Genomic DNA, 57,671 nt, shown 5'->3' with positions numbered 1-57,671 from the left:
GTCTTCCAGCATCAGCAGTTTCTCACCGGCCAGATCGGCCATTGCCACGCGATCGCGCGATGCCCACGGATGATCGTCATAGATCGCCAGTTTCATTGGCTCATCAAACAGCGGCACTTCTATAAAAGCTTCACTCTCTTTCACCAGCGCCAGAATGGCACAATCGAGCTTTCCGCTGTCGAGCTGCGCCAGAAGCTGATGGGTTTGTGCTTCGTGCAGATACATTTCCAGTTTCGGAAAGGTTTTGTGCAGCGAAGGAATAATTTGCGGCAGCAGATAAGGCCCGACGGTCGGGATCAGCCCGATATGCATCGGCCCGGACATCGCCTCGCCCTGCTGGCTCGCCATCTCTTTGAGCACTTTCACTTCGCGCAACACCGTCCGCGCCTGATCGACCAGCAGCAGACCGGCCTGAGTGAACAACACTTTGCGGCTGGTTCTTTCCAGCAACATAACGCCCAGCTCATCTTCCAGTTTGCGGATCTGCCCGCTCAACGTTGGCTGACTGACATGGCATGAATCTGCGGCGCGACGAAAGTGACGAAACTCTGCCAGTGCCACCAGATACTCTAAATCGCGAATGTTCATTTTTCCTCCAGTCCCTATAAGGCGATGCGATAGCCGTTAACGATAGATAAGATAGCAATCAACGATTATATCTATCAACCATTATCGTGAATAATGCCTCCCAACGAAACGGCCACGCCGAAAACATATTCGATTTTATTTATTAATTAAGAGGTTATTCATGTTTGCAAGCCAGGAAGGGAAAAACGTACCGCAAGTCACTTTCCATACCCGTCAGGGCGACCAGTGGGTAGATCTCTCCAGCGATCAGCTGTTTAAAAATAAAACAGTGATTGTCTTTTCACTGCCGGGCGCGTTCACCCCGACCTGTTCATCGAGCCACCTGCCACGTTACAACGAACTGGCACCGGTGTTCAAAAGTCACGGCGTGGACAGCATTCTGTGCGTTTCCGTCAACGACACCTTTGTGATGAACGCGTGGAAAGCGGAACAGAACGCCTCCAACATTACCTTCATTCCGGACGGTAACGGCGAGTTCACCAAAGGCATGGACATGCTGGTGGAAAAAGCCGATTTAGGTTTCGGTCCGCGCTCATGGCGTTATTCCATGCTGGTGCGCAACGGCGTGGTGGAAAAGATGTTCGTTGAGCCAAACAAACCGGGCGACCCGTTTGAAGTGTCTGACGCCGACACCCTGCTGAAATATCTGGCACCAGAATTTAAAGTGCAGGAATCGGTTTCCGTGTTCACCAAACCGGGCTGTCCGTTCTGTGCGAAAGCCAAACAAATGTTGCAGGAACGCGGCATTCAGTACGAAGAAATTGTATTAGGTAAAGACGCGACCACCGTCTCTCTGCGCGCCGTAACGGGCCGGGCGACAGTACCGCAAGTCTTTATCGGCGGACGCCACATCGGGGGAAGTGACGATCTGGAAGTGTACCTCCACTCAGAAACACAAGACGTGTGCGAAGTGGCACAGTAACGTCGATAAGACTCTGCTGTAAGAAGTAAGACAAGAAGTCCCTGCATTATCGACAAAAAGAAGCAAAGTAAGACTACGTGAACTTTCGGCGGACTTCGGGTCCGCCTTTTTTATTTAACAATCCCCTTCTGAGATCGCCCACCCTGTTTTCCTGCTCTTCTCCTGCAACACTTTGCGGTTGTTTCATGGCGAATGGCGGAACGATGACAGCGCAAAAACCCCGCAACAAAATTACGCAGCAAGATGTCGCCCGTCTGGCGGGGGTGTCCGTTTCGGCGGTATCACTGGTGCTCGGCGGCAAAGGCCGTATTTCCCCGCAAGGGGTAGCGCGAATTTATCAGGCCATCGAACAACTGGGATATCAGTTGCCTGCCACCGCCGTCCCCGCCTCTTTGCCACGCATTGGCCTGTTACTGCCGCATGACTGCGATTTTTCCGCCGCGTTACTGCCGGCGCTGGCGAAAACCCTGCAACAGGCCGGTTTTACCCTCGCACTTTCTTATGTCGATTTGCACCCTTCGCGGTTACTGGCTCAGGCCGGAACGCTTCTGACACAGGACATCTGCGGCATGCTGGTGTGCGGGAGGCTGCTCAACGATAACCCCGATGTGTTGCAGGCGCTGAGTTCACGCGCTGACGCCCGTCACATCGCCCTGACCGGGATCAGCGCCCATCATCATCCGGGTCCGGTTGCCGCCGTCCATCCGGACAATGCGCTGGCGGCACATCAGGCAACGGACGCCCTGCTTAAGCAACAGCATAAACATATCGCGTATCTCGGCGGCGAAAACCATTCGCTGGTACGCGCCGAAAGACTGGGCGGGCTTTCCGTGGCGCTGGGTAAAGCGGGCGTGGCCTTTTCACCGTCGCTCAGCCTGCCCTGCGCCGCCACCTTTGCGGATGCCTCCCGCGCCGCCGAACAGTTACTTAAACAGCACCCCAAAATCTCGGCAATCCTGTGCGATAACCCGACGGTTTTGCAGGCGGCGCATCACACGCTGCTTAGCGGAACACAGGCACACCGCTGGCGGCTGTTTTCACGGCGCATCGCCCTGACCGGTTTCGGCGAATGTGAGTCATCCCTGAAACTGCAATTGCCGGTGATTGCCGCCCGTCACCGCACGCTGGCCCGTCGGGTGCTGGAATGCCTGCAACATCAGCTGGACGGCAACACATTATTGCCCGGCGATCCCCGCCTGACGGTGCCTGCCGTCTTCCTTTAACCTGTCCGGCAGGCAGGTAAAAAAAATCGGCGAAAAATTTTACCCGTTTTATTTATCATTCCTGACCCGCGCCTTTTGACGCTTTTTCCACCACCGCTGATGCTGTATCCAGGTTTTTCACAGGGTCAGGGTCAATGATCGACTTCTCAGCACACGCCCGGGATCGGGCCACGCAGTTCCTCACATTACTCGCGCAATGGGTGGCTATCCCTTCGCCTTTCGACGCGGACAGCCGGCAGCCCGACGCCCCCTTTGGCCGCGGCATTGCCGATGCGCTGCACTGGTGGCAGACCCTGGGCGACAACGCCGGGCTCGCGACCCTGAATGTCGATCACCATGCCGTGCATATCGAATACGGCAGCGGCGACGAGATCGTGTATGTCTTTGGTCACGCCGATGTCGTGCCTGCCGGTGACGGCTGGCATTTCCCGCCCTATCAGCTGTCCCGTCTGGGCGACAAACTGATTGGTCGCGGCGTCGTGGATGACAAAGGCCCGATGATCGCCGCCTGGCTGGCGCTGGATATTCTGCGCGAGCTGAAACTGCCGCTGGCGCGCCGGATCCGACTGGTGGCGGGCGGCAACGAAGAAACCGGCTTCCGCTGTATCCGCCGGTATTTTGAATCGCAGCCGCAACCGGCATTTGCCTTCACGCCGGACGGAAAATTTCCGGTGATCTACGGTGAAAAAGGCTCGCTGCTGGTCAGGCTGACGTCGCCGGTTGCACAGACCGGGCTGAACGTGGCCTGCGGCAACGTCGTGAACACCATTCCTGATGTCGCGCATCTGCGTGGCCTTTCACTTTACTCCGGCGGATGGACACTGGCGGACGGTTTTACGCTGCTGGCGGAACCGGCCTGCGCCGATCACTGGCAGTTGTATGGCCGTGGCGGCCATTCATCTAAACCGGAACAATGCCTGAATCCCATCACCGCCACGGCGCAGTTACTGCATCAGCGATTCAGCAGTCACTGGACGCAGCAACTTTGCGACATCACCGACGCGACAACCGGCCAGAACGGCGTGCGGTTTGCCTTGGATACCCCGGGCGAATGCGGTCAGATCCTGCTGGTGCCGACGGTACTGAACATCGGTAACGGGCAGATGACACTGACGCTCAACGTGCGCTATCCCGAGAATCTCAGCACAGAAGAGATTACCGCCAGCCTGACACGCTGGCTTCGCGGCTGGCCCGCAAGCCGTATTGATATTGAGCCGGTCAAACCGCCGGGCTTTTATCCGCCAGACAGTGCGCTGGTGCAGACGCTGCATGAGATTTACACCCGCCACACCGGCGATCACCACCATCCTTCCCGCACCACCGGCGCAGGCAGTTACGCCAGCGCGATGCAAAACGCCGTGATCTTCGGCTGTGAGTTTCCTGACGGCTCTTCCGGCAATACGCATGGTGCGGACGAATACGGCAGTTTGTGCCGCTTTATCAGCGCGACCGGCATGTACGCCGAAGCGCTTTACCGGCTGGCAAACCTGCCCGCCGCCACCCCAGAAAAACGAGGTATCTGAAAATGTCTGCAAAAAAACTGATTGCGCTGTGCGCCTGCCCGATGGGACTGGCTCATACCTTTATGGCTGCCGAAGCCATTGAAGTGGCCGCCCGTGAACGCGGTTATGAGGTGAAAGTTGAAACACAGGGTGCCGACGGCATCCAGAACGAACTGACAGCGGAAGACATCGCGCAGGCCACGGTGATCATCCACGCCACCGGTATCACGCCGCAAAACATCGAGCGGTTTAATGGCGTTGAAGTGTATGAAGTCGAGCTGAAAGACGCCGTAAAAAACGCGGGCGGACTGATCGACGAAATCGAAGAAGATCAGCGCCAGTAATTCCACATTTGCTTTTTTAAGCGCAAGGAGTTCCCCGTGACGATAAGAAAAAGAGTCATCAACACCGGTCACAGTCAGGCCACAGAGACACCGGCGGCACCCGCAGGCAAAGGCCAGAGCCATGCCTGGAAAGAGTTCAGCAAACACATCATGACCGGCATTTCCTACATGATCCCGGTGCTGATTATGGGCGGTCTGATCGGCGCACTGTCGCAAATCATTCCTTATGTTTTTCTGGGTATGTCGCCGGATGAGTCGATCATGGCGGCGCTTAACAGTGGTCGTTTCAGCGGCAGTTCGGTGTGGATGCTGCAAATCGCCAGCATCATGGAAAGCTTTGGTTTCACGCTGTTTGGCTTTGCGATACCGATGTTCGCGGCGTTTACCGCCAACTCTATCGGCGGGAAAACGGCACTGGCGGCGGGCTTTATCGGCGGCTATGTGGCGATCAAACCGGTGGCTGTTCCGGCGCTGGTCGGCGGAGAATGGGCTGCCGTCGCGCCGGTCGCTTCCGGCTTCCTTGGTGCGATCGTGATTGCGTTTGTGGTCGGCTATTTCGTTCGCTGGCTGAATAACACCATCAAACTGCCGCACAACTGGCTGGCCTTCAAAACCACATTCTTCATCCCGCTGATTTCCGCCATTATGGCGATGTTGCTGATGGTATTCCTGATCACGCCGGTCGGTGGCTGGCTGAACACGCTGATCAAAGAAGCCTTGCAGGCCGCCGGCGCGGCAGGCACCTACTTCTACGCCACCTTACTGGCGGCGGCGACGGCGTTTGACCTGGGCGGTCCGGTCAACAAAGCGGCAGGGTTTGTGGCGCTGGGCTTCACCACCGAAAAAGTGCTGCCGATCACCGCGCGCTGTCTGGCCATCGTGATCCCGTCGTTTGGCCTGGGGCTGTCAACGGTCATCGATAAATGGCTGGTTGGCCGCCGTGTTTACGACCGCCAGTTCAATCAGATTGGCCGCACCGCGATTTTCCTCGGCTTTATGGGCATTTCCGAAGGGTCGATTCCGTTTGCACTGGAACGTCCGGGGTTTGTCATTCCGGTGTACGTCATCGGTGCCATTATCGGCGCGCTGCTTGGGGTTTCGCTTGGTGCGGTGCAATGGTTCCCGGAATCCGCTATCTGGGCATGGCCGCTGATCAGCAACATTCCGGCTTACCTGACCGGTCTGATCGCAGGTTCGCTGTTTATCGCCGTCACCTGCGTGTTCTACCGTAACCGCCTGATCAAAAAAGGCTTACTCGAGATCGCCTGAGTCCGGAGGACACCATGAGTCGTCAGCAACGTCTGACTGCCCTGCGCCAGCAACGTCTGACTGCCCTGCGCCAGCAGATGGCAGAGCAGCATATTCCCGCCGTGCTTCTGACCGACAGGTTCAGCAAATATGCGGTGGCGGATCTGTACAGCGCCTCCGGCTACGTGCTGGTCACAGCAACCGGCCTGTGGATACTGGTCGATGGCCGTTACAGCGCCGAATGCCAGCAGAACAATCCGGGCGTTGACGTGCTGACCCTCACGGCGCAGCAGACGCTGGCGGACTGTCTCACCCGATATCTGCCCGGCGACCGGCTATATGCCGATGCCAGCGTGTTATCGCATCTGGCATGGCAGGCGCTGGAAAAACAGTGCAAGGTGCCGCTGCAACACCGGGATGCGTCGGCTTTGCGGATACATAAATATCCTGATGAAATCGTGAAAATCCGTCAGGCCGCCGCGATAGCCGACCATGCCTTAAAGACGGTGATGCCGCTGATCCAACCGGGCATCAGCGAAAAAGCACTGGCCGACCATCTCGAAATGGCGGTCCGGCAGGCCGGTGGCAGCAAAACGGCCTTCGATACCGTCGTGGTGTCAGGCCCGCGCGGGGCGTTACCACACGGGCGTCCGACAGAGAAAAAGCTGATGGCCGGAGAGCTGGTGACGATTGATTTCGGCGCGGTATATCAGCATTACTGTTCCGACATGACGCGGACTTTCGCGCTGGGCGAGGTCAGCCCGGCACTGAAAGCGATGTATGACACGGTGTTTATCGCGCAGCAGGCCGCACGCGAGGCGGTCAGGCCGGGGATCCGTTGTCAGGAACTGGATGCCGTGGCGCGGGATAGCATTTCTGCGGCGGGGTATGGCGACTATTTCAGCCACAATCTCGGGCACGGTCTGGGATTAGATGTTCATGAAGCGCCCGCCCTCAGTCCGCAAAATGCGCAACCGCTGGAACCGGGAATGATCATCACGATTGAGCCGGGGATTTATATTCCGGGACTCGGTGGTGTGAGAATTGAGGATGACGTACGGGTGACCGAAACGGGAGGTGAACTGCTGACGCAGAGTCCGCGCCGTTGGGAAGAAATCGTTGTGTAGCCGGGCTTCTCCCCCTTCGCAGGGGGAGAAATTCCAGGAATTACAGCCCTAAACGCGCTTTCGCATCGGCAATTGCCTGTGCGACCTGTTGCGGCGAAACGCCGCCTTTGGCTGCGCGTTTGTCGAGACAGGATTGCAGCTCAAGGATCGGATACACATCGTCGCCAATCACGCTGCTGAATTTCTGCAAATCGGTCAGCGGCAAGGCTTCCAGCGCTTTGCCCTGCTTAATCGCCTCCACCACCGCTTCACCGACAATATGGTGCGCTTCGCGGAACGGTACGCCTTTGGCGACCAGATAATCCGCCAGTTCAGTAGAGTTCGCGTAGCCCTGTTGCGCCGCTTCTTTCGCACGCGGACGTTTCACCTGAATGCCGTCCAGCACCAGAGACGCCATGTTCAGGCAATCCATCCAGGTATCGAGCGCGTCGAACAACCCTTCTTTGTCTTCCTGCATGTCTTTGTTGTACGCCAGCGGCAGACCCTTCATGGTCATCATCATGCCGGTCAGGGCACCCTGCACACGGCCACATTTGCCACGGATCAGCTCCAGCGCATCCGGGTTTTTCTTCTGCGGCATCAGGGAAGACCCTGACGTCACGCGATCGGACAAATCGATAAACGCCGCTTCGCCGGTATTGAAGAAGATCAGGTCTTCGGCAAAACGGGAAAGGTGAACCATGCTGATCGCCGCGTTGGACAGCAGTTCAAGAACATGGTCGCGGTCAGACACGCTGTCGAGGCTGTTGCGGGTCGCGGAAGCGAAACCTAACCAGCCTGCCAGCTGTTCGCGATCCATCGGATACGCGGTACCGGCCAGCGCGCCACATCCCAGCGGGCTGACGTCCAGACGGGTCAGGGTATCTTTCAGGCGGCTTTCATCACGCGCCAGCATTTCGACATACGCCATGCACCAGTGCGCAAACGTCACCGGCTGCGCGCGTTGCAGGTGGGTGTAACCCGGCATCACCGCGTCCTGATTGGCTTCGGCAGTGGCGACCAACGCCTGCTGTAAATGATGCAGCGCGTCGCCCAGTTCCACGACCTGCGCTTTGCACCACAGTTTAATGTCAGTCGCGACCTGATCGTTACGGCTGCGGCCGGTATGCAGTTTCTTACCGAGATTGCCGACTTTGTCGATCAGTTTGCCTTCAACCCAGCTGTGAATATCTTCTGCATCGCTGGCTAAAATAGCGCGCGGGTTGGCACGGACTTCTTCCAGCAGAACGGTCAGCGCCTCTTCCAGCTGAATTTGCTCGTCAGCCGTTAAAACGTTGACGGTCACCAGCGCTTTGGACCAGGCCACGGAACCGACGATGTCCTGCTCTGCCAGCCGGTAATCGAAACGCAATGAGTCATTCAGTTCTTTAAACCGCTGATCCGCTGCCTGAGTAAAACGTCCGCCCCAAAGTGCCATTTTCCTGCTCCTGAAATTTTTTATGCAAAAGGGCGCACTCTGCTGCGCCCTGACAAAAGTGTGTACCGGATACGCCGGACGATGCGTTACGCCAAAATGCGTGTGCCGATCGCGACGCCGTTAAACAATGCCGGCAATTGCTCGGCGTGACGCCAGCTGGCGATATCGACCGGACGTCCGAGAGAACGTGCGGCGTCCAGCGCAGCGTGAACTTTGACGATCATGCCGTCAGTGATAATCCCCTGATCGATAAGCTGTTCGGCTTTCTCCGCACTCATCTCAGGAATGCGCTGGCCTTTGCCATCGAGAATACCGCTCACATCAGACAGCAGGATCAGATCCGCGCCCAGCGTGGCCGCCAGCGCCGTCGCCGCCTGATCGGCATTGACGTTCATCAGTTCACCGGCAGCGGTGATACCGATAGAGCTGACAATCGGCAGGTAGCCTGCACCGTGCAGCGTGTTGATCAGCGCCGGATTACCGGCTTCGGCTTTACCGACATAGCCCAGTGATTCATCCAGTTGCGTCACGCTGACCGTGCCGCCGTCCGCCAGAGACAGCCCCACCGCATTGATGTGGTTTTTGACCGCCCAGGCCAGCAGGGTTTTGTTGGCGCTGCCCGCGAGCGCGCCAGTAATGATGTCAATCTGATCCGCCGGAGTCACACGCAGACCGGCTTTTTTCACCACCGGCAGATTCAGCTTTTTCATCAGCTCATCAACCAGGCAGCCGCCACCGTGAACAATGACCAGCGGGCGGTGATATTCCTGACGATAAGCCACAACCGCCATGAACAGGCGCTCAAGTGCTTCTTCATTGTCCAGCAACACACCACCTAACTTGATGACTAACGGATTCATAGCTGTTCGCGCCCCGACCGGTTGAGAATGTTAATTAATAACAATAGGTTTTGATTCAATCTACCACCCCTGCGCGTCTGAATAAACGCTCAGGGGCGGTTGTTTTCTGTTTACTGACAATCTGACGGAGGGTTAAAGCAGTGACTGCGTCTCAGGGAAACCGAAACGGATATTCATGCACTGAACCGCCTGTGCAGACGCGCCTTTCAGAACGTTATCTTCCGTCGCGACCACAATCAGATGCTCACCTTTCACCGCAAAACCGATATCGCAGAACGGCAGGCCGACCACGTCTTTCAGCGCCGGAACGCCTTTGGTGTACAAGCGCACCAGCGGTTTATCGTGATAGGCATTATGGAAAGCTTCCGCCACGTCCTGCTCCGTCACACCGGCCTTCAGACGGCAGGTGATGGTCGCCAGAATACCGCGCGGGAAATTACCCAGATGCGGAGTGAAAATCACCGGCACCCCAAGATGCTCGACAATTTCAGGATGATGACGATGATTGAACAATTTGTAAGGCTGAAGGCTGACTTCACAGAAGCTGTTGCCCAGCGTGGCTTTACGGCCCGCGCCGCTGACGCCGCTGGTGGCGTTGATCACCGGCCACTGGCTGTCGTTGAGCAACCCATTTTCGATAAGGGGTTTGAGCGCCAGCTGTGACGCAGTCGGGTAGCAACCCGGGACGGCAATCAGCTGTGCGTCTTTTAATTTGTCCGCCTGCCATTCGGCCAGGCCGTACACGGCTTTATCCAGCAAATCGGTATGCTGATGCTCAAAGCCGTAAAATTCGGTGTAAAACTCAGGTTTGCTGACACGGAAGGCACCGGAGAGATCGAAGACCACGCAGCCCGCCGCCAGGAACTGCGGCGCTAAATCGTGGCTGACTTCATGCGCCGTCGCCAGAAACACCACATCGACGCCTTTTGCGGCTTCCGCCACGTCGGTCAGCGGCCGGACCGGCAGATCGACGATGCCTTTTAATTGAGGATGCAAATCAGAAAGCAATTTTCCTGCATCTGCACTTTGCGCTGAAACCGTTAAACCGGTTATGTTCATATGTGGGTGGCGATTCAGGTATGCAGCGAGTTCAGCACCGGCATAGCCTGTGGCACCAACAATCAGCGTATTCAACATAGGGCTTGTTCACCTTCTCAATTTTTTGGGTAGGGGCCGGATGAATTTTTTCCGGTTTCCTTACGCGCTGGCTTATTGTATTTTTATTCACAATTATTGCATGAATATGAATACTACCCTAACTAAAGGCTGTCAACAGTGAAGATGAAATTACCTCCTTTTATTGAGCTCTACCGGGCGTTAATCGCAACCCCTTCCATCAGCGCCACAGACGCTGCACTGGACCAGAGCAATGAGACGTTAATCAATTTACTGGCAGGCTGGTTCGGTGATTTAGGCTTCAACGTCGAAGTGCAACCCGTTCCAGGAACGCGCCATAAATTCAATATGTTAGCCAGTACCGGTACAGGTGCGGGCGGTCTGTTACTGGCCGGTCATACCGACACCGTTCCGTTCGATGACGGCCGCTGGACACGTGATCCTTTCACCCTGACCGAGCATGAAAATAAGCTCTATGGTCTGGGCACTGCCGACATGAAAGGTTTCTTCGCCTTTATCCTCGATTCACTGCGCGATGTCGATCTGACCAAACTGACTAAACCGCTGTATATTCTGGCGACCGCCGATGAAGAAACCACCATGGCCGGTGCCAGCTATTTCTCCAAAAACGCCAGCATTCGTCCTGACTGCGCGATCATCGGCGAACCGACCTCCCTCAAGCCGGTTCGTGCGCATAAAGGCCATCTGTCCAATGCCATTCGTATCACCGGTCAGTCCGGCCATTCCAGCGATCCGTCGCGCGGCGTGAACGCGATTGAGCTGATGCACGAATCGATTACCCATTTAATGACGCTGCGCAATACGCTGAAAACCCGTTACAACCACAGTGGTTTCGTCATCCCGTACCCGACCATGAACTTTGGTTACATTAACGGCGGCGATGCGCCAAACCGTATCTGCGCGTGTTGCGAAATGCATATGGATATCCGGCCGCTGCCGGGTCTGACACTCACCGACATTGACGGTCTGCTGAATGAAGCGCTGGCACCGGTCAGCGAACGCTGGCCGGGACGTATTGTGATTGAAGAACTGCATCCGCCGATCCCGGGCTATGAATGTCCGCCGGATCACCCGCTGGTGCAGGTGGTTGAGAAGCTGTTAGGTGTGGAAACGGAAATCGTTAACTACTGCACCGAAGCGCCGTTTATTCAGGAACTGTGTCCGACGCTGGTGCTGGGGCCGGGTTCTATCGATCAGGCGCATCAGCCAGATGAATATATTGATACGGCGTTCATTAAACCGACTCGCGAGCTGATTTCTCAGGTCGTTCATCACTTCTGTTATCACTGATCCTGAATGTCGGATTGATGAAGAAACAATCAGGGCGCTCACGGGCGCCCTTTGATACTGTACAAACGTGCGATTAGCCAAACTGATATCGTCGCGGTTGTAATTAAATTTCAGCGACATGGCCAAAAAGACCATTTTTCACGTGAGTGATCGGGGGTTTTTGGGTTAAAACAGGGGCTGAATTTAAAAAGTGTGGCCAGGTTGGCAGGGTGAACGGGGCAAGAATGCCTGACGGGTGAAAGTTATTTACAGAATATAAAAATTAAACGAGAGAACGGGTCAGAGGTAATATGAACGAACAATATTCCGCAATGCGAAGTAATGTCAGTACCTTAGGTAAATTGCTGGGCGACACGATCAAAGATACGTTGGGAGAACATATCCTGGATCGTGTTGAGAAAATCCGTAAGCTGTCGAAATCCTCCCGCGCCGGAAACGAAGCGGATCGACAGGAGTTGCTGTCAACGCTGCAAAATCTCTCTAATGATGAGCTGCTGCCTGTTGCCCGTGCTTTTAGCCAGTTTCTGAACTTAGCCAACGTGGCTGAGCAATATCACAGCATTTCGCCGCACGGCGAAGCCGCCAGCAATCCTGAAGCGCTGGCCCAATTGTTCGATCGCCTGAAATCCAAAAATCTCTCTGACCAGCAGTTACGTGATGCCGTTGACCAGCTTTCTATCGAACTGGTGCTGACCGCGCACCCGACAGAAATTGCCCGCCGCACGCTGATCCACAAACTGGTGGAAGTGAATAACTGCCTCAAACAACTCGACCATAACGATCTGGCCGATTACGAGCGCAAACAGATCATGCGCCGCCTGCGCCAGTTGATCGCGCAGTCATGGCATACCGATGAAATCCGCAAAAACCGCCCTTCTCCGGTGGATGAAGCCAAATGGGGTTTTGCCGTTGTGGAAAACAGCCTGTGGGAAGGCGTGCCTGCTTTCCTGCGTGAACTGAACGAACAGCTGGAATCCTCGCTGGATTACAAAATGCCGGTGGAAGCAGTGCCGGTGCGCTTCACGTCCTGGATGGGTGGCGACCGCGACGGTAACCCGAACGTCACCGCCGACATCACCCGCCACGTACTTTTACTGAGCCGCTGGAAAGCGACTGACCTGTTCCTGCGCGATGTCGCGGTACTGGTGTCAGAACTGTCGATGACCGAATGCACGCCGGAACTGCGCGAACTGGCTGGCGGTGCGGACATCATCGAACCTTACCGTGAAATCATGAAACAGCTGCGTTCACAGCTGACCAATACCCAGGTGTATCTGGAAGCCCGTCTGAAAGGCGAACGTGTCGCGCGTCCTCACGATTTGCTGGTGAAAAATGACCAGCTGTGGGCACCGCTTTACGCCTGTTACCAGTCACTGCAAGCCTGCAACATGGGCATTATCGCCAACGGTCAGTTGCTGGATACCCTGCGCCGCGTGCGTTGCTTCGGCGTGCCGCTGGTGCGTATCGATGTGCGTCAGGAAAGTACCCGCCACACCGATGCTATCGCCGAAATCACCCGCTATCTTGGTCTGGGTGATTACGAAAGCTGGTCAGAATCCGACAAACAGGCTTTCCTGATCCGCGAACTGAATTCAAAACGTCCGCTGGTGCCACGCCACTGGGAACCGAGCGCCGACACCAAAGAAGTGCTCGATACCTGTCAGGTGATCGCCGAAGCGCCGGAAGGCTCGATCGCGGCGTATGTCATTTCGATGGCGCGTACGCCGTCTGACGTGCTGGCCGTCCATCTGCTGCTGAAAGAAGCCGGTTGCCCGTTCCCGATGCCGGTCGCGCCACTGTTCGAAACGCTCGACGACCTGAACAACGCCGACGACGTGATGAAGCAATTACTGAGCATCGACTGGTACCGTGGTTTCATTCAGGGCAAACAGATGGTGATGATTGGCTATTCCGACTCCGCAAAAGACGCGGGCGTGATGGCGGCATCCTGGGCGCAATACCGTGCACAGGACGCCCTGATCAAAACCTGCGAGAAAGCGGGCATTGCCCTGACGCTGTTCCACGGACGCGGCGGTTCGATTGGCCGTGGCGGCGCACCGGCGCAAGCTGCGCTGCTGTCTCAGCCTCCGGGCAGCCTGAAAGGCGGCCTGCGCGTCACCGAACAGGGCGAAATGATCCGCTTCAAATTCGGTCTGCCGGAAGTGACCATCAGCAGTCTGGCGCTGTACACCTCCGCCATTCTGGAAGCCAACCTGTTGCCGCCGCCTGAGCCGAAAAAAGCCTGGGTGGACATCATGGAACAGCTGTCTGACGTGTCCTGCAAAATGTACCGTGGCTATATCCGTGAGAATAAAGACTTCGTGCCTTACTTCCGCGCAGCCACGCCGGAGCAGGAACTGGCGAAACTGCCACTCGGCTCCCGTCCGGCGAAACGTAAAGCCAGCGGTGGCGTCGAAAGCCTGCGTGCTATTCCGTGGATTTTCGCCTGGACGCAAAACCGTCTGATGCTGCCTGCCTGGCTGGGCGCGGGTGCCGGTTTACAAGCGGTGGTGGATGATGGAAAACGCGACGAGCTGGAAACCATGTGCCGCGACTGGCCGTTCTTCTCCACCCGTATCGGCATGCTGGAAATGGTGTTCGCGAAAGCGGACCTGTGGCTGGCGGAATACTACGATCACCGTCTGGTCGGGAAAGAATTGTGGCCGCTGGGTCAGCAATTGCGTGACCAGCTGGCAAGCGACATCAAAGTGATCCTGGCGATTTCTAACGACGATCACCTGATGGAAGATTTGCCGTGGATTGCGGAATCTATCGCCCTGCGTAACGTCTACACCGATCCGCTGAACGTGTTGCAGGCCGAATTGCTGCACCGTTCCCGCGAACTGGAACAGGACGGCAAGCAGGATGCCAATGTCGAACAGGCACTGATGGTGACGATTGCCGGCGTGGCGGCGGGTATGCGTAATACCGGCTAGTTTTGCTGACAGCACCCAAAGAAAAACCCGCGAATTCGCGGGTTTTTTACCTTCAGCGCCGGGCAAAAAAGATTAAGCGCGAACCGGCACGGCGATATCAGGACGCACACCCAGCGTGTGGCAAATCGCATAACTCATTTCGGCACGGTTCAGGGTGTAGAAGTGGAAGTCCTTCACGCCTTCACGGCTGAGGATTTTCACCATGTCCATCGCGATATTGGCACCGACCATTTTGCGGGTTTCGGCATCGTCATCCAGCCCTTCGAACAGGCTGTTCATCCAGTGCGGAACACGCACGTTAGTCATCGTCGCAAAGCGCGTCAGCTGTTTGAAATTCGACACCGGCAGAATGCCCGGCACGATCTCCACATCAATCCCCTGACCCGCACAGCGGTCGCGGAAACGCAGGTAGCTTTCCACGTCGAAGAAGAACTGGGTAATCGCACGGTTGGCACCGGCATCAATTTTGCGTTTCAGGTTAATCAGATCGGACTGCGCGTTTTTGGCTTCCGGATGCACTTCCGGGTACGCCGCAACGGAAATATCAAAGTCGCCCACTTCTTTCAGCAACTGCACCAGATCGGTGGCATACATTTCCGGTTTGCCACTGCCTGGCGGCAAATCGCCGCGCAGGGCAACAATATGGCGGATACCGCTTTCCCAGTAATCCCGGGCGATCTGACGCAGTTCATCACGGCTGGCATCGATACAGGTCAGGTGTGGAGCCGCTTCCAGACCGGTACGTTCTTTAATGCCTTTAATGATGCTGTGCGTGCGGTCGCGCTCGCCGGAGTTGGCGCCGTACGTCACCGACACGAACTTTGGCCTGAGGCTGCTGAGGCGATCAATAGAGCTCCACAACGTATCTTCCATCTCGCTGGTACGTGGCGGGAAAAATTCGAAAGAAACGTTAATCTGACCCTGTAACTCGGCCAGATTCTGATTCAGCGCTTCGCGCTGGTTTGCGTGGAAAAAGCTCATAAACACTACCTCATGGATCACTGCGTTTTGATTATGTTTCGTTATGATGGACGTTTGGACGTCTAAACGTATAGATAGAAAATGACGGAAAGCAGACAAAGTGTCAACGTTAAAATGATGGCAGGGGATGATTAATCTTCACGCAAACTGAAAGAATTTCACGTTGGTGACGTTTTGCTGTGGGGAAGGTGCGGAAAAGTGAAGAACAGCCCTTACGGTAAGTACCGGAAGGGCTGAGATAAATTACAGAAGTTGCGTCAGGCGGTTAAGGTCAGACTGCAATGCACCGGCGGTGACATCACGTCCTGCACCCGGCCCGCGGATCACCAGCGGGTTATCGCGATACCAGCGGCTTTCGATGGCGAACACGTTATCGCACGGCAGCAATGCGGCCAGAGGATGATCCTCACGCACAGCTTCCACGCCAACACGGGCTTTGCCGTTAGCATCGAAACGCGCCACGTAGCGCAGCACCAGACCCATTTCGCGGGCGGCTTCCAGACGCTGCAGCATTTGCTGATTCAGCGCCTCGCCGTCTTCAAAGAACTGATCGACAGAACCTGTCGCGCAGGCTTCCGGCACCAGCGATTCCACACGAACCTGCGTCGGCTCGATGTCGTAACCCGCTTCGCGCGCCAGGATCACCAGCTTACGCATCACGTCCTGACCGGATAAATCATCACGCGGATCCGGCTCCGTCAGCCCCTGCTGCCATGCCAGATCCACCAGTTCGGTGAACGGTAACGTACCGTCGAATTGCAGGAACAACCATGACAAGGTGCCGGAGAAAATCCCGCTGATCGCCAGAATGCTGTCGCCGCTTTCGCGTAAATCACGCACCGTATGGTTGACCGGCAAACCGGCTCCGACCGTGGCGTTATACAACCAGTGGCTGCCCGTTTTGGAAAACGCGTCGCGGATCTGACGGTATTTATGGGTATCCGATGCACCGGCCAGTTTGTTGGCGCTGATCACATGGAAACCGTAGCTAGCGAAATCGAGATACTGATCCGCCAGTTCGGCGCTGGCCGTCACATCCAGCACCACTAAATCGTCATAAGGATGCGCACGCATCCACAGGAACAGCGATTCTTCATCGTGTGCCTGCGATTCATCATCAAAGAAGGCCAGCGCGCGGCTGGCGTCCAGACCGTCGTAATTGAGCAGACTGCGCTTGCTGTCGACCACGCCGGCCAGCACAAACTCAAAACCACTGCGGGCAGAGATGTTCTTTTGCTCACGGGCGAACAGTTCCAGCCAGCGTGAACCGATGTTGCCTTTACCAAACAGCATCAGACCGATTTGCTTTTCAGCGCGGAACAGCGTTTTGTGCAGCCCCTGAATCAGGTGCGCGGTCGGGCCGATACGCAGTACGGCGACCAGACTGATGCCGTCTTCCGCCTGCCAGATAAACTCCACCGGCTGATCTTTCATTTCCTGATAGAAACGGTGACTGTGCAGCGGATTCTTACACACGCCCGCACCGACCAGCGCCACCAGCGCCAGCCCTTCACGCAGCGTCAGACGCGCCGGAAGTGCCGCTTCTTCGAGAACCTGCAGTGCGCTGCCCGCCACTTCGGAGGTGTAGCACAGTTGCAGCAAATTACGGTCAGGATGGATGCCGGTACACAGCGGTTTGATCTGCGCACGTTTAAGCAGCAGCTCGACATCTTTTTGTGCCAGACCAAAATCGTGACCGGAAGGGATGACCATTTCGATCAGACAAATATCATCGTGGCTGGTGACAATTTTCGCGCCAGTACCGGACGCCAGCACGCGTTCAATACGCGTTGAGCCTTGTTCCGGCTGGTAGCTGCAACGCAGCTGTAAATCGATATCACTGCCGGATACCGGCTGAAGGGTACGGGTGTGCAGCACCGGTGCCGCCAGACGCGCCAGCTCGCTGGCTTCATCGAGACGCAGCAACGGCAGCAAACAGGCATCTTTCACTTTACGCGGATCGGCGCTGTACACCCCGGCCACATCGCTCCAGATGGTGACACGGCTGGCATTCGCCAGTGCACCAATTTGGGTGGCGGAATAGTCACTGCCGTTACGGCCAAGCAGCACGGTTTCACCCGCGTCGCTGCGGGCGATAAAGCCGGTCACCACCAGATATTGCTGAGGGTGTTGCGCGAGCAGTTGTTGCAGCAGCGGATACGAACGGCCTTCGTCTACCTGAGGTTGAGCGGCGCGTTCGGCACGCAGGAATTCCCGGGCATCCAGCCAGGCTGCCGGTAATTCCAGTTTGCACAGCACGGCAGACATCAGGCGTGCAGACCAGACTTCGCCATGCCCGACGACTTCGGCGTAAATCGCATCGGTCATTTTGCCATCAAGCAAAACAGCCAGACGTTCGAGATCATGAATAAAGGAAGCAATAAGCGGTTCGGCCATTTCCGGCGGCAACAGGCCGGTTATCAAATCACTCTGATAACGGCGCAATGCCTGCTGAACCTGATGCGCGGAAATTCTGTCTGTCTGGCTCAGCTTCAGCCAGCTGATCAGCTGGTTGGTTGTGCTGCCTGCCGCCGACACCACCATCATGTCGCCCGGTTTGGCATACTCGGCCATGATCCCGGCAACGCGCAGATAACATTTCACGTCGGCCAGACTGCTACCACCAAATTTGTGCAGCTGACGGCTTCCCGCCGGCGCTGCAACCGCTATTGCATTCATACTTACCTCGTTGCCGCTGACTGGAATGCGTGTTCCAGATCAGCAATCAAATCTTCGCTGTCTTCAAGACCTACAGAAATACGGAGCAAGCTGTCAGAAATCCCGGCGGCTTTACGCGCTTCCGGCGCCATGCCGGCGTGCGTCATGGTCGCGGTATGAGAAATCAGGCTTTCGACGCCCCCCAGTGATTCTGCGAGGGTAAATAACTTCAATTCTTTCAGGAAATGTCGCAGCTGAGCTTCATCTCCGTTAAATTCAAAACTGATCATGGCACCGAAGCCACGTTGCTGGCGGCGGGCAATGTCATGGCCCTGGTTTTCCGGCAGCGACGGATGATACAGCTTTTTGACCTGCGATTGTTTCTGTAAATAAGCCACAATCGCCAGGGCATTTTCCTGCTGCTGTTTCACGCGAACCGTTAACGTGCGCAAACCGCGCAATAACAGATAGCTGTCAAACGCGGCGGCGGTCACACCAATATTGTTCGCCCACCACGCCAGTTCTGTCGCGTGTTCTGCGGTCTTAGATATTACCGTACCGGCGACCACATCAGAATGCCCGTTCAGATATTTAGTACATGAATGGACGACTAAATCCGCGCCAAGCTGCAACGGATTCTGCAACGCCGGGCTGAGGAAGGTGTTATCCACTACCGTCAGGGCACCGGCGGCGCGTGATGCATCGCAAATCGCCTGAATATCCACCACGCGCAGCAACGGATTGCTCGGGGTTTCGATCAGCACCAGTTTCGGCTGTTCTTTCAGTGCTTCGGCCAGCGCCTGCGGGTCGCCCTGATCGACAAACAGCACGCGATACGCGCCGCGTTTGCTCAGGCTGTCGAACAGACGGTAGCTGCCGCCGTAGCAATCGTGCGGGGCCACCAGTAAATCGCCAGGTTTCAGAAAGACCGTACACACCAGATGAATGGCAGACATACCGCTGCTGGTCAGTACCGCACCGGCACCGCCTTCCAGATCCGCCAGCGCGCGCTGAACCACATCACGCGACGGGTTACCGCGACGTGAATAGTCGTGCGCTCTTGGCTGGTTGAAATCTTCAAAGTTGTAGGTGCTTGAAAGGTAGATAGGCGGAACTACACAACCATATTGCTGATCATTGTTCAGGCCACTGCCTACGGCAATGGTGGCTTGCTTGTGCGTCATAATCGTTTCTTCCTGACGAAATGCGAAAGATGAGGATGTAAAGAGTAACGCCCGGAGTTATAGACGTCAATACATCTGGACATCTAAACTTCTTTGCGTATAGATTGAGCAACAGAGCAATACCCGCTAAAATTATGGCGTTAATGAAGATGTCAGGCAGAACTGTCGCGCCGGAATAGTTAAGCGCAAGGTGACAAAATGAACAATGCCGCAGGGAAAATCGTGAGGTATCCCTGTTAAATTCCGACATTTACTTAGTGAGAACAGTGAAAATCGGGCATAATCACGCGGTTTTCAGAATTTTATTTTTTGATAAATTTAAGGTGTCCCATGGCTGAGTGGAACGGCGAATATGTCAGCCCTTACGCTGAACACGGTAAGAAAAGCGAACAAGTTAAGAAAATTACGGTATCCATTCCGCTGAAAGTCCTCAAGATCCTCACCGATGAACGCACCCGTCGCCAGGTGAACAACCTGCGTCATGCGACCAACAGTGAATTATTGTGTGAGGCTTTCCTGCACGCCTTCACCGGTCAGCCTTTGCCGAACGACGAAGACCTGCGGAAAGAGCGCAGTGACGAAATCCCGGAAGCGGCGAAGATCCTGATGCGTGAACTGGGTGTGGATCCTGATACCTGGGAATACTGATCGCCGCGTCGATGGCCTGAAAAATCCGTACGAACCCGTCGTGCGGCTTTTTGGTTATCTGGCGATCACCGGGGTAATGGCGATCAAAAAGAAAGATTTGTCTGGCGGGATGTCAAACGGCAGGCAACAAAAAAGGCGCCAAAGGCGCCTTTTTTTGCTCTCAAGCGTAGCTTATTTGCTGCTTGGAACGCTGAAACGCTTGTTGAAGCGGTCAACGCGGCCACCGGTAGCCACTTCACGTTGCTTACCAGTGTAGAACGGGTGACATTCGCCACAAACGTCCAGGTTCAGATCGTGACCCACAGTTGAGTGAGTTTTGATAACGTTACCGCATGAGCAGTTAGCAGTAACTTCTACGTAATTAGGGTGAATACCTTTTTTCATGGAAAACCTCTTCTTAAGGCCGCGTCGCTATCCAACCCTGTTCTGTCAGACACCACGCGTAGTGGATGATAGGCTTTGAGTACGAAATGCACCAAAGGCGGCGAATCATACAGAATCTCTGAGAACCGCGCAATGATGTTCATGCATTTCGAAGGACACAGTGTACACTATCTCGTCATTTTTTTAAAGTCTGGACCCACAATGCCTGTTGCCCACGTTGCTTTACCCGTCCCGCTCTCCCGTACTTTCGACTATCTGTTGCCGCCTGATATGCAGGTTTCGCCGGGTTGCCGGGTCAGTGTGCCGTTCGGTAAACGCGATGCCATCGGCATTGTCACCCGCATCAGTGACACCAGTGAATTTGGTCTGGAAAAGCTGAAACCTGTGCGTGAAGTCCTCGACGGTGCCAGCCTGTTCACTCCCGATTTGTGGCGCATCCTGTTCTGGGCCGCCGACTATTATCATTATCCCCTCGGCGAAGTACTGTTCCATGCGCTGCCGGTGTTGTTGCGTCAGGGCAAAGCCGCCGAGCTGACGCCACTGTGGCAATGGTTCGCCACCGAGCAGGGTCGCGCCACGCCGCTCGACAGTCTGAAACGTGCGCCCAAGCAACAACAGGCGATGGCTGCGCTGATGCAAAAGCCGCTTTACCGTCATCAGGTCGCCGATCTGGATCTGACAGATACAGCGTTGCAGGCGTTACGCGCCAAAGGGCTGACGGATTTACGCAGCATCGCGCCCGCCACGCACGACTGGCGCAAGGATTTTTCGGTCGTCGGCGAACGTTTACGCCTCAATACCGAGCAGGCCACCGCCGTGGGGGCGATCCGCAGTGAAGACCAGCAGTTCTCCGCCTGGCTGCTGGCCGGTGTCACCGGGTCGGGGAAAACCGAAGTCTATCTCAGCGTGCTGGAGAATATTCTGGCACAGGGCCGGCAGGCGCTGGTGATGGTGCCGGAAATCGGCCTGACGCCGCAAACCATCGCGCGTTTTCGCGAGCGTTTCAGCGCACCGGTGGATGTGCTGCACTCCGGCCTGAACGACAGCGAGCGTCTCGCCGTCTGGCTGCGGGCGCGTAATGGTGAAGCAGGGATTGTCATCGGCACCCGTTCATCCCTGTTTACGCCGTTTGCCCGTCTCGGCGTCATCATTATCGACGAAGAACACGACAGTTCTTATAAACAGCAGGAAGGCTGGCGCTATCACGCCCGGGATCTGGCGGTGTACCGCGCTCACGCTGAAAACATTCCGATTATTATGGGCTCGGCAACACCTGCGCTGGAAACGCTGCACAACGTGGAACTGGGGAAATATCGCCAGCTGAAACTGACCAAACGTGCCGGGAATGCCAAACTCGCCCGCCAGAATTTGCTGGATTTGAAAGGGTTGCAGCTGAAAGTCGGGCTGTCTCAGCCACTGATCCAGAAAATGCAGGAACATCTGAAAGCCGATAATCAGGTGATGCTGTTCCTCAATCGCCGCGGTTATGCCCCTGCCCTGCTTTGCCACGAATGCGGCTGGATAGCCGAATGTCAGCGCTGCGATCACTATTACACCCTGCACCAGAATCATCGCCAGTTACGCTGCCACCATTGTGACAGCCAGCGCGCCGTGCCGCATCAGTGTCCGCACTGCGGTTCGACGCAGCTGGTCTCGGTCGGCGTCGGCACCGAACAGCTGGAAAACGAACTGGCGCCGTTGTTCCCGGATACGCCTATCACACGCATCGACCGCGATACCACCAGCCGCAAAGGTTCGCTGGAACAGCATCTGAGTGAAGTCCATCGCGGCGGTGCGCGCATTCTGATCGGGACGCAAATGCTGGCAAAAGGGCATCACTTCCCGGACGTCACGCTGGTGTCATTGCTGGATGTCGACGGCGCGCTGTTCTCGGCGGACTTCCGTTCTGCTGAGCGTTTTGCCCAGCTTTATACGCAGGTTTCCGGCCGTGCCGGACGCGCAGGCAAACAGGGTGAAGTGGTGTTGCAGACGCATCATCCTGAACATCCGCTGTTGCAGGTGCTGCTACGGCAAGGTTACGACGAATTCGCCAGACAGACGCTGGCGGAGCGCAAAAGCGTTTTTCTCCCTCCTTATACCAGTCACATTATGATCCGCTCGGAAGATCACGATAATCAGCAATCGGCGCTGTTCCTCCAGCAGTTGCGTAATCTGCTGGAATCCAGCCCGCTGAAAGACGATTCACTGTGGATCCTGGGGCCGGTTCCCGCCTTGCAGGCCAAACGCAGCGGACGTTTCCGCTGGCAACTGCTGTTGCAGCATCCTTCACGCCGCGTTTTGCAGCATCTGATCAAAAGCTCTCAGCCCCTGATTGCCAGCCTGCCGCAGGCTAAAAAAGTGAAATGGACGCTGGATGTCGATCCGATTGACAGCTGATCCCTAAGGAAAATCCGCATAAATACTCAGGTTTTTTGCGTGATGGATCGAAAAAAGCATCTGCGTCACACTTTTAATGCAAATTAGGTAACAAATCCTACTCACATTCTGTTTAGAATGTGATGAGCTACACATCATGCGTAGCCAGGCGAGGAATGTTGATGCTGTTGTGTCAGTTTGATGCTGTTGCAAGGAGAGAGACGTTGGAGCACAAGAAAGAATTACCCGCCGCAACAATGAAAGATGTGGCTGAACAGGCAGGCGTTTCAACAGCAACCGTATCCCGTGCATTAATGAATCCGGAGAAAGTCTCCGCCGCAACCCGTCAGAAGGTTGATCAGGCCGTCATGGCCGTAGGTTATTCTCCTCATGCCCTGGCCCGTAATCTGAAACGGAATGAATCACGCACGATCCTGGTGATCGTCCCCGATATCTGCGATCCGTTTTTCTCAGACCTGATCCAGGGGATCGAGCGCACCGCGGCCGAAAGCGGTTATCTGGTATTGATCGGCGACTGTGCTCAGCAAAATCAGCAAGAAAAAACCTTTATCAATCTGATCATTACCAAGCAAATTGACGGCATGCTCCTGCTCGGCTCTGATTTGCCTTTCGATGCCAGCAAAGAAGAACAACGTAATTTGCCGCCGATGGTCATGGCCAATGAATTTGCGCCGGAACTGGAACTGCCGACCGTCCACATTGATAACCTGACGGCGGCGTTTGAAGCCGTGCACTATCTTCTGAAACTGGGGCATCAGCGCATTGCCTGCATCGCCGGTCCGAAACATATGCCGCTGTGCCAGTACCGTTCACAAGGCTATGTGCAGGCGCTGCGCCGCAACGGGTTGAGCGTCGAGAGCAAACTGACCATTCATGGTGATTTCAGCTATGAATCCGGCGCACAGGCGGTAACAGAACTGATGTCGCTGCCCGTTCCGCCAACGGCGATTTTCTGCCACAACGATGTGATGGCGATTGGCGCGATGTTCCAGGCAAAGAAAATGGGGCTGCGCATTCCGCAGGATCTGTCGGTGGTCGGCTTCGATGACATCAAGGCCAGCCAGTATACCGATCCTCCGCTGACCACCGTGGCGCAGCCGAGATTCCAGCTTGGCCGTCAGGCCATGTTATTATTGCTTGAGCAGTTACAGGGAAATCCGGTACAAAATGGCTCTCTGCTGCTCGACAGTGAACTGGTGGTGCGTGAAAGCACGGCCGCCCCTAACGCGTGAGTCAGTATTTAGTCTGTTATGAAGTTTTAATTTCAGTATATGTTCAGGGTTAAGTAACATGACGCACTTCTTCATTCATTACGACACAGCGAAACGATAGTGGCACAAAGAGACTATGTAAGCCGTGGGCGCTCAGGAGCGCGGCGGAAAAGTACCAGCCGGAGTAAAAAACGCAGTTCCCCAACGATCTCCAAAACCATGGTGGTGTTAGCCGTTGCGGTCCTGGTGGTGTTTGTCGGTGGCCTCTATTTTATTGCGCACAATAAACATGAAGAAACGACAGTGTTGCCGACACATGCTGTCCGTCCGGGTAATGGATTGCCGCCTAAGCCAGAAGAGCGCTGGCGTTACATTAAAGAACTGGAAAACCGCCAGATGGGCGTGACCACGCCGACAGAACCGACGGCGGGCGGACAAGTCGAATCCAAAACGCAACTGACGCCGGAACAGCGCCAGCTTCTCGAACAGATGCAGGCCGATATGCGCCAGACGCCAACACAGCTGTCTGAAGTGCCGTATAACGACCCGAATCAGGTGACGCAGGCACCGGCGCATACCTCGCGTCAGGTTCAGCAGCAACAGCAGCCGACTTATGCGCAGCAACAGCCGGTGCAGACTCAGCCGCGTCAGGTTCAGCCAACGTATACGCCGCAAACGCAGCCGGTACGTGCGCCGCAGGCTCAGGTGCAAACCCAGCCCGTTCAGCCTAAACCGAAGCCAGTGGTGAAAGAGCCGGTAAAAGAAGCGCCGAAACCGCAGCAACCCGCCGCCATTACTCAGGCTGAGCCGGAAAAACCAAAAGCGCAGGAAAAAACCCAGCGCTTTATGGTGCAGTGCGGTTCTTTCAAAGGCAGCGAACAGGCGGAATCCCAACGCGCCAAACTGGCGTTTGAAGGTTTCGAAGGTCGTATCACCACGGGCGGCGGCTGGAATCGCGTCGTCATTGGCCCGTACAACAGCCGCTCCGGTGCAGACAGCACCCTCACCCGCCTGAAGAGCGCAGGCATCTCCGGTTGCATTCCCCTCGCAACCGGGGGTTGAAAACCCGTAATCCTTCCCCAATCTATACTTTCAATATGCCTCGTAAGCTTGTGAGACACCCGGTGTGTCCCACAAGCCTGCGGGGATCTTTTCCGTCTGCAACGAGGAACTGCTCGTGACAACAATTGTAAGTGTACGCCGCAACGGCAAGGTCGTTATCGGTGGTGATGGCCAGGCCACATTGGGAAATACCGTCATGAAGGGCAACGTCAAAAAAGTACGTCGCCTGTATAACGACAAAGTGATCGCGGGCTTTGCCGGCGGTACGGCTGATGCCTTCACACTGTTTGAGCTGTTCGAACGCAAACTGGAAATGCATCAGGGTCATCTGGTGAAAGCCGCCGTTGAACTGGCGAAAGACTGGCGAACCGACCGCATGCTGCGCCGTCTGGAAGCACTGCTGGCCGTCGCGGATGAAAATGCGTCGCTGATCATCAGCGGTAACGGTGATGTGATCCAGCCGGAAAACGACCTGATCGCCATCGGTTCCGGGGGTCCCTATGCCCAGGCCGCTGCCCGCGCCTTGCTGGAAAACTCTGAGCTTGACGCCCGCGACATCGTTGAAAAATCGCTGAGCATCGCCGGTGACATCTGCATCTACACCAACCAATTCCACACTATTGAAGAATTGTCTTCTAAAGCGTAAGGATCGAAAATTATGTCTGAGATGACCCCGCGCGAGATTGTCAGCGAATTAGACAGCTACATCATTGGTCAGGATAAGGCGAAACGCGCCGTGGCCATTGCCCTGCGTAACCGCTGGCGTCGTATGCAGCTTGATGAAGCGCTGCGCCATGAAGTCACCCCGAAAAATATTCTGATGATCGGCCCGACCGGTGTTGGTAAAACCGAAATCGCCCGCCGTCTGGCGAAACTGGCGAACGCGCCGTTCATCAAAGTGGAAGCCACCAAATTCACCGAAGTCGGTTATGTCGGTAAAGAAGTGGATTCCATTATCCGCGACCTGACCGATTCCGCCGTGAAAATGGTGCGTCTGCAATCCATCGAGAAAAACCGTTATCGCGCTGAAGAACTGGCCGAAGAACGCATTCTCGATGTGCTGATCCCGCCAGCAAAAAACAACTGGGGACAGGCTGACGAAGCGCAGGAACCTTCTGCTGCGCGCCAGAATTTCCGCAAAAAACTGCGTGAAGGTCAGCTGGACGATAAAGAAATCGAAATCAGCCTGGCATCCGGTCCGATGGGCGTTGAAATCATGTCCCCTCCGGGCATGGAAGAAATGACCAGTCAGTTGCAGTCGATGTTCCAGAGCATGGGCGCTCAGAAACAGAAACCACGCAAACTGAAAATCAAAGAAGCACTGAAGCTGCTGGTTGAAGAAGAAGCGGCGAAACTGGTGAATCCGGAAGATCTGAAAGAACAGGCGATCGAAGCCGTTGAACAACACGGCATCGTGTTTGTCGATGAGATCGACAAAATCTGTAAACGCGGCGGTCAAAGCTCCGGCCCGGATGTCTCCCGTGAAGGTGTTCAGCGTGACCTGTTGCCGCTGGTGGAAGGTTGTACCGTATCGACCAAGCACGGCATGGTGAAAACCGATCACATTCTGTTTATCGCATCCGGCGCATTCCAGACGGCCAGCCCGTCTGATCTGATCCCTGAGTTGCAGGGGCGTCTGCCGATCCGCGTGGAATTGCAGGCGCTGTCGACAGAAGACTTCGAACGCATTCTGACCGAACCGAGTGCTTCGCTGACTCATCAGTACAAAGCATTGATGGCAACCGAAGGCGTGAACATTGATTTCACCCCTGATGGTATCCGCCGGATTGCGGAAGCCGCATGGCAGGTAAACGAAACTACCGAGAACATTGGTGCGCGTCGTCTGCATACCGTTCTGGAGCGTCTGATGGAAGATATCTCTTACGACGCCAGCGAAAGCAGCGGAATCTCCATAAACATTGATGCAGATTATGTTAGAAGCCACCTTGACCAGCTGGTAGCTGATGAAGATCTGAGCCGTTTTATCTTATAATTTGCTCATACGTTCCGAAAGTGATCTTCAGGGAGGCGTTTGCCTCCCTGATTTTTTTTAGATTTCGGACTGATTCTTCACCTGAGCGAAATCACTATGAGCATAATCACTCCCTGCACCCCGACGACGCCCGCCCGCGCCTGGCTGGAAAGCCTGCGTCCTAAAACCCTGCCACTGGCTTTTGCCTCTATCGTCATGGGTACTGCCATTGCCAGTCTGCAAGGCGTTTTCCATCCGCTGACCGCGCTGCTGGCACTGCTGACTGCCGGATGCCTGCAAATTTTGTCGAATCTGGCAAATGACTACGGTGACGCCGAGAAAGGCAGCGACACGCCCGATCGCGTCGGGCCACTGCGCGGCATGCAAAAAGGGTTGATTAGCGCGGCACAAATGAAACGCGCGATTATCCTGACCATCGCCCTGACCATTATCTGCGGTATCGCACTCATTGCGGTGGCCTGCCAAAAACCGAGCGACGTGGTCGGCTTTCTGATCCTCGGTCTGCTCTCGATTGGCGCCGCCATCACCTATACCGTCGGCACGCGCCCTTACGGCTACATGGGGCTTGGCGACATTTCGGTGCTGATTTTCTTCGGCTGGATAAGCGTCGCGGGCACATTCTATTTGCAGGCGGGCTATTTCGACTGGATCGTGATGTTACCGGCGACGGCGACCGGCTTGCTGTCCACGGCGGTGCTGAATATCAATAATTTGCGCGATATCGAAACGGACAGCGCCAATGGCAAGAATACGCTGGCGGTACGTCTCGGGCCGGTCAACGCGCGCCGTTATCACGCCACCCTTCTGACTGCTGCCGTCCTCTGTCTGGCAGTATTCTCCGCCGTGCACCTGCACCACTGGACCGGCTGGCTGTTTGTCCTGGCTATCCCGATGCTGGCAAAACATGTCATGCGGGTAATGAATTCGAAAACGTCCACGGAAGTGCGCCCGCTGCTGGAACATATGGTGAAAACCGCGTTGCTGACTAACGTATTGTTTGCAGTGGGTCTGTTACTTAATTGAGGCAAAGTGGCCTGATGTGCGTTTATCGGGTCACTTTTCACATTTAACAATTGATGATTTTGCCAACATCCGCCGGAAAGGGATATACTGAATACTCATGCAGCAACCAGATGAAATCCTATGAAATACGATACTTCCGAACTTTGCGACATCTACCATGAAGAAGTGAATGTCGTCGAACCCTTGTTCTCCAACTTTGGCGGCCGTACTTCATTTGGCGGGCAAATCACCACCGTGAAATGCTTTGAAGATAATGGCTTGCTTTATGATCTGCTGGAAGAAAATGGCCGGGGCCGCGTGTTGGTGATCGATGGCGGCGGTTCTGTTCGTCGCGCACTGTTGGATGCCGGACTGGCACGCCTGGCACTGCAAAACGAATGGGAAGGCATCGTGATTTATGGTGCGGTCCGTCAGGTTGACGATCTGGAAGAACTGGATCTGGGTATTCAGGCCATGGCCGCTATTCCGGCTGGCGCAGGCAGTGAAGGGATCGGCGAAAGCGACATTCGTGTCAATTTCGGCGGCGTGACCTTCTTCTCCGGCGACCATCTGTATGCCGACAATACCGGTATCGTGCTGTCGGAAGACCCGCTCGATATCGAGTAACGCTTTCTTGCAGCCACAAAAAAGGACGCCATGGCGTCCTTTTTCATTTGATGGCGGAAGTGCTCAGACTTCTTCCATTTTTCCCAACAGTGCACGCAGACGATCCTGCCATACGTGTTGTTCTTCTTTCAGCTGCGCATTTTCACGCACCAGAGACTCATGATTACCGCTGGCTTGCTGAACTTCCTGAGACAGGGTGTTGTTCTGCTCTTTCAGTTCTTCGATTTCCATCTGCAACAGAGTAATGGTATCGATCGCTTGCTGAACTTTAGCTTCTAATTTCTCAAATACTTCAAATGACATTTTTCGGTCCCCTTATGTTCGCAAGGCGCACATCTTATGTTCTGCCGCATCGTCCGGACACGGCTCAAAAATTCCTGCACACCGTCGATTTTCATAACAAATTCATCAGAGAATTGCGCAAAACCGCCGGGTGTCTTAACGGGTGATTGTATGTAGCCAGCTGTGGTCTGTCTACCAGCAACCCCTTTATCCACGCAGTCTGTTGCAATTTTACAGCGCCGGGTATCAGGAAATGCTTAAAAAGCAGCGTCACTCACCAGAAATCCGGCTTAATACCGAATAACCTTAGCCGCCGCACGGATAAGGTCGCTGATGTTCGTTTAAAAAGACAGGTTCGCTGAAAATGTTAAATCATGGACTTTTTGCGCTGCATCAAGTTCTGCCAATACGCGAAATCGCTCATTTTTATGACACAACACACAAATTTTGATTTCGCTATTTCTCGTTTATGCTCGTTAACGATAAATTCACATTACGTTCTCATTTAATGATGAACGCCAAAATCCGATTACGTTCACGTACGACATAACAGAAAAACTATAACTAACCATTAACATTATCCTTAGCAGGATCAAACTATGAGCCAAACCATGAGTTCCACATTAAAAGGTCAGTGCATCGCTGAGTTTCTGGGTACCGGGCTTATCATTTTCTTTGGTGCGGGCTGTGTCGCAGCAATGAAACTTGCCGGAGCTACCTTTGGTCAGTGGGAAATCAGTATCATCTGGGGTCTGGGCGTGGCAATGGCCATCTACCTGACTGCAGCCATTTCAGGTGCACACCTGAACCCGGCGGTGACCGTCGCACTTTGTCTGTTTGCAAACTTTGAAGGACGCAAAGTTCTGCCTTACATCATCGCGCAGGTCGCCGGAGCCTTCTGTGCCGCCGCACTGGTCTACGGCCTCTACTACAACCTGTTCTTCGATTTCGAGCAAAGCCACAACATGGTGCGCGGCAGCGTCGAAAGTCTGGATCTGGCCGGTATTTTCTCAACCTATCCAAACCCGCATATCAGCGTCTTGCAGGCGTTTCTGGTTGAAACCGTGATTACCGCCATTCTGATGGCGCTGATCCTTGGCCTGACCGATGATGGTAACGGTATTCCACGTGGCCCGCTGGCACCGCTGCTGATCGGTATCCTGATCGCCGTAATCGGTGCCTCCATGGGGCCGCTGACCGGATTCGCCCTGAACCCGGCCCGTGACTTCGGTCCGAAAGTGTTCGCTTTCTTTGCTGGCTGGGGCAAGGTTGCCTTCACCGGCGCACGCGATATCCCTTATTTCCTGGTGCCGATTTTTGGTCCGCTGCTCGGGGCTTCTCTGGGTGCCATCGCATATAAAGCGCTGATTGGTCGCCATCTGCCAAATCAGATTAATGAGCCGGTAGAAGAAAAAGCGTCTCAGCCATCCAAACAGCGTAAGGCCTGATCGGCTAAACTGTTCCACAGCTTACTCATTCGCAGGATGAATATTATGTCAGCAGATACGACTCACGAAAAAAAATACATTGTTGCACTCGACCAGGGTACAACCAGCTCACGCGCCGTAGTTCTGGATCACGATGCCAATATCGTCAGCGTGTCACAGCGCGAATTCACTCAGATCTACCCTAAATCGGGCTGGGTTGAGCACGACCCGATGGAAATCTGGTCATCGCAAAGCTCGGTGCTGGTGGAAGTGCTGGCGAAAGCCGACATTAACTCTGATCAGATCGCCGGTATCGGTATCACCAACCAGCGTGAAACCACCATCGTGTGGGAAAAAGAAACCGGCAAGCCAATCTATAACGCGATTGTCTGGCAATGCCGCCGTACTGCTGACATCTGTGAAAAGCTGAAAAAAGACGGTCTGGAAGAATACATCCGTCACAACACCGGTCTGGTGATTGACCCGTATTTCTCCGGCACCAAACTGAAGTGGATCCTTGACCACGTCGAAGGCTCCCGTGAGCGCGCCAAACGCGGCGAACTGCTGTTCGGGACGGTTGATACCTGGCTGGTCTGGAAAATGACGCAGGGACGTGTTCACGTGACGGATTACACCAACGCCTCACGTACCATGCTGTTTAACATCCATGATCTGCAATGGGATGACCGCATGCTGGAGGCGCTGGATATTCCGCGCGAAATGCTGCCGGAAGTCCGCCCTTCTTCTGAAATTTACGGCCAGACCAACATCGGTGGTAAAGGCGGTACGCGTATTCCGATCGCCGGTATCGCCGGTGACCAGCAGGCGGCGCTGTATGGTCAGCTGTGCGTACAACCGGGTATGGCGAAAAATACCTACGGCACCGGCTGCTTCCTGCTGATGAATACCGGTACCGAAGCGGTTGCCTCTAAAAACGGTCTGCTGACCACCATCGCCTGCGGTCCGCGCGGCGAAGTGAACTACGCACTGGAAGGTGCGGTGTTTGTCGGCGGTGCTTCCATCCAGTGGCTGCGCGATGAGCTGAAACTGATCAGCGACGCGACTGACTCCGAATATTTTGCCATGAAAGTGAAAGACACCAACGGCGTTTACGTGGTGCCAGCCTTTACCGGCCTTGGCGCCCCTTACTGGGACCCGTATGCCCGTGGCGCGATCTTCGGTCTGAGCCGTGGCGCGAACAGCAACCACATCATCCGCGCGACGCTGGAATCTATCGCTTATCAGACCCGTGACGTTCTGGATGCGATGCAGGCTGACTCCGGCGCACGCCTGCAGGCGCTGCGTGTGGATGGCGGTGCGGTGGCCAACAACTTCCTGATGCAATTCCAGTCAGACATTCTCGGCACCCGCGTTGAGCGCCCTGAAGTGCTGGAAGTCACCGCACTGGGTTCGGCTTACCTTGCCGGTCTGGCTGTCGGTTTCTGGAACGATCTGGAAGAAGTGCGCAGCAAAGCCACCATTGAACGTGAATTCCGCCCAAGCATTGAAACGACGGAACGTAATGTCCGCTATAAAGGCTGGCAAAAAGCGGTGGCACGCGTTCGCTCCTGGGAAGATCACGACGAGTAATCGCCGGATATTATCGCCAACACCTGTTTCTGAAACTCCCCATCCGGGGAGTTTTTTTATGCCCCTTTCCCGTTGTGCTAAAATCTGCGGCACAGATGAGCCTCGCCTCACCGACCTCTTTTTTTCTTTCTACAGGCTTTCCAATGAAACGTGAATTAGCAATCGAGTTCTCCCGCGTGACCGAAGCTGCCGCGCTGGCCGGTTATAAATGGCTGGGTCGTGGTGATAAAAACCTGGCCGATAACGCTGCCGTTCAGTCCATGCGCATCATGCTCAATAAGGTCGATATCGACGGCACTATCGTCATTGGCGAAGGGGAAATTGATGAAGCGCCGATGCTGTATATCGGTGAAAAAGTCGGGACCGGCAATGGCGATGCGGTGGATATCGCCGTCGACCCGATTGAAGGCACGCGCATGACCGCCATGGGCCAGTCCAACGCGCTGGCTGTGCTGGCGGTTGGCGACCAGGGTTCGTTCCTCAATGCTCCCGACATGTACATGGAAAAAATCGCCGTCGGGCCGGGCGCAAAAGGGGCTATCGATCTGAATCTGACGCTGGCAGAGAATCTGGCGAATATCGCCAACGCGCTGGGTAAACCGCTGACCGAGCTGACCGTCGCCGTTTTAGCGAAACCACGTCATGACGACGCCATCCGCGAAATGCTGGCATCCGGCGTGCGTGTGTTTGCGTTCCCTGACGGTGACGTGGCGGCAACCATTCTGACCTGTATGCCGGAAAGCGAAGTGGATGTGCTGTATGGCATTGGCGGCGCACCGGAAGGCGTGATTTCTGCGGCAGTGATCCGCGCGCTGGATGGCGATATGCAGGGGCGTTTACTGGCGCGTCATGACGTGAAAGGCGATACGCCGGAAAATCGTCGTATCGGTGAAGAAGAACTGGCGCGTTGCCAGGCGATGGGGATTGAAGCCGGTAAAGTGTTGCTGCTGGATGATATGGCGCGTAACGATAACGTGATTTTCTCCGCGACCGGCATTACCAAAGGTGATCTGCTGGAAGGCATCAGCCGCAAGGGAAATATGGCGACCACCGAAACGCTGCTGATCCGCGGTAAATCCCGCACGATCCGTCGCATCCGCTCGACGCATTACCTCGACCGCAAAGACGCGGCGCTGCACGAATTTATTATCTAAACCTCAGCTTCCGGTCATCAAAAAGCAGGGCCATTCGCGCCCTGCTTTTGCATGATCAGGCCGTATGCCCTTCATGCTGACTGCGGTTCGACATCGGTAGCCAGCACAATAAAATCAGCACCGCCATGGCGAACATCAGTAATCCCAGACTGAACTGACCGGTTTGCGGCAACATGGCCGACATCCACGCCACCAGTCCGGAGCCCATATTCTGCAATCCCCCGACCAGCGCACCCGCTGCACCCGCCAGATACGGGAAAGGCTCCATCGCACCGGTCGTCGCCAGCGGGAACAACATGCCTGCGCCGAAGAAGAACAACGATGCAGGAACAATCAGCGTCCAGATATTCATCACGCCCAGCCAGCCGGGGATCCACATCGCCAGACCGGCGAGCAGGCAACTGATCACCGAATGCCACATCAGTTGCTGGAAGCTTTTCTCCGTGCGACCGGCGTACCATGCGCCAAAGAACGCCGCCGGAATGGGCAGGATAAACAGCACGCTGACCATCACGCCGCTCAGGCCAAGCACGCCGCCCATCAGCACGCCACAGCTGGCTTCAAATACCGCTACGCCAGCCAGTGCGCCAACCAGCATCACCAGATAACGGCTGAAGTTGGCATCAGCCAGCAATAAACGCAGGCTGCCCAGCATCCTGCGCGGCGGATGATCGGCGGTGAATTCAGGACGGGTTTCCGGCAGCCAGCGGTACATCGAGAACGCCACGCCCGCGCACAGGATTAACAGGAAACCGAAACTGGCTCGCCAGCCCAGCCATGCGGACAACGCACCGCCAATCACCGGCGCCAGCAGCGGACTGACCAGAATGCCCATGTTCAGCAGGCTGTTGGCATGGCGCAACGCGCCGCCGCTGTATAAATCACGCGGCATGGTTCTCGCCATTACGCCCGCCACACCGGTGCCCAGCCCCTGAATGGCCGCAAAGGCAATCAGCATCGTCAGGCTGGTGGACATCATCGCGCCCGCCGCCCCTATCAGGAAAATCATCAGGCCGGTGAGGATCACCGGTTTGCGGCCAATGTTATCGGAAAGCGGGCCATAGACCAGCTGTGAGCCGCCGTAGGTCAGCAGATACGCGGCCATCACCCGCTGCACAGCGCCCGGTTTTACGGCCAGGCTGGCCGCCATATCGGCGATATTCGGCACGTAAATGGTTTGCGCCATTTGCCCGACAGCCACCAGCAAAATGAGCATGATAAGCAGGTGAATGTTTTCCAGATTTTTCATTTTTCAGTTCATTATCAGATAAGGTTGGAAAAGTGCAGAACAAATAACCAGTAAATTCAGCCGGACTGCGGCGGCGCATAAGTTAACAAATTAAGATGAATAAGCGAGTATTGCGGGAAACTCTTCTGAACCTTTGCTGGCAGCGGCGGGAACCACATCTGTAACGCTGGGTGTACGGAAATCGATACTGGCTAACGGGTCATGAACAGGCTGATAACATTTAACCGATACGGGATCCGAAAAATTTGAAATAAAATCAGGACATAATTTCGCACTGCATATTTTGCACGACATGAAGAAACCAGAAACCACGGGAGTTTTTTATGGCTGAATGGGTGACAGGAAAAGTCAAAAAAGTTGAGCACTGGACAGAGAATTTGTTCAGCATCACCGTCAATGCGCCCGTCGATCCTTTTACCGCAGGCCAGTTCGCCAAACTTTCGCTGGATATTGACGGTGAGCGGGTGCAACGCGCGTATTCTTATGTAAACCCGCCATCCAGCGGTGAGCTGGAGTTTTATCTGGTGAATGTGCCGGAAGGAAAACTCAGCCCGCGCCTGCATGTGATGCAGCCCGGCGACGAGATGACTATCACCAAAGAAGCCGCCGGATTTTTCGTGATTGAAGAAGTGCCTGAATGCGACACCCTGTGGATGCTGGCAACCGGCACGGCTATCGGGCCGTATCTGTCAATTTTGCAGGAAGGAAAAGGGCTGGAGCGGTTCAAAAATATCGTTCTGGTTCACGCTGCACGTTTCGCAGCTGACCTGAGTTATCTGCCACTCATGCAACAGCTTCAGCGTCGCTATGAAGGCAAATTACATATTCAGACCGTGGTCAGCCGCGAGGAAATTTCCGGCTCCCTGACAGGCCGTGTTCCGGCTCTGATTGAAAGCGGCGCGCTGGAAGAGGCTGTCGGTCTGAAGATGCTGGCTGAAGACAGCCACGTCATGCTGTGCGGCAACCCGCAAATGGTTCGCGATACCCAGCAGGTACTGAAAGACACACGGGGTATGCGCAAACACCTGAAACGTAAACCGGGCCATATGACCAGCGAGCATTACTGGTAAGCCTGTACATAAAAAATCAGCGGAATTTCACCTCGTCCGGCTCCGGGCCAAAACGATTTGTGCCCGGCGTGCCGACAAAAGCGCCGCAGTCGATCAGCAACATGATGAAAATGACTGAAGGTGCCAGACGTCCGAGAACCCAGCTCCACATCTGTGGCATCGCCGCCGCCCAGTTCCCGGCAACCAGCATCCACGCCAATACAAACAGCAGCGCCCACCAGGCGGATTTATTACGGTCATGTAATCTTTTCACCAGCACCGCAGCCGTCGGCCACAGTAACACCACCAGCGCGAAACCGGCGGACTGATAGGTAATCCATTCCTGTGCGGCAAAAAAGAAATCAGCCACCATCAGAATCAGCCAGCTGACCATCCAGAGCCAGAAATCGCGGCGGCCCAGGCGGCCGTTAAAAGAAAACAGTGCATGCTGTAACGTCATTGGCAGTCGGTTCCGTCAAATACAATGGGAGTAAATTGTTAAAACAGGCGGAGTGTAACCTACCGGCAGAGGCGACGAGAATCTTTACGCACTCCTTTTGACATTACCCCCCGTTCCCCGCTTTAATCGGACAGTTGAATCAAAATAAGACACGCCCTATGACTGTTGCTCAATCCTTATTACGCCTGACGCTGTCCGCGTTAATCCTGCTCGCTGGCCAGAACATCGCGCTGGCCGATCCGCCGGCTGACCATGCCGGCACCGAAGAGATGCCAAAAGCCCCTTACCTGCTGGCCGGTGCGCCGACATTTGAAACGACGCTGATCAATTTCCGCGCGAAATACAATGAGGCCAATCCGACCCAGCAGATTGGCGAGTTCCGCGCGATCAGCGATAAATCTGCGAACAGTTCCCTGACCCGCGCCGCCAGCAAGATTAATGAAAATCTGTATGCCTCGACCGCGCTGGAAAAAGGCACCGGGAAAATCAAAACGCTGCAAATCACCTATCTGCCGATTCAGGGCGCAGAAGAAAAAGCGGCCCGCACGCTGGCAATCAGCTATATGGCAAACCTGATGCGTCAGTTCGATGCCACCCTGACCACCGAACAAAGCGTGGCGAGAGTCGCTTCTTTGATCGAGAAAGGTAAAGGTCAGCAGTTTTATAAGCAGGAAGTGGGCGCGGTACGTTTTGTGATTTCAGACAATGGCGAAAAAGGTCTGACATTCGCCGTTGAGCCGGTCAAGCTGGCGCTCGCCGAGCCGTGAGATGACGGTTTTTAATGACAAAAAGCAAAGCCTTTATGGTCAATGATCTCTATACTGTTGCACAGGTAATCTGCTTGTTTGGCAGAAATTTTAATCGACACTCGCGTCCCCTTTTGGAGGAAAAAACATGCGACATCCATTAGTGATGGGTAACTGGAAGCTTAACGGCAGCACCCACATGGTTAACGAACTGATTGCTGCTCTGCGTACTGAACTGAGCACAGTTGTAGGTTGTGGCGTTGCGATTGCTCCACCAGAAGTTTACCTGTCACAGGCTAAACACGCTCTGGCTGGCAGCCGTATCGCGCTGGGTGCTCAGAACGTTGATGCTAACCTGTCCGGCGCATTCACCGGTGAAATCTCTGCCGACATGCTGAAAGATATCGGTGCGAAATACATCATCATCGGTCACTCAGAACGCCGTACTTACCACAAAGAAAGCGACGAGTTCATCGCGAAGAAATTCGGCGTGCTGAAAGAAGCTGGCCTGATCCCGGTTCTGTGCATCGGTGAAACCGAAGCAGAAAACGAAGCTGGCAAAACAGAAGCCGTTTGCGCTAAACAACTGGATGCCGTGCTGAACACGCTGGGTGCGAAAGCATTCGAAGGCGCAGTCATCGCTTACGAACCTGTTTGGGCGATCGGTACCGGCAAATCTGCCACGCCTGCACAGGCTCAGGCCGTTCACAAATTCATCCGTGACCACATCGCGAAACAAGATGCTGCGGTTGCTGAACAAGTGATCATCCAGTACGGCGGTTCCGTTAACGCGGCTAACGCTGCTGAGCTGTTCACCCAGCCAGACATCGATGGCGCACTGGTTGGCGGCGCATCACTGAAAGCTGATGCTTTCGCAGTGATCGTGAAAGCTGCTGCTGAAGCTAAACAAGCGTAAGCCTGTTTCTTCTGCGCATAAAAAACCCCGGCACGCCGGGGTTTTTTATTGTCTGGAAAACAGTCTTAACGTTTGCTGATTTGGTCAAAGATACCGTCGGTCGCGAAATGGTCTTTCTGTGCCTGTGCCCAGGTACCGGCCACCTGATCAATGGTGAACAGTTTAACTTTCGGGAATTCAGACGCGAATTTTTTCTCGATTTCAGCATCACGCGGACGGTAATAGTTTTCTGCCGCAATCGTCTGGCCTTCCGGTGAATAAAGGTATTTCAGATAGGCATCGGCCACCGTGCGGGTGTCACGCTTATCGACAACCTTATCGACCACAGAAACCGTTGGCTCCGCCAGAATCGATTCGCTTGGCGTCACGATTTCAAACTTATCTTTACCGACTTCTTTCGTCGCCAGCAGCGCCTCGTTTTCCCACGCAATCAGCACATCACCGATGCCGCGTTCAACGAAAGTATTGGTTGCGCCACGTGCGCCGGAATCCAGCACTTCGACGTTTTTGTACAATGCTTTCACGAAATCCTGAGCCTTCGCTTTGTCATTGTTGTTGTGATGCAGGGCATAACCCCAGGCCGCCAGATAGTTCCAGCGCGCACCGCCGGAAGTTTTAGGGTTCGGTGTAATCACCGACACGCCCGGTTTAATCAAATCATTCCAGTCGTGAATTTGTTTCGGATTGCCTTTACGTACCAGGAACACAATGGTGGATGTGTAAGGCGCAGAGTTATCCGGCAGACGGGTGATCCAGTTCTTATCGATACGGCCACGTTCAGCAATAGCATCAACGTCATAAGCCAGCGCCAGCGTCACCACATCCGCTTCGATGCCGTTGATAACCGATGTTGCCTGTTTACCGGAGCCACCATGCGACTGGCGAACGGTGACGGTATCGCCGGTTTTACCCTGCCAGTATTTGCTGAACGCTTTGTTGTATTGCTCATAGAACTCACGGGTGGGATCGTATGACACGTTCAGAATCTGAATATCTTTGGCAATTGCTCCCGTTGCCACTAACAGTAATCCCAAACCTGCAGCCCATTTACGCATCGCACTTTCTCCCGAAAATAGTTTCTATGGATTTCATTTATTTGTTCGATAAAGAGAGCCTGCCAGATAAAAATGAAACACATAAAGAATAAAAGGTTTTTTTCTATTACTTTCTGGAATAACCAAAAGCGAGGCGAAAAAAAACCTCCCGTAAAAGGAGGTTCTTATCGGAGCGTAACAAACTGTATCAGAACAGTTTTTTCGCCGTGTCGTACCAGTCTTCTTTGAATTTACTTTTCTTATTCTCTGGCGCGATACAAATCGAGATTAATTCGTGAACCATTTTCTCGTTTTCAACACCGACGCAGAAACCGCCCTGAGAATAGTCACGATCTTCTTCCAGCAGCAGATCCACCGCGTAAGCCCCCATGCGGGAAGCCAGAATGCGGTCGTAAGCCACCGGCGCACCGCCACGCTGAATATGGCCTAATACGGTGCCACGGGTTTCGCGGCAGGTTTCTTTCTCGATGTATTTGGCCAGCTCTTCGATGTTGTCTAACTTTTCAGTGATGGCAACGATCGCGTGTTTTTTGCCTTTCGCGATACCGGCTTTGATTTCAGCAACCAGATCATCACGTTTGAATTCCACTTCAGGGATAGCGATAAATTCGCAACCACCGGCAATGGCCGCTGCCAGCGTCAAATCGCCACAATAGCGGCCCATCACTTCAACGATAGAAATACGCTGGTGTGAAGAAGAGGTGTCACGCAGACGGTCAATCGCTTCAACCACGGTGCCCAGCGCCGTGAAGAAGCCGATGGTGTAGTCAGTACCCGCCACGTCGTTATCGATAGTGCCTGGCAGACCGATGCAACGGATACCGCCTTCTTTGGTCAGCAGGTCTGCACCTGCGTAAGAACCGTCACCCCCGATCACCACCAGGCCATCGATACCACGGTCTTTCATATTCTGCAGGGCGACTTTACGCATTTCCGGATCACGGAATTCAGGGAAACGCGCTGAACCCAGGAAAGTACCGCCACGGTTGATCATATCGGAGACGCTGTAGCGATCCAGTTTGCGCATGCGGTTTTCATACATGCCGAGGTAGCCATCTTCAATACCGTAGACTTCCAAATCTGCTGATAATGCGGAGCGGACAACGCCACGGATCGCAGCATTCATGCCTGGGGCATCGCCACCACTTGTCAGTACACCAATTTTTTTGATCATGACTACCTCTGAACTTGTAGATGCAATTTCTTAAGAATCTTGAGCCAGCCTGTTGGGCGAATTTTTCTTGTGCAGCCAAAAGGGCTTACTAGCGTTTGAGCCTATAGTATAACAAAACACCGGTGCTGAATTGATTCAAGTCAGCAAGAATACGCTTACACCGCTCTGTACTTCGCAATTTACTGATTCATACGGCTTTTACAAGATATTTCCAGATCGTTACGCGCAGATTTCCACCTTGTTAATTTCAAGTTTAAAACACAATCCCAAATTACAGACAAAAAAAACCCCACCATACGGTGGGGGAAGACAGGGATGGTGTCTATGGCAAGGAAAAACAGGGATCTTACTCGGTCGTGCTGGTACTACTCGTCTTCTGGGCAGAAGAGGGTTGTAAGCCAGATAACTGCATTTGCATCTCTTTCATGCGTTGCTCATGTTTCTGGTTTAATACGTTTTTTTGCTCAGGTGTCAGCAGATTAAACATCTGGTTGCGGATGCGGGCCATTTCAACCTGGCGATCCACTTGCTCCTGAGCCATTAACTCGGCTTGTGCGCGAACTGCGGCCTGATCAAACTTTTCGGCGGTGACCAGCCTGTGCATCGTTTCTATCTGTTCTACATTTACATGAGGCAGATCTTTACGAGCCTGATGCATCAGGTCACGCATTTGCTGGCGCTGCTGCTCAGTGAGATTTACACCATCAAACATGGTGTTGCGTTCCTGAGGCTTGTCCAACATCGTGCTATCATGTTCTGCTGGCATCGCCGACACTGGTTTTGCGCCATCTGCTAAAACGACACCTGAACTCAGCGTCAGAAGCGTGGCTAAACCGAATGAAGCTGCCTTAAACATCACATACTCCTAAAGTCTTTATCGCTGCATCGCGAATCATTGAAAAGCAGTCTAAACCTGCTGCTGCAAACAAGCGTCAGTGCTTGTAAAAGTACGTAAAGTCATGGAATAGCGGCAATTGATGACGTATTTTGCGTCTAGAGGTAAATACAATGAATAAAATTTTGTTGGTTGATGACGACCGTGAACTGACTTCACTTTTGAAAGAATTGCTCGAAATGGAAGGCTTTAATGTTGTGGTGGCTTACGACGGTGAGCAGGCATTAGAGAAAATCGATAATACCATCGACCTTCTGTTGCTTGACGTGATGATGCCGAAGAAAAACGGCATTGAAACCCTTAAAGAATTGCGCCAGCGTCACCAGACGCCAGTGATTATGTTAACCGCTCGCGGCAGTGAACTGGATCGCGTTCTCGGCCTCGAACTGGGTGCGGATGACTATCTGCCAAAACCGTTTAATGACCGCGAACTGGTGGCCCGCATCCGGGCAATGTTGCGCCGTTCCAACTGGAGCGAACAACAGCAAACCAATGAAAATAATGGCTCACCGACGCTGGAAGTGGACGGGTTGCAGCTGAACCCGGGACGCCAGGAAGCCAGTTTTAACGGCGAAGCGCTGGATTTAACCGGCACTGAATTTACCCTGTTGTATTTACTGGCAAAACATCTCGGACAGGTCGTTTCCCGCGAACATCTGAGTCAGGAAGTGCTGGGTAAACGTCTGACGCCATTTGACCGCGCCATTGATATGCATATCTCCAATTTACGCCGTAAATTGCCCGATCGTCAGGACGGACATCCGTGGTTTAAAACCTTGCGCGGACGCGGTTATCTGATGGTTTCTGCTTCATGATAAACAGCCTTACGGCACGAATTTTTGCCATTTTCTGGTTCACATTAGCCCTGGTGCTGATGCTGGTATTGATGGTGCCGAAACTCGATTCACGCCAGATTACGCCGTTGCTCGATAACGAACAGCGGCAAGGCCTGATGATTGAACAACACGTTGAAGCTGAGCTGGCGACCGATCCTGCCAATGATCTGATGTGGTGGCGCAGGTTATTCCGTGCCATCGACAAATGGGCACCGCCGGGTCAGCGTCTGTTGCTGGTCACCAGCGAAGGCCGGGTGATCGGCGCACAGCGTAACGAAATGCAGATCGTGCGTAACTTTATCGGTCAGTCTGATAACTCAGATCGCCCGAAAAAGAAAAAGTATGGCCGCGTGGAAATGGTGGGGCCTTTCTCCGTACGTGACGGTGAAGATAACTACCAGCTGTACCTGATGCGTCCGGCCAGCAGCTCCCAGTCTGACTTTATCAACCTGATGTTCGACCGCCCCCTGCTGCTGTTAATCGTCACCATGCTCATCAGCGCCCCTCTGCTGCTGTGGCTGGCATGGAGTCTGGCGAAACCTGCACGTAAGCTGAAGAACGCCGCAGATGACGTTGCACGCGGTAATCTCAAGCAGCACCCAGAACTCGAAGCCGGCCCGCAGGAATTCCTCGCGACCGGTGCCAGTTTCAACCAGATGGTCAGCGCCCTCGAGCGGATGGTCACCGCACAGCAACGGCTGATTTCTGATATCTCCCACGAACTGCGTACACCGCTGACCCGTCTGCAGCTGGCAACCGCACTGATGAGACGTCGTCATGGCGAAGGGAAAGAATTGCAGCGCATCGAAAATGAGGCGCAGCGTCTCGATGGCATGATCAACGATCTGCTGGTGTTATCACGCAGCCAGCATAAAAATGAGTTATCACGCGAAACCCTGAAGGCCAACGAACTGTGGGCCGGGGTGATTGATGATGCGCAGTTTGAAGCCGAACAGATGGGCAAAACCCTTGAGGTGACATCGCCTCCTGGCCCATGGAAACTGATTGGTAATGCGGCGGCGCTCGACAGCGCACTGGAAAACATCGTGCGTAACGCCCTGCGTTATTCGCATCATCACATTGCGCTGAACTTCGCCCACGACAGTGAAGGGATCACCATCACCGTTGATGACGATGGCCCCGGCGTGAGTGAGGAAGATCGCGAACAGATTTTCCGTCCGTTCTATCGCACCGATGAAGCGCGTGACCGGGAATCCGGCGGCACAGGTCTCGGACTGGCAATCGTGGATACTGCCGTTCAGCAACACCGGGGCAGCGTTAAAGCTGAAGACAGCCCGCTGGGCGGCCTTCGTCTGATTATCTGGCTGCCGCTGCACCAGCGTTAAGTTTCTGCTATTCTGCGTCCCTCTATCAGGGGGACGCATGCTTAACATTGTTTTATTTGAACCAGAAATCCCGCCCAATACCGGCAATATTATCCGCCTGTGTGCCAACACCGGATGTCAGCTTCACCTCATCGAACCTTTAGGTTTCGGCTGGGACGATAAACGTCTGCGCCGTGCCGGACTCGATTACCATGAATTCGCTCATATCAAACACCACGCGAATTATGATGCCTTTCTCAGCAGCGAAAACCCGCAGCGTCTGTTTGCACTGACGACCAAAGGAACGCCCGCGCACAGCGCCGTCAGCTATCAGGATAACGACTTCCTGTTGTTCGGCCCTGAAACCCGCGGCTTACCGGCGTCTGTTCTGGACAACCTGCCAGCACAACAGAAAATCCGCATCCCTATGCGCGCAGAAAGCCGCAGCATGAATTTGTCGAATGCCGTTTCTGTGGTGGTGTATGAAGCCTGGCGCCAGCTGGGATATCCGGGCGCATTGCTGAAAGAATAGCGTAGAGAAAATGCAGAAGATGGCATGCAGAACCATGCCATCTTAAAAGGTCGGTCAGATACCGTCGCCGAATTCAAAACCCTGCGCAATACCGTTGAAATGCTGATCCATATCCATGGAAGGACGCTCGCTTTCCGGCCGCCCGACAATACGCGCGGGTACGCCCGCCGCAGTGGTATGCGCAGGCACTGATTGCAACACCACCGAACCCGCACCGATTTTTGCCCCAGCCCCCACTTCGATGTTGCCGAGGATTTTCGCACCGGCCCCAATCATCACGCCTTCACGGATTTTAGGGTGACGATCACCGCAGGTTTTGCCGGTACCGCCGAGGGTGACAGATTGCAGAATCGACACGTCATTTTCGACTACCGCCGTTTCACCGATGACAATCCCGGTGGCGTGGTCAAACATGATGCCGCAACCAATTCTCGCCGCCGGATGAATATCTACGCCGAATGACACAGAAATCTGATTCTGGAAATAAATCGCCAGCGCTTTGCGATCCTGCTTCCACAGCCAGTTACCGATACGGTATGCCTGCAGCGCATGGAAACCTTTCAGATACAGCAACGGGGTGGAATATTTGTCGACTGCCGCATCGCGCTGATGTACCGCCAGAATATCCCGGGCAGCAGAGAGGATCATTTGCTCGTCGTTGCGATAGGCTTCTTCAACCACTTCGCGAATCGCCATCGCAGGCATAATCGGGTTGCCCAGCTTGTTGGCCAGAATGTAGCTCAACGCGCCGCCCAACGTTTCGTGTTTAAGTAACGTCGCATGGAAAAAACTGGCCAGCATCGGTTCACACTCAGCCAGCGCTCGCGCCTCTGATTTGATGTTATTCCAGACCAGTTCTAATTCTTCTAGCGACATCACTTTTCCTTACGACTTTGCAAGTTCGGGTAATAAAAAGCCGCCCTGTCGGGAATACCAACAAGGTGGCTATGCTTCAGAGGCCTTTCAGTGGCTGTGTTTTTCGTCCTTGCTCGCACGGGCCAGCAAACTGATCGCTGCTTCACGCGCATCTTTACCGCAGTACAGCACCTGGTAAATCTGTTCCGTGATCGGCATTTCGACGTTGTTACGTTGCGCCAGCGCCCGTACTTCTTTCGTATTGCGATAACCTTCAACAACCTGGCCGATCGTGTCCTGAGCGGTCTGAACATCCTTGCCTTGCCCCAGCATAATACCAAAGCGACGGTTGCGGGACTGGTTGTCTGTGCAGGTTAACACCAAATCCCCCAGCCCTGCCATGCCCATAAAGGTGGCAGGATCCGCGCCTAACGCGGAACCCAGACGGGTCATTTCGGCCAGTCCGCGGGTGATCAATGCGGTTCTGGCGTTCGCACCGAAGCCGATACCATCGGACATCCCGGCACCAATCGCAATCACGTTTTTAATCGCTCCGCCCAGCTGAACGCCGATAAAATCGGGGTTGCTGTAAACGCGGAAGCTTTTGCCGCAATGCAGCAACTGCTGCAAATCTTCGGCGAAACGGGCATCGGTCGCGGCCAGAGAAATTGCCGTTGGCATGCCTGCCGCCAGTTCTTTGGCAAATGTCGGGCCGGAGACCACGGCTAACGGAATGGCATCGCCCAGCTCTTCACGGGCGACATCCTGCAACAACCGTCCGGTTTCGGCTTCCAGACCTTTCGTCGCCCACACCACGCGCGCATCCGGGCGTAAATGCGGTTTCAGCTGACGCAATACGTCGCCAAAGACGTGACTTGGCACCACAACCAGCACATTACGGCTGGCCGCCAGTGCGACAGAAAGATTGGCTTCGAGCAGCAGATTGTCGGGGAACGGGACATCAGGAAGGAATGCCTGATTACAACGGTCGCGTTGTAATTCGTTGATGTTATCGGGATTGTGTCCCCACAGCACAACGGGATGGCCATTTCTGGCAAGAGTAATCGCTAAAGCGGTGCCGTAAGATCCGGCACCGATAACAGTCATTGACGCATTGACGGTTTTCATCAGGCATCCTGATGCGGTTCGGCACCTTCGCCTTCAGCTTGCTGTTGCAGATAGTTCATGAACAGCGCGTCAAAGTTAACAGGTGCCAGGTTCAGTTGCGGGAAGGTACCGCGGGAAACCAGGCTGGTGATGCACTCACGGGCATACGGGAACAGAATGTTCGGGCAATATGCACCCAGGCAATGTGCCATCTGGTTGCCATCGATACCGGAGATAGTGAAGATACCGCCTTGCTGGACTTCGCACAGGAATGCGGTTTCGTCGCCCAGTGAAGAGGTCACCGTCACACGCAAGACGACTTCGTATACGCCTTCCGCCAGCTGGCTGGACGCCGTATCAAGATCCAGTTTAACTTCTGGTTGCCAGTCTTGCTGGAAAACCTGAGGCGCATTTGGCGCTTCAAAAGAGATGTCTTTGGTGTAGATACGTTGGATCTGGAAAGCCATCTCGGTGTTATTTTGTTCTGACATGTAAGTAGTACCCTCGGGTTAATAGTCCTTTTAAACGCTTAATGAAAAACCGCGGCCGCCTTGTTTAACCCAACATCGGGTCAAGGCCACCACGGGCATCAAGCGCATGTAAATCATCGCAACCGCCAACGTGCTGTCCATCGATAAAGATCTGAGGAACGGTTGAACGACCGCTGCGGGCGATCATTTTCTCACGTTTATCTGCGTCGCCATCGATAGCAATTTCATCGAATGAAGCCCCTTTGCTGTTGAGCAGGGCTTTCGCACGATGGCAGTAAGGGCAGGTTGCCTTGGTATAGATTTCAATTTTAGCCATGGGTTCCACCTCTGGATCTTATATTTTAGTGCCGTTGCGATTGGCTGAATGCTTACTTACCGCGCGCCAGAGGCAGGTTTTCACCGCTCCAGCCGCTGATACCTTCTTTCAAGGTATAAACACGTTCAAAACCTGCGGTGATCAGGCCTTCTGCCGCAGTGCGGGAAGTCTGGCCGGTCGCGCAAACCACGATAACAGGCTGCGCTTTATGTTTCGTCAGTTCACCCAGGTTGTTGTTTTTAATGTCGGCAGACAGCACGTTATGTGATTCTGCGATGTGGCCTTTGCGGAATTCTTCACGCGCGCGCACATCGACAATAATGGCATCTTCTTTGTTGATCAGTCGGGTTGCTTCGCCACGAGTGATCTCTTTCACTTTAGAAAAACGTGTTTTAAAGGTGGTCACAATTACTGCAATCAGTAACGCAACCCACGCCAGGCTGAGAACCGGATGCGCACTGATGAATGGCATAATATCTTGCATGGGGTGTAGCAACTCCCGTCAGTTGGGGGAAAATTCAAGGCTTCAGAGTATACCTGCGCGTCGGAGCAAATACAGCCAGTAAGCGCGGGCGAATGCCACAAACTGCGGCACGTCTCGGAAAATTAACACGCCTTTATGCCGAAAGTTAACCCTCACCTCGCCTCATCTTTGATCTCCTCCGGCTATTCCCTTGCAGTGCTGGGGTAAAATCAGGCCGCCCGAATGCCCTTAGCCGCGCCTGTTCTTGTCCTTTTTAGCTGGCGAGCCTATTGAGCATTTCATCTTTTAAACTGAGGTCAATTGACATGTCGAGCAACAAAAAACCGATGGTTCTGGTTATTCTTGATGGCTACGGCCATCGCGAAGAACAACAAGATAACGCGATTCTGAATGCCAAAACCCCCGTCATGGATAATCTGTGGGCCACCTATCCGCATACCCTCATCGCTGCTTCCGGGCTGGACGTCGGTCTGCCTGACGGTCAGATGGGTAATTCCGAAGTGGGCCATGTCAATTTAGGCGCAGGCCGTATCGTGTATCAGGATCTCACCCGCCTGGACAAAGAAATCAAAGAAGGCGACTTCTTTAATAATAGCGTACTGACCGGCGCTGTAGATCGTGCCGTTACAGCAGGCAAAGCGGTTCACATTATGGGCCTGTTGTCTGCCGGTGGCGTACACAGTCATGAAGACCACATCATGGCGATGGTCGAACTGGCGCACCGTCGCGGCGCGAAAGCCGTGTATCTGCACGCCTTCCTCGACGGCCGCGATACACCGCCACGCAGTGCTGAAGCGGCATTGAAACGCTTCTCAGAGAAATTCGCACAACTTGGCACAGGCCGTATCGCATCTATCGTGGGCCGTTATTACGCCATGGATCGTGATAACCGCTGGGATCGCGTGCAACTGGCTTACGATTTGATGTCACAGGCCAAAGGCGCATTCACTGCCGATAACGCACTTGCAGGTCTGCAAGCCGCTTATGCGCGTGATGAAAACGATGAATTTGTTAAACCCACCGTGTTGCAGGCGGCAGGCGAAGAATCCGCGGCAATCAATGACGGCGATGCCCTGATCTTTATGAACTTCCGCGCTGACCGTGCCCGTGAAATCACCCGCGCCTTTATCAGCCCGGATTTTGACGGTTTTACCCGTGAAAAAGTGATTAATTTCGGCGATTTCATCATGCTGACCGAATATGCCGCAGACATTAATGCGGCCTGCGCCTACCCGCCAGCCTCCCTGAAAAACACGCTAGGCGAATGGCTGATGGCTCACGGTAAAACACAGCTGCGAATCTCTGAAACGGAGAAATATGCCCACGTCACCTTCTTCTTTAACGGTGGCATGGAAGACTCGTTTGCAGGGGAAGACCGTATTCTGGTGAAATCACCGAATGTGGCGACCTATGACCTGCAACCGGAAATGAGTTCTGCTGAACTGACCGAAAAACTGCTGGGCGCGATCAACAGCGGCAAATACGACACCATTATTTGTAACTACCCGAATGGCGACATGGTCGGCCATACCGGTGTTTACGAAGCGGCGGTCAATGCGGTTGAAGCGCTCGATCATTGCGTGGCTCAGGTTGTCGATGCGGTGAAAGCCGTCGGCGGCCAGTTGCTGATCACCGCTGACCACGGTAATGCGGAACAAATGCGTGATCCGGCAACCGGTCAGGCGCATACCGCACACACCAGCCTGCCGGTGCCGCTGATTTATATTGGCGGGGACGCACAAGCTGTTGAAGGCGGTAAATTGTCTGATATCGCGCCGACTATGCTTTCCCTGATGGGCATGGAAATTCCGGCAGAAATGAGCGGCAAACCGCTGTTTATCGCCCGCTAATTTTTGTTAAAGCAGTGAAATAAAGGCGTGCTGACACCGGTTGGTACGCCTTTTTTGTTTGTGCATCAGCCGGTTGATTAGTGTTACGATACGAAAAGGGACAGCCATATTGTCTATCATTCACGGTCGACAAGCGGAAAAAAGATTGAGCAAATTCATTCATTTCAGCCTGATGAGAACCCGCCTTTCCGCTCAGGACAAGGCCGTATCTGCCTTCCCATCTCCAGCCTTATTCCTTTGCGCTTCGTTGCTTTTTCCCGGGGTGAGTGCCCACGCTGACGACAATAAAGATCAGCTCAAAACCATTCAGCAAAACATTGCGGAAAAAGAAAAAAGCGTCAAACAGCAGAAGCAACAACGCGGCACATTATTGCAGCAGTTACAGGCGCAGGAAAAAACCATCGCCTCCGCCAGCAGCGAACTTCGTGGCACTCAGTCCACCCTCGCGACGCTGGGAAAAGACATTTCCGGGCTTAATGCGTCCATCGATAAATTACAAAAACAGCAAAAGACGCAGGAAACCCTTCTCGCCCGGCAGCTCGATGCCGCCTTCCGCATCGGCCAGCACAAAGGCCTGCAATTGCTGTTAAGCAGCGAAGAAAGCGAACGCAGCGAGAGGATCCTCGCTTATTTCGGCTATCTGAATGAATCACGACAGAAAACCATCGAAGAACTGAAACAAACGCGTACCACGCTGGCGGAACAGCGGGTCTCTTTGCAGGCCAAACAAACCCGGCAAAAAACGCTGTTAAACGAACAACAAACGCAGCAGCAAAAACTTGAGCAGGCACGCGCAGCCCGAAAACAAACCCTCACGGCGCTGGAATCCTCATTGCAAAAAGATGAGCAGAGCCTGACGGAATTGCGCGCCAACGAATCCAGCCTGCAAAACAAAATTGCGGCAGCTGAACGTGCAGCCAAAGCACGGGCGGAAAAAGAAGCACGTGAAGCGGCAGCCGTCAGGGCAAAAGAACAGCAGGCGAAAAAATCGGGCTCAACCTATAAACCGACCCAAAGCGAACAGTCACTGATGGCCCGGACGGGCGGTCTGGGAAGGCCATCCGGTCAGAATATGTGGCCTGTTAACGGTTCGTTGATACACCGCTTCGGCGAACAATTGCAGGGTGAACTACGCTGGAAAGGGATTGTGATTTCAGCCAGAGAAGGCAGTGATGTGCGGGCTATCGCCGATGGACGTGTCATTCTGGCGGACTGGTTGCAGGGATACGGGCTGGTTGTGGTTATCGATCACGGCAAAGGCGATATGAGTCTGTATGGCTACAATCAGGACGCGCTGGTCAGCGTGGGCGATCAGGTCAGAAGCGGTCAGGCCATTGCTAAAGTGGGGAACAGCGGCGGACAAGGCCAGCCATCGCTGTATTTTGAAATTCGTCGTCAGGGCCAGGCAGTTAACCCACAGCCGTGGTTGGGAAGATAGCATTGCGATATAAAAAGTCCGTTTTAGCTGCCCTTTGTGGTACTGCGTTTTTCGTTTGTCAGGTTCAGGCAGCGAAATTATCCATCCTGATTGATGACTTTGGTTATCGCCAGCATGAGGAAAACCAGGTACTTCAGATGCCAAAAGCGGTATCCGTCGCGATTTTCCCCAATGCACCTGATTCGCAAATGATGATGAACAAAGCGCATCAGCAGGGCCGTGAAATTCTGATCCATCTGCCGATGGCGCCACTGAGCAAACAGCCGCTGGAAAAAGATACCCTGACACCGTCCATGAGTGCTGAGCAAGTGAAGCACATTGTCGATCAGGCTATCAGCAATATCCCTTACGCGATTGGCATCAACAACCATATGGGCAGCGCCATGACCTCCAGCCTGACCGGGATGGAAAACGTCATGCAGGCGATGAACGCCCATAACCTGTTCTTCCTCGACAGCATGACTATCGGTAATACCCAGTCGGTGAAAGCGGCACAGGGTACGCGGGTAAAAGTCATTAAACGTAACGTGTTTCTGGATGATGTGCAGAACGAAGCTGAAATCCGCCATCAGTTTGAGCGAGCCATTCAGCTCGCACGCCGGAACGGATATGCCATTGCGATCGGACACCCGCATCCCACTACTGTGAAAGTGCTGCAACAGATGCTGCCGAATTTGCCTGCCGATATCCAACTGGTCCGCCCGAGCGATCTGCTGAACGAACCTCAGCGCAGCACGCCAGCCGGGAAAACGCCGCCGCCTGCATCAGCACGTAAACGGATCAGCCTCTGCCGCGTGAAACAACCTCTGCCGCAGATTTATGCCGACAGCATGTTTAAAATCCTCGGCGAAAGTCTGCAATCTTTACCGGCTGTGCAGTTTGCACAACATCAGTACGCCGTCATGACGACTTTTACCCAGAATTAAGGATCCTTCCCATTGATTTGGGCTTAATGATATCTGCGGGATAAATACATCCCCGAAGTCCACCCAATATATTGATATGGATGCGGTTACTGACAAGGTTAAATAAGTAGAGGTTATAGACATTGCCTCTTATAATGAGCATTGCATATTTTTTTGACCGGACTGAGCAAGGGCGCTAACCGATGGGACAAGATCGATCTAAAATTCTGCTGCTGGATAGCGGCAAGGAATGGGGAGGCGGAACTAACAGTATGTTAGAACTGCTGAAAAGAATCGATCGTGAACGGTTTGAAATCAGTTGCTGTTTTTACAACGATTACGCCAGAGATAACGGCGAAACCATCAGTCAGATATTAAACTCACTGAATGTGCCGGTATTTTTCATTCCTCAGGTTAAACAACCCACATGGGCTAAAGTCAGCAAAGAAGTCCTGAGGACGTTGTTTTTCTTTAGTGCGGGTCTGCGTCAGAAAGCCATCTATTCGATTGATAAAATCTGGCGAATTAACCCAAATATTCGCAAGATCCATTCTTTGCTTGAACTGGGTCAGTTCGATATTTTATATATGAACAACCAGCCAAGCTCTAACGTTGAAGGCTATTATTCTACCGAAGGCCTGCCAACAGAAATCGTGCAACATTGCCGCATTGAGCCGGTGCTGAACCGGGATGTTGTGCGGATCGTTAACCGGTTTTGCCACAGCATTATCTCTGTGTCACAGGGCGTTCAGGAACAGCTTCTCAAACGAGGCGTACGCAAAGAACTGTGTTTTACCGTGTTCAACGGCATTGATATCCACCAGTCGTTACCTGATGGCGCAAAAATCCGCGAAGAATTAGGGGCCACTGACGAGACCTTTATCTTTGGCAGCATCGGATCGCTGATTAACCGTAAGGCGCATCATTTTACCTTACTGGCGCTCGACAAATTTAACCGCGCGTTCCCGGAAGCGAAATGGAAGATGGTATTTGTCGGCGAAGGCCCGAATTTACGGCGTCTTATCCAGCAAACTTCCGCGCTGAATATGATGGATAAAGTCATATTTACCGGTTTTCAAAGTAATGCGCTGGAATATCTGGCCGCTTTTGATGCCTTTATCTTAGGCTCTAAAAGTGAAGGGCTTCCGCGTGTCGTTCTGGAATCCATGTTACTGAAAACCCCGGTCATCGGATCAAATGTAACGGGAACGGCCGAACTGATAAGAAATGCAGAAACCGGCATGTTATTTGAGTATAGCGATGTCGAGATGCTCTTCAATCATATGAAAACGCTGTACCTCAACGCGCATCTGAGACATGAAATTGCAGAACAGGCGAACCTGAATGTTCGTGATAAATTTGCCATTGAAAAATATGTCTCTGGTGTGGAAACCGTTTTAAGTAGCGTGAAAAAGAAACAAGGCTGAATATGTTTAAATTCCTGAACTCCAAATATCGTCGCATTCTTTCGCGCCATAATTTGCCTTATGCAAATACTGTTATTGCGGGCAAACCAAAGAATAGCGTGACGTCGGTTGTGATCCCTTCCGCAGGCGCTGACTATATTGAAGAAGCCTGTCTGTGCGCGGAATTTGCTGACAAATTCGCAACCGGTTTGCAGGAAATCGTGATTGTTACCGATCAGGAGGCCAGCCAGTTCCGTCCGCTGCCTGAGAAAGTTCGCATCGTGACACTCAGTCCTGAAACCAAATCTGGCGATTATCGCTATAAGCAAATTTACCTCAGCCGTCTGATTAAGCTGATGGCCCCCTTACAGGCCAAAACCGACGGTATTTTGATGATCGATTCAGATCTGAATCTGCTCAAAATGCCGGAAATACAGCTGCATGAAAATCACATTTATTCCAGCTTCCGTCAGGGCAAAATGATTGCCAAACTTGACGGCTGTGATCCTGAAACCATCCCGGCTTATTACAAAGACAGCGTACGCCCTTATATTGTTGACCACGTGAATGGCGCATTTTTGGCCGCCACCCGTAAGACCTGGCAACGGTTATGTCCGCTGTGGATTATGTTCTTCAGAGATACCTGGAACATTCTGCCCGACAATCAGCCACCGACTGACCAGCTGCCTCTGGCGGCAATGCTCGATACGCTGGACATCAAAACTGTCAACCTGGGCGACTGGATGAACTGGCCGGTATCGAAAAAAATTGGCGGCACGCCGTCCGTTATTCCGAAAGAAGTGATCGGCGCTCATGGTGGATTCCCGCTGACCGAATGGCAAAAGTATCTGGCGTCACCGGATAATGCGCTGTTATTCAAAGGTCAGGATTACACACGCAAAGTGCGCTATCTGACGGATGCAGAGAAACAAACGGCAGACCCTGCGGTATAAAGCCTCCGTCCGTTGTCATAAAAAAGCCCGCTCATTTAGCGGGCTTTTGCCTTTCTATCGCGCCAGATCACCAGTTAAGGATAACTTTGCCGGAATGCCCGGAGCGCATCGCATCAAACCCTTTCTGAAATTCATCAATCGGGAAATGGTGGGTTATCAAAGGCGTAAGATCCAATCCTGACTGGATCAGGGCAGCCATTTTGTACCAGGTTTCGAACATTTCCCGGCCGTAAATCCCTTTGATAAACAGACCTTTGAAGATCACCTGGTTCCAGTCGATCGCCATCTCGGTTGAAGGAATGCCTAACATTGCAATCCGCCCGCCGTGATTCATGGCATTGAGCATGCTGCGAAACGCCGCAGGCGCGCCAGACATCTCCAGCCCGACGTCAAACCCTTCCGTCATGCCCAGTTCATCCATCACGTCCTGCAAGCTTTGCTGACTGACATTCACCGCCCGCGTGACGCCCATTTTACGCGCCAGTTCCAGGCGATATTCATTCATATCGGTGATCACCACATGGCGTGCTCCGACGTGTTGGCATATCGCCGCCGCCATAATCCCAATCGGCCCTGCGCCGCTGATCAGCACATCTTCACCGACCAGATCAAACGACAGTGCGGTATGCACCGCATTGCCGAACGGGTCAAAAATCGCGGCCAGATCATCAGAAATATTGTCCGGGATTTTGAAGGCATTAAAGGCTGGCAGCACCAGATATTCCGCGAAGGCACCCGGACGGTTGACCCCGACACCCTGGGCATTGCGACACAAATGCGTGCGACCGCCCCGGCAATTGCGGCAGTGTCCGCAGGTGATATGTCCTTCACCGGACACCCGATCACCGATGCTGAAGCCTTTCACTTCCTGCCCGATACCGACCACTTCGCCGACGTATTCATGCCCGACCACCATCGGCACGGGAATGGTTTTTTGCGACCATTCATCCCAGTTGTAGATATGCACATCCGTCCCGCAAATCGCTGTTTTGCGGATTTTGATCAGTAAATCGTTATAGCCTAATTCCGGTACCGGCGCATCCGTCATCCAGATGCCTTCTTCACGTTTGAGTTTTGCTAAGGCTTTCATCGACACTCCTCAGGCGATCACGCCCAGTTTTTTGCCAATACGGGTGAAGGCATCGACTGCCTGCTCGATGTGTTCTGTGCTGTGCGCCGCTGACATTTGCGTGCGAATACGCGCCTGCCCCTGAGGCACCACCGGGTAAAAGAAACCGGTGACATAAATCCCTTCCTGCTGCAAAAGCGACGCAAACTCCTGAGCCAGACGCGCCTCGCCCAGCATGACCGGAATAATCGCGTGATCGGCGCCTGCCAGCGTGAACCCGGCAGCCGTCATTTTTTCACGGAACAATGCTGAATTACGGAGCAGGCGCTCGCGCAGTTCGCTGCCTTCTTCGAGCATCGAGAGCACTTTAAGGGATGCCGAGACAATCGACGGGGCCAGTGAATTGGAGAAAAGATACGGCCGCGAACGCTGGCGCAGCCAGTCGATCACTTCCTGACGCGCTGCGGTATATCCGCCGGAAGCGCCGCCCAGTGCTTTGCCGAGCGTGCCGGTGATAATGTCCACACGCCCCATCACGTCGCAATATTCGTGGGTTCCGCGTCCTTCAGCACCGACAAAACCGACCGCGTGGGAATCATCCACCATCACGAGCGCGTCAAACCGTTCAGCCAGATCGCATACACCTTTCAGGTTGGCGATCACGCCATCCATTGAAAACACGCCGTCCGTCGCCACCAGAATATGGCGGGCACCGTCGTCTTTGGCCTGCTGTAAACGGGCTTCCAGTTCTGACATATCATTGTTGGCATAGCGATAGCGTTTCGCCTTGCACAAGCGGACGCCGTCAATAATCGATGCGTGATTCAGCGCATCCGAAATGATGGCATCCTCTTCACTCAGCAGTGTTTCGAACAAGCCGCCGTTGGCATCAAAACAGGAGGAATAAAGGATCGCATCGTCCATGCCGAGAAAGTCCGCCAGACGGTGTTCGAGTTCTTTGTGAGTATCTTGCGTGCCGCAGATAAAACGGACAGATGCCATACCAAAACCGTGACTGTCGAGCCCTGCTTTGGCGGCTTCGATCAGCGCCGGATGGTTCGCTAATCCGAGGTAGTTATTGGCGCAGAAATTGATGACCGGCGTGCCGCCAGCCACTGAAACTTCAGCCTGCTGCGGCGTGGTGAGAATGCGTTCTTCTTTAAACAGCCCCTCAACCCGCGCCTGGTCGAGCTGATCTTCAAGCTGGCGATAAAACGAAACAGACATACAGTATTCTCCTGAAATGACTCATTCACGGAATACATTACTAATCTGCATATGAAATAACGATGAAACCACTCACAATATCTTTGTTTTGCAGCAGAGTTCACGCCTTACGGACTGAAACACAAGAATGCAGGTTATCGGACACCTTCCCAATGTGAGCTTCATTCTGAAGTGTTATGATATTACCCAATATAGTAGCTGCGCATGGTGCGCAGTTCTTCAAATGATTAAAGGTGGATCCCATGATAATCGTCACTGGCGGCGCTGGTTTTATCGGCAGCAATATTATTAAATCGCTCAATGATATGGGATACCGCGATATTCTGGTGGTCGATAACCTGAAAGACGGCACCAAGTTCGTCAATCTGGTGGATCTGGATATTGCGGATTATTGTGACAAAGAAGATTTCATTGCCAGTATCGTTGCAGGCGACGATTTAGGTGATATTGACGCGATCTTCCATGAAGGCGCGTGTTCGTCCACTACTGAGTGGGACGGCAAGTACATGATGGATAATAACTATCAGTACTCCAAAGATATCCTGCATTATTGCCTGGATCGCAGCATTCCTTTCCTTTACGCCTCTTCTGCCGCCACCTATGGCAGCCAGAGCACCAGCTTTGTTGAAGATCGTAAATATGAGCAGCCACTGAACGTCTACGGTTACTCCAAGTTCCTGTTTGACCAGTATGTTCGCGAAATCCTGCCACACGCGGAATCCCAGATTTGTGGTTTCCGTTACTTCAACGTCTACGGACCACGCGAAGGTCATAAAGGCAGCATGGCCAGCGTCGCATTCCACCTGAACAACCAGATTAAAGCCGGTGAAAATCCGAAGCTGTTCTCTGGCAGCGAAGGCTTTAAGCGTGACTTCATTTATGTGGGTGACGTGGCAGCGGTAAACCTGTGGTTCTGGCAGAACGGCGTGTCCGGTATTTTCAACTGCGGAACCGGCCGCTCTGAATCCTTCCAGGCAGTTGCGGATGCCGTGGTCGCGTACCACAAATCAGGCGATATCGAATACATTCCTTTCCCGGAAAAACTGAAAGGTCGTTACCAGTCCTTCACTCAGGCTGACATGACGGCGCTGCGTAATGCCGGTTATGACAAACCTTTCAAAACGGTTGCCGAAGGTGTGACGGAATACATGAGCTGGCTTAACCGCACAGTATAAGCGCTGCACACTGAGGAATGGATTAACGGTATGAAAATACTGGTAATTGGGCCGTCATGGGTCGGTGACATGATGATGTCACAAAGTCTCTACCGCACCCTGAAAGCGGCGCATCCGCAAGCGCAGATCGATGTAATGGCACCTGCCTGGTGCCGTCCTTTACTGGATCGCATGCCGGAAGTGCATCAGGCGCTGGCTATGCCACTGGGGCATGGAGCTCTGGAACTGGGCGAGCGTCGCCGTCTGGGCATTTCACTGCGCAATGAACATTATCAGCGCGCGTATGTCCTGCCTAACTCGTTTAAGTCGGCACTGGTGCCGTTCTTTGCACGCATCCCTCAGCGCACCGGCTGGCGCGGTGAAATGCGCTATGGCCTGCTCAATGATCTGCGGGTGCTGGATAAGCCCGCGTTTCCATTGATGGTTCAGCGTTATGCTGCACTGGGCTACGATGCCCGACAAATCAACACCGCTGCCGACCTGCCGCAACCCATTCTGTGGCCGAAATTACAGGTCAGTGAAGCGGAAGTCACCGCCGTCAAAACCTCATTCTCTGTGGATAATGCCCGCCCGCTGATTGGCTTCTGTCCGGGCGCGGAATTTGGTCCGGCAAAACGCTGGCCGCATTATCACTATGCCGTACTGGCGGAAAAACTGATCAGCGAAGGCTATCAGGTGGTGCTCTTTGGCTCGGCGAAAGATAACGCGGCGGGCGAACAAATCCGTCTGGCACTGACGGAAAATGCGCAACCTTTCTGTCTGAATCTGGCCGGTCAAACCTCGCTGGATCAGGCCGTCGTGATGATTGCCGCCTGTCATGCCGTCGTCAGCAATGATTCGGGTCTTATGCATGTCGCCGCTGCACTGGATAAACCGCTGGTCGCACTTTACGGACCAAGCAGCCCGGATTTCACGCCGCCACTCAGCCATCAGGCGAAAGTGATCAGGCTGATCACCGGTTACC

The 57,671-nt window shown here is 54.0% G+C and carries 53 protein-coding genes (2 of these 53 cut by a window edge); 32 read left to right on the top strand and 21 right to left on the bottom strand.

Annotation, left to right across the window (positions count from 1 at the left end; all coding sequences use genetic code 11):
- On the bottom strand, nucleotides 1-588 hold the 5' portion of the coding sequence (gene oxyR, locus EDF78_RS22445) for a DNA-binding transcriptional regulator OxyR (RefSeq protein WP_095924157.1). 336 nt of this gene lie to the left of the window's left edge; only the first 588 of its 924 coding nucleotides appear in the window; the start codon lies at nucleotides 586-588; its stop codon lies beyond the left edge, outside the window.
- A 160-nt stretch (nucleotides 589-748) separates the two neighbouring features.
- Here oxyR and EDF78_RS22440 point away from each other — a divergent pair, with 160 nt between their 5' ends.
- From EDF78_RS22440 to EDF78_RS22415, 6 genes are all read left to right on the top strand, one after another.
- Nucleotides 749-1,510 (top strand): glutathione peroxidase, encoded by a 762-nt coding sequence (locus tag EDF78_RS22440; RefSeq protein ID WP_095924156.1) that lies wholly within the window; start codon nucleotides 749-751, stop codon nucleotides 1,508-1,510.
- 203 nt (nucleotides 1,511-1,713) lie between these two features.
- Nucleotides 1,714-2,733, top strand: a complete 1,020-nt coding sequence (locus tag EDF78_RS22435; protein ID WP_166654484.1) for a LacI family DNA-binding transcriptional regulator — start codon at nucleotides 1,714-1,716, stop codon at nucleotides 2,731-2,733.
- 134 nt (nucleotides 2,734-2,867) lie between these two features.
- Nucleotides 2,868-4,256, top strand: a complete 1,389-nt coding sequence (locus tag EDF78_RS22430; RefSeq protein WP_133823923.1) for a Sapep family Mn(2+)-dependent dipeptidase — start codon at nucleotides 2,868-2,870, stop codon at nucleotides 4,254-4,256.
- A 2-nt stretch (nucleotides 4,257-4,258) separates the two neighbouring features.
- Nucleotides 4,259-4,579: a PTS fructose transporter subunit IIB gene (locus EDF78_RS22425; RefSeq protein WP_131693811.1), complete on the top strand. Its 321-nt coding sequence runs from the start codon at nucleotides 4,259-4,261 to the stop codon at nucleotides 4,577-4,579.
- A gap of 36 nt (nucleotides 4,580-4,615) precedes the next feature.
- The gene (locus EDF78_RS22420) at nucleotides 4,616-5,848 is read left to right on the top strand and encodes a PTS fructose transporter subunit IIC (protein ID WP_205948381.1); all 1,233 of its coding nucleotides are present in this window, start codon (nucleotides 4,616-4,618) and stop codon (nucleotides 5,846-5,848) included.
- Between the two features lie 14 nt (nucleotides 5,849-5,862).
- Complete coding sequence (locus tag EDF78_RS22415) at nucleotides 5,863-6,954, top strand: aminopeptidase P family protein (protein WP_133823922.1); 1,092 nt, start codon at nucleotides 5,863-5,865, stop codon at nucleotides 6,952-6,954.
- A gap of 40 nt (nucleotides 6,955-6,994) precedes the next feature.
- Here EDF78_RS22415 and argH read toward each other — a convergent pair whose 3' ends face one another.
- The 3 genes from argH to argC all read right to left on the bottom strand — a co-directional run bounded on the left by argH (nucleotide 6,995) and on the right by argC (nucleotide 10,368).
- Nucleotides 6,995-8,371 carry an argininosuccinate lyase gene (gene argH, locus EDF78_RS22410; RefSeq protein WP_119823883.1) on the bottom strand — a complete coding sequence of 459 codons (1,377 nt, stop codon included), beginning with the start codon at nucleotides 8,369-8,371 and terminating at the stop codon, nucleotides 6,995-6,997.
- 86 nt (nucleotides 8,372-8,457) lie between these two features.
- Nucleotides 8,458-9,231, bottom strand: coding sequence for an acetylglutamate kinase (gene argB / locus EDF78_RS22405; RefSeq protein WP_095924150.1), 774 nt, complete (start codon nucleotides 9,229-9,231; stop codon nucleotides 8,458-8,460).
- Between the two features lie 132 nt (nucleotides 9,232-9,363).
- Nucleotides 9,364-10,368: an N-acetyl-gamma-glutamyl-phosphate reductase gene (gene argC / locus EDF78_RS22400; protein ID WP_095924149.1), complete on the bottom strand. Its 1,005-nt coding sequence runs from the start codon at nucleotides 10,366-10,368 to the stop codon at nucleotides 9,364-9,366.
- Nucleotides 10,369-10,506: 138 nt separating this feature from the next.
- Here argC and argE point away from each other — a divergent pair, with 138 nt between their 5' ends.
- Together argE and ppc are read left to right on the top strand one after the other, a co-directional pair.
- Complete coding sequence (gene argE, locus EDF78_RS22395; protein WP_119823885.1) at nucleotides 10,507-11,658, top strand: acetylornithine deacetylase; 1,152 nt, start codon at nucleotides 10,507-10,509, stop codon at nucleotides 11,656-11,658.
- Nucleotides 11,659-11,948: 290 nt separating this feature from the next.
- The gene (gene ppc, locus EDF78_RS22390) at nucleotides 11,949-14,594 is read left to right on the top strand and encodes a phosphoenolpyruvate carboxylase (protein WP_095924147.1); all 2,646 of its coding nucleotides are present in this window, start codon (nucleotides 11,949-11,951) and stop codon (nucleotides 14,592-14,594) included.
- Nucleotides 14,595-14,666: 72 nt separating this feature from the next.
- Here the strand turns inward: ppc and metF are convergent, their stop codons facing one another.
- From metF to metB, 3 genes are all read right to left on the bottom strand, one after another.
- A complete protein-coding gene (metF, locus tag EDF78_RS22385) occupies nucleotides 14,667-15,575 on the bottom strand; it encodes a methylenetetrahydrofolate reductase (protein WP_095924146.1) in 909 nt (302 codons plus the stop codon).
- 243 nt (nucleotides 15,576-15,818) lie between these two features.
- Nucleotides 15,819-18,254: a bifunctional aspartate kinase/homoserine dehydrogenase II gene (locus EDF78_RS22380; protein ID WP_095924145.1), complete on the bottom strand. Its 2,436-nt coding sequence runs from the start codon at nucleotides 18,252-18,254 to the stop codon at nucleotides 15,819-15,821.
- A gap of 2 nt (nucleotides 18,255-18,256) precedes the next feature.
- Nucleotides 18,257-19,417 (bottom strand): cystathionine gamma-synthase, encoded by a 1,161-nt coding sequence (gene metB, locus EDF78_RS22375; protein ID WP_095924144.1) that lies wholly within the window; start codon nucleotides 19,415-19,417, stop codon nucleotides 18,257-18,259.
- Nucleotides 19,418-19,747: 330 nt separating this feature from the next.
- On the opposite strand from metB, the gene metJ reads away from it, so the two are divergent.
- Entirely contained in the window at nucleotides 19,748-20,065 is a 318-nt protein-coding gene (metJ, locus tag EDF78_RS22365) for a met regulon transcriptional regulator MetJ (protein ID WP_004392248.1), read from the top strand.
- A 171-nt stretch (nucleotides 20,066-20,236) separates the two neighbouring features.
- Here the strand turns inward: metJ and rpmE are convergent, their stop codons facing one another.
- Nucleotides 20,237-20,449 carry a 50S ribosomal protein L31 gene (gene rpmE, locus EDF78_RS22360; protein ID WP_095924142.1) on the bottom strand — a complete coding sequence of 71 codons (213 nt, stop codon included), beginning with the start codon at nucleotides 20,447-20,449 and terminating at the stop codon, nucleotides 20,237-20,239.
- A gap of 201 nt (nucleotides 20,450-20,650) precedes the next feature.
- On the opposite strand from rpmE, the gene priA reads away from it, so the two are divergent.
- The 7 genes from priA (at nucleotide 20,651) to rraA (ending at nucleotide 28,741) form a co-directional block, all read left to right on the top strand.
- Nucleotides 20,651-22,846, top strand: coding sequence for a primosomal protein N' (gene priA / locus EDF78_RS22355; RefSeq protein ID WP_133823921.1), 2,196 nt, complete (start codon nucleotides 20,651-20,653; stop codon nucleotides 22,844-22,846).
- 203 nt (nucleotides 22,847-23,049) lie between these two features.
- Complete coding sequence (gene cytR, locus EDF78_RS22350) at nucleotides 23,050-24,078, top strand: DNA-binding transcriptional regulator CytR (protein WP_095924140.1); 1,029 nt, start codon at nucleotides 23,050-23,052, stop codon at nucleotides 24,076-24,078.
- A gap of 99 nt (nucleotides 24,079-24,177) precedes the next feature.
- Complete coding sequence (gene ftsN, locus EDF78_RS22345) at nucleotides 24,178-25,119, top strand: cell division protein FtsN (RefSeq protein WP_095924139.1); 942 nt, start codon at nucleotides 24,178-24,180, stop codon at nucleotides 25,117-25,119.
- A gap of 115 nt (nucleotides 25,120-25,234) precedes the next feature.
- Nucleotides 25,235-25,765 carry an ATP-dependent protease subunit HslV gene (hslV, locus tag EDF78_RS22340; protein ID WP_095924138.1) on the top strand — a complete coding sequence of 177 codons (531 nt, stop codon included), beginning with the start codon at nucleotides 25,235-25,237 and terminating at the stop codon, nucleotides 25,763-25,765.
- A 12-nt stretch (nucleotides 25,766-25,777) separates the two neighbouring features.
- Nucleotides 25,778-27,112 (top strand): HslU--HslV peptidase ATPase subunit, encoded by a 1,335-nt coding sequence (hslU, locus tag EDF78_RS22335; RefSeq protein WP_095924137.1) that lies wholly within the window; start codon nucleotides 25,778-25,780, stop codon nucleotides 27,110-27,112.
- A 96-nt stretch (nucleotides 27,113-27,208) separates the two neighbouring features.
- Entirely contained in the window at nucleotides 27,209-28,135 is a 927-nt protein-coding gene (locus tag EDF78_RS22330; protein ID WP_133823920.1) for a 1,4-dihydroxy-2-naphthoate polyprenyltransferase, read from the top strand.
- 120 nt (nucleotides 28,136-28,255) lie between these two features.
- On the top strand, nucleotides 28,256-28,741 hold the full coding sequence (rraA, locus tag EDF78_RS22325) for a ribonuclease E activity regulator RraA (RefSeq protein WP_013577584.1): 486 nt from the start codon (nucleotides 28,256-28,258) through the stop codon (nucleotides 28,739-28,741).
- Between the two features lie 63 nt (nucleotides 28,742-28,804).
- On the opposite strand, the gene zapB is transcribed toward rraA, so the two are convergent.
- Nucleotides 28,805-29,044 (bottom strand): septal ring assembly protein ZapB, encoded by a 240-nt coding sequence (gene zapB / locus EDF78_RS22320; protein ID WP_013577585.1) that lies wholly within the window; start codon nucleotides 29,042-29,044, stop codon nucleotides 28,805-28,807.
- Between the two features lie 578 nt (nucleotides 29,045-29,622).
- Here zapB and EDF78_RS22315 point away from each other — a divergent pair.
- From EDF78_RS22315 to glpX, 3 genes are all read left to right on the top strand, one after another.
- Entirely contained in the window at nucleotides 29,623-30,471 is an 849-nt protein-coding gene (locus tag EDF78_RS22315) for an MIP/aquaporin family protein (RefSeq protein WP_095924135.1), read from the top strand.
- A gap of 45 nt (nucleotides 30,472-30,516) precedes the next feature.
- Complete coding sequence (gene glpK / locus EDF78_RS22310) at nucleotides 30,517-32,040, top strand: glycerol kinase GlpK (protein ID WP_095924134.1); 1,524 nt, start codon at nucleotides 30,517-30,519, stop codon at nucleotides 32,038-32,040.
- 143 nt (nucleotides 32,041-32,183) lie between these two features.
- Entirely contained in the window at nucleotides 32,184-33,194 is a 1,011-nt protein-coding gene (gene glpX / locus EDF78_RS22305) for a class II fructose-bisphosphatase (RefSeq protein ID WP_131693816.1), read from the top strand.
- A 55-nt stretch (nucleotides 33,195-33,249) separates the two neighbouring features.
- Here glpX and emrD read toward each other — a convergent pair whose 3' ends face one another.
- Nucleotides 33,250-34,443: a multidrug efflux MFS transporter EmrD gene (gene emrD / locus EDF78_RS22300; protein ID WP_095924132.1), complete on the bottom strand. Its 1,194-nt coding sequence runs from the start codon at nucleotides 34,441-34,443 to the stop codon at nucleotides 33,250-33,252.
- A 323-nt stretch (nucleotides 34,444-34,766) separates the two neighbouring features.
- On the opposite strand from emrD, the gene fpr reads away from it, so the two are divergent.
- Nucleotides 34,767-35,513: a ferredoxin--NADP(+) reductase gene (gene fpr, locus EDF78_RS22295; RefSeq protein WP_119823900.1), complete on the top strand. Its 747-nt coding sequence runs from the start codon at nucleotides 34,767-34,769 to the stop codon at nucleotides 35,511-35,513.
- Nucleotides 35,514-35,529: 16 nt separating this feature from the next.
- On the opposite strand, the gene EDF78_RS22290 is transcribed toward fpr, so the two are convergent.
- Complete coding sequence (locus EDF78_RS22290) at nucleotides 35,530-35,952, bottom strand: DUF805 domain-containing protein (RefSeq protein ID WP_095924130.1); 423 nt, start codon at nucleotides 35,950-35,952, stop codon at nucleotides 35,530-35,532.
- Nucleotides 35,953-36,110: 158 nt separating this feature from the next.
- Here EDF78_RS22290 and EDF78_RS22285 point away from each other — a divergent pair, with 158 nt between their 5' ends.
- The gene (locus EDF78_RS22285) at nucleotides 36,111-36,719 is read left to right on the top strand and encodes a DUF1454 family protein (RefSeq protein WP_095924129.1); all 609 of its coding nucleotides are present in this window, start codon (nucleotides 36,111-36,113) and stop codon (nucleotides 36,717-36,719) included.
- Between the two features lie 127 nt (nucleotides 36,720-36,846).
- On the top strand, nucleotides 36,847-37,614 hold the full coding sequence (tpiA, locus tag EDF78_RS22280; RefSeq protein ID WP_104923984.1) for a triose-phosphate isomerase: 768 nt from the start codon (nucleotides 36,847-36,849) through the stop codon (nucleotides 37,612-37,614).
- A gap of 65 nt (nucleotides 37,615-37,679) precedes the next feature.
- Here the strand turns inward: tpiA and EDF78_RS22275 are convergent, their stop codons facing one another.
- The 3 genes from EDF78_RS22275 to cpxP form a co-directional block, all read right to left on the bottom strand.
- Complete coding sequence (locus EDF78_RS22275; protein WP_095924127.1) at nucleotides 37,680-38,669, bottom strand: sulfate ABC transporter substrate-binding protein; 990 nt, start codon at nucleotides 38,667-38,669, stop codon at nucleotides 37,680-37,682.
- A 187-nt stretch (nucleotides 38,670-38,856) separates the two neighbouring features.
- Nucleotides 38,857-39,843, bottom strand: coding sequence for a 6-phosphofructokinase (gene pfkA / locus EDF78_RS22270; protein WP_119823908.1), 987 nt, complete (start codon nucleotides 39,841-39,843; stop codon nucleotides 38,857-38,859).
- Nucleotides 39,844-40,189: 346 nt separating this feature from the next.
- On the bottom strand, nucleotides 40,190-40,699 hold the full coding sequence (gene cpxP, locus EDF78_RS22265; RefSeq protein WP_095924125.1) for a cell-envelope stress modulator CpxP: 510 nt from the start codon (nucleotides 40,697-40,699) through the stop codon (nucleotides 40,190-40,192).
- A 152-nt stretch (nucleotides 40,700-40,851) separates the two neighbouring features.
- Here cpxP and cpxR point away from each other — a divergent pair, with 152 nt between their 5' ends.
- Genes cpxR through trmL form a run of 3 tightly spaced genes read left to right on the top strand, consistent with a single transcriptional unit; the run spans nucleotide 40,852 to nucleotide 43,431 of the window.
- On the top strand, nucleotides 40,852-41,553 hold the full coding sequence (gene cpxR / locus EDF78_RS22260) for an envelope stress response regulator transcription factor CpxR (protein WP_013577597.1): 702 nt from the start codon (nucleotides 40,852-40,854) through the stop codon (nucleotides 41,551-41,553).
- Complete coding sequence (gene cpxA, locus EDF78_RS22255; protein WP_095924124.1) at nucleotides 41,550-42,920, top strand: envelope stress sensor histidine kinase CpxA; 1,371 nt, start codon at nucleotides 41,550-41,552, stop codon at nucleotides 42,918-42,920. The genes cpxR and cpxA overlap by 4 nt, the downstream gene beginning before the upstream one ends.
- Before the next feature lie 37 nt (nucleotides 42,921-42,957).
- Nucleotides 42,958-43,431, top strand: a complete 474-nt coding sequence (gene trmL / locus EDF78_RS22250) for a tRNA (uridine(34)/cytosine(34)/5-carboxymethylaminomethyluridine(34)-2'-O)-methyltransferase TrmL (RefSeq protein ID WP_095924123.1) — start codon at nucleotides 42,958-42,960, stop codon at nucleotides 43,429-43,431.
- A gap of 54 nt (nucleotides 43,432-43,485) precedes the next feature.
- On the opposite strand, the gene cysE is transcribed toward trmL, so the two are convergent.
- From cysE to EDF78_RS22225, 5 genes are all read right to left on the bottom strand, one after another.
- Nucleotides 43,486-44,307 carry a serine O-acetyltransferase gene (gene cysE / locus EDF78_RS22245; protein ID WP_095924122.1) on the bottom strand — a complete coding sequence of 274 codons (822 nt, stop codon included), beginning with the start codon at nucleotides 44,305-44,307 and terminating at the stop codon, nucleotides 43,486-43,488.
- Between the two features lie 87 nt (nucleotides 44,308-44,394).
- Complete coding sequence (gene gpsA, locus EDF78_RS22240) at nucleotides 44,395-45,414, bottom strand: NAD(P)H-dependent glycerol-3-phosphate dehydrogenase (protein ID WP_119823912.1); 1,020 nt, start codon at nucleotides 45,412-45,414, stop codon at nucleotides 44,395-44,397.
- Nucleotides 45,414-45,884, bottom strand: coding sequence for a protein-export chaperone SecB (gene secB / locus EDF78_RS22235; RefSeq protein ID WP_013577602.1), 471 nt, complete (start codon nucleotides 45,882-45,884; stop codon nucleotides 45,414-45,416). Before secB ends, gpsA begins: the two co-directional genes overlap by 1 nt.
- A gap of 64 nt (nucleotides 45,885-45,948) precedes the next feature.
- On the bottom strand, nucleotides 45,949-46,200 hold the full coding sequence (gene grxC, locus EDF78_RS22230; RefSeq protein ID WP_013577603.1) for a glutaredoxin 3: 252 nt from the start codon (nucleotides 46,198-46,200) through the stop codon (nucleotides 45,949-45,951).
- Between the two features lie 52 nt (nucleotides 46,201-46,252).
- The gene (locus EDF78_RS22225) at nucleotides 46,253-46,684 is read right to left on the bottom strand and encodes a rhodanese-like domain-containing protein (RefSeq protein WP_119823914.1); all 432 of its coding nucleotides are present in this window, start codon (nucleotides 46,682-46,684) and stop codon (nucleotides 46,253-46,255) included.
- Nucleotides 46,685-46,989: 305 nt separating this feature from the next.
- Between EDF78_RS22225 and gpmM the strand changes: the two genes are divergently transcribed.
- The 5 genes from gpmM to EDF78_RS22200 all read left to right on the top strand — a co-directional run bounded on the left by gpmM (nucleotide 46,990) and on the right by EDF78_RS22200 (nucleotide 53,236).
- A complete protein-coding gene (gene gpmM, locus EDF78_RS22220) occupies nucleotides 46,990-48,534 on the top strand; it encodes a 2,3-bisphosphoglycerate-independent phosphoglycerate mutase (RefSeq protein WP_133823919.1) in 1,545 nt (514 codons plus the stop codon).
- A 145-nt stretch (nucleotides 48,535-48,679) separates the two neighbouring features.
- A complete protein-coding gene (gene envC, locus EDF78_RS22215; RefSeq protein WP_095924119.1) occupies nucleotides 48,680-49,972 on the top strand; it encodes a murein hydrolase activator EnvC in 1,293 nt (430 codons plus the stop codon).
- A 2-nt stretch (nucleotides 49,973-49,974) separates the two neighbouring features.
- Complete coding sequence (locus EDF78_RS22210; protein ID WP_119823918.1) at nucleotides 49,975-50,898, top strand: divergent polysaccharide deacetylase family protein; 924 nt, start codon at nucleotides 49,975-49,977, stop codon at nucleotides 50,896-50,898.
- A 182-nt stretch (nucleotides 50,899-51,080) separates the two neighbouring features.
- The gene (locus EDF78_RS22205) at nucleotides 51,081-52,304 is read left to right on the top strand and encodes a glycosyltransferase (RefSeq protein WP_133823918.1); all 1,224 of its coding nucleotides are present in this window, start codon (nucleotides 51,081-51,083) and stop codon (nucleotides 52,302-52,304) included.
- Nucleotides 52,305-52,306: 2 nt separating this feature from the next.
- On the top strand, nucleotides 52,307-53,236 hold the full coding sequence (locus EDF78_RS22200; protein ID WP_133823917.1) for a hypothetical protein: 930 nt from the start codon (nucleotides 52,307-52,309) through the stop codon (nucleotides 53,234-53,236).
- Nucleotides 53,237-53,303: 67 nt separating this feature from the next.
- Here EDF78_RS22200 and tdh read toward each other — a convergent pair whose 3' ends face one another.
- Together tdh and kbl are read right to left on the bottom strand one after the other, a co-directional pair.
- The gene (gene tdh / locus EDF78_RS22195) at nucleotides 53,304-54,326 is read right to left on the bottom strand and encodes an L-threonine 3-dehydrogenase (protein WP_133823916.1); all 1,023 of its coding nucleotides are present in this window, start codon (nucleotides 54,324-54,326) and stop codon (nucleotides 53,304-53,306) included.
- 9 nt (nucleotides 54,327-54,335) lie between these two features.
- The gene (kbl, locus tag EDF78_RS22190; RefSeq protein ID WP_095924114.1) at nucleotides 54,336-55,532 is read right to left on the bottom strand and encodes a glycine C-acetyltransferase; all 1,197 of its coding nucleotides are present in this window, start codon (nucleotides 55,530-55,532) and stop codon (nucleotides 54,336-54,338) included.
- A gap of 242 nt (nucleotides 55,533-55,774) precedes the next feature.
- Here kbl and rfaD point away from each other — a divergent pair, with 242 nt between their 5' ends.
- Nucleotides 55,775-56,707, top strand: coding sequence for an ADP-glyceromanno-heptose 6-epimerase (gene rfaD / locus EDF78_RS22185; protein WP_095924113.1), 933 nt, complete (start codon nucleotides 55,775-55,777; stop codon nucleotides 56,705-56,707).
- 30 nt (nucleotides 56,708-56,737) lie between these two features.
- Nucleotides 56,738-57,671 carry the 5' portion of an ADP-heptose--LPS heptosyltransferase RfaF gene (gene rfaF, locus EDF78_RS22180; protein WP_133823915.1) on the top strand. 116 nt of this gene lie beyond the right edge of the window, so 934 of the gene's 1,050 nt are visible here — the first part of the coding sequence; the start codon lies at nucleotides 56,738-56,740; its stop codon lies beyond the right edge, outside the window.

Source organism: Rahnella sp. BIGb0236 (assembly GCF_004364755.1).
Lineage (GTDB): Bacteria > Pseudomonadota > Gammaproteobacteria > Enterobacterales > Enterobacteriaceae > Rahnella > Rahnella victoriana.
Note: the sequence above shows the minus strand (reverse complement) of the source record. Positions and strands in the feature narration are given on the sequence as shown.

Bases quoted from the DNA above. Each gene is read 5' to 3' on its own strand.
- pfkA (WP_119823908.1), bottom strand. From the start codon at position 39,843: ATGATCAAAAAAATTGGTGTACTGACAAGTGGTGGCGATGCCCCAGGC.
- EDF78_RS22330 (WP_133823920.1), top strand. From the start codon at position 27,209: ATGAGCATAATCACTCCCTGCACCCCGACGACGCCCGCCCGCGCCTGG.
- glpK (WP_095924134.1), top strand. From the start codon at position 30,517: ATGTCAGCAGATACGACTCACGAAAAAAAATACATTGTTGCACTCGAC.
- EDF78_RS22285 (WP_095924129.1), top strand. From the start codon at position 36,111: ATGACTGTTGCTCAATCCTTATTACGCCTGACGCTGTCCGCGTTAATC.
- gpsA (WP_119823912.1), bottom strand. From the start codon at position 45,414: ATGAAAACCGTCAATGCGTCAATGACTGTTATCGGTGCCGGATCTTAC.
- EDF78_RS22200 (WP_133823917.1), top strand. From the start codon at position 52,307: ATGTTTAAATTCCTGAACTCCAAATATCGTCGCATTCTTTCGCGCCAT.
- EDF78_RS22415 (WP_133823922.1), top strand. From the start codon at position 5,863: ATGAGTCGTCAGCAACGTCTGACTGCCCTGCGCCAGCAACGTCTGACT.
- hslU (WP_095924137.1), top strand. From the start codon at position 25,778: ATGTCTGAGATGACCCCGCGCGAGATTGTCAGCGAATTAGACAGCTAC.
- EDF78_RS22275 (WP_095924127.1), bottom strand. From the start codon at position 38,669: ATGCGTAAATGGGCTGCAGGTTTGGGATTACTGTTAGTGGCAACGGGA.
- rpmE (WP_095924142.1), bottom strand. From the start codon at position 20,449: ATGAAAAAAGGTATTCACCCTAATTACGTAGAAGTTACTGCTAACTGC.
- cysE (WP_095924122.1), bottom strand. From the start codon at position 44,307: ATGTCGCTAGAAGAATTAGAACTGGTCTGGAATAACATCAAATCAGAG.
- argC (WP_095924149.1), bottom strand. From the start codon at position 10,368: ATGTTGAATACGCTGATTGTTGGTGCCACAGGCTATGCCGGTGCTGAA.
- kbl (WP_095924114.1), bottom strand. From the start codon at position 55,532: ATGTCTGTTTCGTTTTATCGCCAGCTTGAAGATCAGCTCGACCAGGCG.
- argB (WP_095924150.1), bottom strand. From the start codon at position 9,231: ATGAATCCGTTAGTCATCAAGTTAGGTGGTGTGTTGCTGGACAATGAA.
- EDF78_RS22440 (WP_095924156.1), top strand. From the start codon at position 749: ATGTTTGCAAGCCAGGAAGGGAAAAACGTACCGCAAGTCACTTTCCAT.
- emrD (WP_095924132.1), bottom strand. From the start codon at position 34,443: ATGAAAAATCTGGAAAACATTCACCTGCTTATCATGCTCATTTTGCTG.
- cpxR (WP_013577597.1), top strand. From the start codon at position 40,852: ATGAATAAAATTTTGTTGGTTGATGACGACCGTGAACTGACTTCACTT.
- priA (WP_133823921.1), top strand. From the start codon at position 20,651: ATGCCTGTTGCCCACGTTGCTTTACCCGTCCCGCTCTCCCGTACTTTC.
- EDF78_RS22430 (WP_133823923.1), top strand. From the start codon at position 2,868: ATGATCGACTTCTCAGCACACGCCCGGGATCGGGCCACGCAGTTCCTC.
- rraA (WP_013577584.1), top strand. From the start codon at position 28,256: ATGAAATACGATACTTCCGAACTTTGCGACATCTACCATGAAGAAGTG.
- glpX (WP_131693816.1), top strand. From the start codon at position 32,184: ATGAAACGTGAATTAGCAATCGAGTTCTCCCGCGTGACCGAAGCTGCC.
- EDF78_RS22225 (WP_119823914.1), bottom strand. From the start codon at position 46,684: ATGCAAGATATTATGCCATTCATCAGTGCGCATCCGGTTCTCAGCCTG.
- rfaD (WP_095924113.1), top strand. From the start codon at position 55,775: ATGATAATCGTCACTGGCGGCGCTGGTTTTATCGGCAGCAATATTATT.
- EDF78_RS22425 (WP_131693811.1), top strand. From the start codon at position 4,259: ATGTCTGCAAAAAAACTGATTGCGCTGTGCGCCTGCCCGATGGGACTG.
- metB (WP_095924144.1), bottom strand. From the start codon at position 19,417: ATGACGCACAAGCAAGCCACCATTGCCGTAGGCAGTGGCCTGAACAAT.
- tpiA (WP_104923984.1), top strand. From the start codon at position 36,847: ATGCGACATCCATTAGTGATGGGTAACTGGAAGCTTAACGGCAGCACC.
- fpr (WP_119823900.1), top strand. From the start codon at position 34,767: ATGGCTGAATGGGTGACAGGAAAAGTCAAAAAAGTTGAGCACTGGACA.
- tdh (WP_133823916.1), bottom strand. From the start codon at position 54,326: ATGAAAGCCTTAGCAAAACTCAAACGTGAAGAAGGCATCTGGATGACG.
- EDF78_RS22290 (WP_095924130.1), bottom strand. From the start codon at position 35,952: ATGACGTTACAGCATGCACTGTTTTCTTTTAACGGCCGCCTGGGCCGC.
- EDF78_RS22435 (WP_166654484.1), top strand. From the start codon at position 1,714: ATGACAGCGCAAAAACCCCGCAACAAAATTACGCAGCAAGATGTCGCC.
- EDF78_RS22205 (WP_133823918.1), top strand. From the start codon at position 51,081: ATGGGACAAGATCGATCTAAAATTCTGCTGCTGGATAGCGGCAAGGAA.
- metJ (WP_004392248.1), top strand. From the start codon at position 19,748: ATGGCTGAGTGGAACGGCGAATATGTCAGCCCTTACGCTGAACACGGT.
- EDF78_RS22315 (WP_095924135.1), top strand. From the start codon at position 29,623: ATGAGCCAAACCATGAGTTCCACATTAAAAGGTCAGTGCATCGCTGAG.
- trmL (WP_095924123.1), top strand. From the start codon at position 42,958: ATGCTTAACATTGTTTTATTTGAACCAGAAATCCCGCCCAATACCGGC.
- secB (WP_013577602.1), bottom strand. From the start codon at position 45,884: ATGTCAGAACAAAATAACACCGAGATGGCTTTCCAGATCCAACGTATC.
- cpxA (WP_095924124.1), top strand. From the start codon at position 41,550: ATGATAAACAGCCTTACGGCACGAATTTTTGCCATTTTCTGGTTCACA.
- ppc (WP_095924147.1), top strand. From the start codon at position 11,949: ATGAACGAACAATATTCCGCAATGCGAAGTAATGTCAGTACCTTAGGT.
- EDF78_RS22380 (WP_095924145.1), bottom strand. From the start codon at position 18,254: ATGAATGCAATAGCGGTTGCAGCGCCGGCGGGAAGCCGTCAGCTGCAC.
- metF (WP_095924146.1), bottom strand. From the start codon at position 15,575: ATGAGCTTTTTCCACGCAAACCAGCGCGAAGCGCTGAATCAGAATCTG.
- gpmM (WP_133823919.1), top strand. From the start codon at position 46,990: ATGTCGAGCAACAAAAAACCGATGGTTCTGGTTATTCTTGATGGCTAC.
- zapB (WP_013577585.1), bottom strand. From the start codon at position 29,044: ATGTCATTTGAAGTATTTGAGAAATTAGAAGCTAAAGTTCAGCAAGCG.
- grxC (WP_013577603.1), bottom strand. From the start codon at position 46,200: ATGGCTAAAATTGAAATCTATACCAAGGCAACCTGCCCTTACTGCCAT.
- argH (WP_119823883.1), bottom strand. From the start codon at position 8,371: ATGGCACTTTGGGGCGGACGTTTTACTCAGGCAGCGGATCAGCGGTTT.
- cpxP (WP_095924125.1), bottom strand. From the start codon at position 40,699: ATGTTTAAGGCAGCTTCATTCGGTTTAGCCACGCTTCTGACGCTGAGT.